Source organism: Shewanella sp. MF05960 (assembly GCF_050849305.1).
Lineage (GTDB): Bacteria > Pseudomonadota > Gammaproteobacteria > Enterobacterales > Shewanellaceae > Shewanella.
On record NZ_JBOZPS010000003.1, the window covers coordinates 230,687 to 288,357 of the forward strand.

At 42.0% G+C, this 57,671-nt stretch carries 48 protein-coding genes and 8 tRNA genes (2 of these 56 running past the window's edge); 25 read left to right on the forward strand and 31 right to left on the reverse strand.

Annotation, left to right across the window (positions count from 1 at the left end):
• From ACROAE_RS04435 to ACROAE_RS04510, 16 genes are all read right to left on the reverse strand, one after another.
• Positions 1-530, reverse strand: the start of a protein-coding gene (locus tag ACROAE_RS04435) for a DcaP family trimeric outer membrane transporter (RefSeq protein WP_432399737.1). 622 nt of this gene lie to the left of the window's left edge; the window shows 530 of its 1,152 coding nt (coding positions 1-530); the start codon lies at positions 528-530; its stop codon lies beyond the left edge, outside the window.
• A gap of 421 nt (positions 531-951) precedes the next feature.
• Positions 952-1,043: transfer RNA gene (locus ACROAE_RS04440), tRNA-Lys, on the reverse strand.
• 277 nt (positions 1,044-1,320) lie between these two features.
• A tRNA-Lys gene (locus ACROAE_RS04445) sits at positions 1,321-1,396 on the reverse strand.
• A 122-nt stretch (positions 1,397-1,518) separates the two neighbouring features.
• Positions 1,519-1,594, reverse strand: a tRNA-Lys gene (locus tag ACROAE_RS04450).
• A 42-nt stretch (positions 1,595-1,636) separates the two neighbouring features.
• Positions 1,637-1,712, reverse strand: a tRNA-Lys gene (locus tag ACROAE_RS04455).
• A gap of 42 nt (positions 1,713-1,754) precedes the next feature.
• A tRNA-Lys gene (locus ACROAE_RS04460) sits at positions 1,755-1,830 on the reverse strand.
• Between the two features lie 42 nt (positions 1,831-1,872).
• Positions 1,873-1,948 (reverse strand) — tRNA-Lys (locus tag ACROAE_RS04465).
• A 123-nt stretch (positions 1,949-2,071) separates the two neighbouring features.
• Positions 2,072-2,147 (reverse strand) — tRNA-Lys (locus ACROAE_RS04470).
• 514 nt (positions 2,148-2,661) lie between these two features.
• Complete coding sequence (gene ybgF, locus ACROAE_RS04475; protein WP_432399739.1) at positions 2,662-3,405, reverse strand: tol-pal system protein YbgF; 744 nt, start codon at positions 3,403-3,405, stop codon at positions 2,662-2,664.
• Positions 3,406-3,461: 56 nt separating this feature from the next.
• A complete protein-coding gene (gene pal, locus ACROAE_RS04480; protein WP_188954953.1) occupies positions 3,462-3,998 on the reverse strand; it encodes a peptidoglycan-associated lipoprotein Pal in 537 nt (178 codons plus the stop codon).
• 23 nt (positions 3,999-4,021) lie between these two features.
• Positions 4,022-5,350, reverse strand: coding sequence for a Tol-Pal system beta propeller repeat protein TolB (gene tolB / locus ACROAE_RS04485; RefSeq protein WP_432399741.1), 1,329 nt, complete (start codon positions 5,348-5,350; stop codon positions 4,022-4,024).
• 41 nt (positions 5,351-5,391) lie between these two features.
• Complete coding sequence (gene tolA, locus ACROAE_RS04490) at positions 5,392-6,375, reverse strand: cell envelope integrity protein TolA (protein ID WP_432399743.1); 984 nt, start codon at positions 6,373-6,375, stop codon at positions 5,392-5,394.
• On the reverse strand, positions 6,376-6,804 hold the full coding sequence (gene tolR / locus ACROAE_RS04495; RefSeq protein ID WP_188954947.1) for a protein TolR: 429 nt from the start codon (positions 6,802-6,804) through the stop codon (positions 6,376-6,378).
• Positions 6,804-7,493, reverse strand: a complete 690-nt coding sequence (gene tolQ / locus ACROAE_RS04500; protein ID WP_432399745.1) for a protein TolQ — start codon at positions 7,491-7,493, stop codon at positions 6,804-6,806. The genes tolR and tolQ overlap by 1 nt, the downstream gene beginning before the upstream one ends.
• Positions 7,483-7,884 carry a tol-pal system-associated acyl-CoA thioesterase gene (gene ybgC, locus ACROAE_RS04505; protein WP_432399842.1) on the reverse strand — a complete coding sequence of 134 codons (402 nt, stop codon included), beginning with the start codon at positions 7,882-7,884 and terminating at the stop codon, positions 7,483-7,485. Before ybgC ends, tolQ begins: the two co-directional genes overlap by 11 nt.
• Before the next feature lie 1,170 nt (positions 7,885-9,054).
• Positions 9,055-9,924 carry a flagellar protein MotY gene (locus ACROAE_RS04510; protein WP_432399747.1) on the reverse strand — a complete coding sequence of 290 codons (870 nt, stop codon included), beginning with the start codon at positions 9,922-9,924 and terminating at the stop codon, positions 9,055-9,057.
• 186 nt (positions 9,925-10,110) lie between these two features.
• On the opposite strand from ACROAE_RS04510, the gene rnt reads away from it, so the two are divergent.
• Complete coding sequence (rnt, locus tag ACROAE_RS04515; protein ID WP_432399749.1) at positions 10,111-10,773, forward strand: ribonuclease T; 663 nt, start codon at positions 10,111-10,113, stop codon at positions 10,771-10,773.
• Positions 10,774-10,927: 154 nt separating this feature from the next.
• Here rnt and ACROAE_RS04520 read toward each other — a convergent pair whose 3' ends face one another.
• Positions 10,928-11,533, reverse strand: a complete 606-nt coding sequence (locus ACROAE_RS04520) for a peroxiredoxin (RefSeq protein ID WP_160056527.1) — start codon at positions 11,531-11,533, stop codon at positions 10,928-10,930.
• A gap of 450 nt (positions 11,534-11,983) precedes the next feature.
• Here ACROAE_RS04520 and ACROAE_RS04525 point away from each other — a divergent pair, with 450 nt between their 5' ends.
• The gene (locus ACROAE_RS04525) at positions 11,984-13,306 is read left to right on the forward strand and encodes a Na+/H+ antiporter family protein (RefSeq protein WP_432399752.1); all 1,323 of its coding nucleotides are present in this window, start codon (positions 11,984-11,986) and stop codon (positions 13,304-13,306) included.
• 100 nt (positions 13,307-13,406) lie between these two features.
• Here ACROAE_RS04525 and upp read toward each other — a convergent pair whose 3' ends face one another.
• Positions 13,407-14,033 (reverse strand): uracil phosphoribosyltransferase, encoded by a 627-nt coding sequence (gene upp / locus ACROAE_RS04530; protein WP_160056523.1) that lies wholly within the window; start codon positions 14,031-14,033, stop codon positions 13,407-13,409.
• A 240-nt stretch (positions 14,034-14,273) separates the two neighbouring features.
• Here upp and purM point away from each other — a divergent pair, with 240 nt between their 5' ends.
• Positions 14,274-15,311: a phosphoribosylformylglycinamidine cyclo-ligase gene (gene purM / locus ACROAE_RS04535; RefSeq protein ID WP_432399754.1), complete on the forward strand. Its 1,038-nt coding sequence runs from the start codon at positions 14,274-14,276 to the stop codon at positions 15,309-15,311.
• The gene (gene purN, locus ACROAE_RS04540) at positions 15,311-15,955 is read left to right on the forward strand and encodes a phosphoribosylglycinamide formyltransferase (RefSeq protein ID WP_432399756.1); all 645 of its coding nucleotides are present in this window, start codon (positions 15,311-15,313) and stop codon (positions 15,953-15,955) included. Before purM ends, purN begins: the two co-directional genes overlap by 1 nt.
• Before the next feature lie 104 nt (positions 15,956-16,059).
• Here the strand turns inward: purN and cysB are convergent, their stop codons facing one another.
• A complete protein-coding gene (gene cysB / locus ACROAE_RS04545) occupies positions 16,060-17,037 on the reverse strand; it encodes an HTH-type transcriptional regulator CysB (protein WP_432399758.1) in 978 nt (325 codons plus the stop codon).
• A gap of 387 nt (positions 17,038-17,424) precedes the next feature.
• On the opposite strand from cysB, the gene ACROAE_RS04550 reads away from it, so the two are divergent.
• From ACROAE_RS04550 to ACROAE_RS04560, 3 genes are all read left to right on the forward strand, one after another.
• Positions 17,425-18,204: a hypothetical protein gene (locus ACROAE_RS04550; RefSeq protein ID WP_432399759.1), complete on the forward strand. Its 780-nt coding sequence runs from the start codon at positions 17,425-17,427 to the stop codon at positions 18,202-18,204.
• A gap of 195 nt (positions 18,205-18,399) precedes the next feature.
• Positions 18,400-18,807, forward strand: coding sequence for a LexA family protein (locus ACROAE_RS04555; RefSeq protein ID WP_432399760.1), 408 nt, complete (start codon positions 18,400-18,402; stop codon positions 18,805-18,807).
• Positions 18,795-20,051, forward strand: a complete 1,257-nt coding sequence (locus tag ACROAE_RS04560; protein WP_432399762.1) for a Y-family DNA polymerase — start codon at positions 18,795-18,797, stop codon at positions 20,049-20,051. The genes ACROAE_RS04555 and ACROAE_RS04560 overlap by 13 nt, the downstream gene beginning before the upstream one ends.
• Positions 20,052-20,234: 183 nt before the next feature.
• Here ACROAE_RS04560 and topA read toward each other — a convergent pair whose 3' ends face one another.
• Complete coding sequence (gene topA, locus ACROAE_RS04565; protein WP_432399764.1) at positions 20,235-22,874, reverse strand: type I DNA topoisomerase; 2,640 nt, start codon at positions 22,872-22,874, stop codon at positions 20,235-20,237.
• A 382-nt stretch (positions 22,875-23,256) separates the two neighbouring features.
• Here topA and astB point away from each other — a divergent pair, with 382 nt between their 5' ends.
• Complete coding sequence (astB, locus tag ACROAE_RS04570; RefSeq protein ID WP_432399766.1) at positions 23,257-24,591, forward strand: N-succinylarginine dihydrolase; 1,335 nt, start codon at positions 23,257-23,259, stop codon at positions 24,589-24,591.
• A 183-nt stretch (positions 24,592-24,774) separates the two neighbouring features.
• Here astB and ACROAE_RS04575 read toward each other — a convergent pair whose 3' ends face one another.
• The gene (locus ACROAE_RS04575) at positions 24,775-27,225 is read right to left on the reverse strand and encodes a hypothetical protein (RefSeq protein ID WP_432399768.1); all 2,451 of its coding nucleotides are present in this window, start codon (positions 27,223-27,225) and stop codon (positions 24,775-24,777) included.
• Between the two features lie 225 nt (positions 27,226-27,450).
• Here ACROAE_RS04575 and ACROAE_RS04580 point away from each other — a divergent pair, with 225 nt between their 5' ends.
• Positions 27,451-28,758 carry a dicarboxylate/amino acid:cation symporter gene (locus ACROAE_RS04580; RefSeq protein WP_432399770.1) on the forward strand — a complete coding sequence of 436 codons (1,308 nt, stop codon included), beginning with the start codon at positions 27,451-27,453 and terminating at the stop codon, positions 28,756-28,758.
• 129 nt (positions 28,759-28,887) lie between these two features.
• Positions 28,888-29,565 (forward strand): LysE family translocator, encoded by a 678-nt coding sequence (locus tag ACROAE_RS04585; RefSeq protein ID WP_432399772.1) that lies wholly within the window; start codon positions 28,888-28,890, stop codon positions 29,563-29,565.
• 13 nt (positions 29,566-29,578) lie between these two features.
• Here the strand turns inward: ACROAE_RS04585 and ACROAE_RS04590 are convergent, their stop codons facing one another.
• The 3 genes from ACROAE_RS04590 to ACROAE_RS04600 are packed head-to-tail and all read right to left on the reverse strand — an operon-like array spanning position 29,579 to position 32,623.
• Entirely contained in the window at positions 29,579-31,096 is a 1,518-nt protein-coding gene (locus tag ACROAE_RS04590; protein WP_432399843.1) for a PhnE/PtxC family ABC transporter permease, read from the reverse strand.
• A 10-nt stretch (positions 31,097-31,106) separates the two neighbouring features.
• The gene (locus tag ACROAE_RS04595; RefSeq protein WP_432399774.1) at positions 31,107-31,784 is read right to left on the reverse strand and encodes an ATP-binding cassette domain-containing protein; all 678 of its coding nucleotides are present in this window, start codon (positions 31,782-31,784) and stop codon (positions 31,107-31,109) included.
• Positions 31,784-32,623 carry a putative selenate ABC transporter substrate-binding protein gene (locus tag ACROAE_RS04600; RefSeq protein ID WP_432399845.1) on the reverse strand — a complete coding sequence of 280 codons (840 nt, stop codon included), beginning with the start codon at positions 32,621-32,623 and terminating at the stop codon, positions 31,784-31,786. Before ACROAE_RS04600 ends, ACROAE_RS04595 begins: the two co-directional genes overlap by 1 nt.
• 192 nt (positions 32,624-32,815) lie before the next feature.
• Here ACROAE_RS04600 and ACROAE_RS04605 point away from each other — a divergent pair, with 192 nt between their 5' ends.
• Together ACROAE_RS04605 and ACROAE_RS04610 are read left to right on the forward strand one after the other, a co-directional pair.
• Positions 32,816-33,490, forward strand: a complete 675-nt coding sequence (locus ACROAE_RS04605; protein ID WP_432399776.1) for a response regulator — start codon at positions 32,816-32,818, stop codon at positions 33,488-33,490.
• Entirely contained in the window at positions 33,481-34,827 is a 1,347-nt protein-coding gene (locus tag ACROAE_RS04610) for an ATP-binding protein (protein WP_432399778.1), read from the forward strand. Before ACROAE_RS04605 ends, ACROAE_RS04610 begins: the two co-directional genes overlap by 10 nt.
• A 53-nt stretch (positions 34,828-34,880) precedes the next feature.
• Here the strand turns inward: ACROAE_RS04610 and ACROAE_RS04615 are convergent, their stop codons facing one another.
• The gene (locus tag ACROAE_RS04615) at positions 34,881-35,576 is read right to left on the reverse strand and encodes a 2OG-Fe(II) oxygenase (protein ID WP_432399779.1); all 696 of its coding nucleotides are present in this window, start codon (positions 35,574-35,576) and stop codon (positions 34,881-34,883) included.
• A 115-nt stretch (positions 35,577-35,691) separates the two neighbouring features.
• On the opposite strand from ACROAE_RS04615, the gene ACROAE_RS04620 reads away from it, so the two are divergent.
• Entirely contained in the window at positions 35,692-36,939 is a 1,248-nt protein-coding gene (locus ACROAE_RS04620) for an HD-GYP domain-containing protein (protein ID WP_432399781.1), read from the forward strand.
• Between the two features lie 148 nt (positions 36,940-37,087).
• Here ACROAE_RS04620 and corA read toward each other — a convergent pair whose 3' ends face one another.
• Together corA and yejK are read right to left on the reverse strand one after the other, a co-directional pair.
• The gene (corA, locus tag ACROAE_RS04625) at positions 37,088-38,035 is read right to left on the reverse strand and encodes a magnesium/cobalt transporter CorA (protein ID WP_432399783.1); all 948 of its coding nucleotides are present in this window, start codon (positions 38,033-38,035) and stop codon (positions 37,088-37,090) included.
• A gap of 212 nt (positions 38,036-38,247) precedes the next feature.
• Complete coding sequence (gene yejK, locus ACROAE_RS04630; protein WP_432399784.1) at positions 38,248-39,276, reverse strand: nucleoid-associated protein YejK; 1,029 nt, start codon at positions 39,274-39,276, stop codon at positions 38,248-38,250.
• Between the two features lie 183 nt (positions 39,277-39,459).
• On the opposite strand from yejK, the gene ACROAE_RS04635 reads away from it, so the two are divergent.
• The 5 genes from ACROAE_RS04635 to ACROAE_RS04655 all read left to right on the forward strand — a co-directional run bounded on the left by ACROAE_RS04635 (position 39,460) and on the right by ACROAE_RS04655 (position 44,087).
• The gene (locus ACROAE_RS04635; RefSeq protein WP_160056483.1) at positions 39,460-39,672 is read left to right on the forward strand and encodes a YejL family protein; all 213 of its coding nucleotides are present in this window, start codon (positions 39,460-39,462) and stop codon (positions 39,670-39,672) included.
• 84 nt (positions 39,673-39,756) lie between these two features.
• Positions 39,757-41,547: a DUF3413 domain-containing protein gene (locus ACROAE_RS04640; protein WP_432399785.1), complete on the forward strand. Its 1,791-nt coding sequence runs from the start codon at positions 39,757-39,759 to the stop codon at positions 41,545-41,547.
• 573 nt (positions 41,548-42,120) lie between these two features.
• Positions 42,121-42,197, forward strand: a tRNA-Pro gene (locus ACROAE_RS04645).
• Between the two features lie 447 nt (positions 42,198-42,644).
• On the forward strand, positions 42,645-43,763 hold the full coding sequence (locus tag ACROAE_RS04650; RefSeq protein ID WP_432399787.1) for a hypothetical protein: 1,119 nt from the start codon (positions 42,645-42,647) through the stop codon (positions 43,761-43,763).
• Between the two features lie 153 nt (positions 43,764-43,916).
• Positions 43,917-44,087: a hypothetical protein gene (locus tag ACROAE_RS04655; protein ID WP_432399788.1), complete on the forward strand. Its 171-nt coding sequence runs from the start codon at positions 43,917-43,919 to the stop codon at positions 44,085-44,087.
• A gap of 245 nt (positions 44,088-44,332) precedes the next feature.
• On the opposite strand, the gene ACROAE_RS04660 is transcribed toward ACROAE_RS04655, so the two are convergent.
• Entirely contained in the window at positions 44,333-46,042 is a 1,710-nt protein-coding gene (locus ACROAE_RS04660; RefSeq protein ID WP_432399790.1) for an AMP-binding protein, read from the reverse strand.
• Between the two features lie 323 nt (positions 46,043-46,365).
• On the opposite strand from ACROAE_RS04660, the gene ACROAE_RS04665 reads away from it, so the two are divergent.
• The 4 genes from ACROAE_RS04665 (at position 46,366) to ACROAE_RS04680 (ending at position 52,435) form a co-directional block, all read left to right on the forward strand.
• The gene (locus ACROAE_RS04665; protein WP_432399792.1) at positions 46,366-49,707 is read left to right on the forward strand and encodes an MHYT domain-containing protein; all 3,342 of its coding nucleotides are present in this window, start codon (positions 46,366-46,368) and stop codon (positions 49,705-49,707) included.
• A gap of 17 nt (positions 49,708-49,724) precedes the next feature.
• A complete protein-coding gene (locus ACROAE_RS04670) occupies positions 49,725-50,720 on the forward strand; it encodes a response regulator (protein WP_432399794.1) in 996 nt (331 codons plus the stop codon).
• 116 nt (positions 50,721-50,836) lie between these two features.
• Positions 50,837-52,042 carry an MFS transporter gene (locus tag ACROAE_RS04675; protein ID WP_432399796.1) on the forward strand — a complete coding sequence of 402 codons (1,206 nt, stop codon included), beginning with the start codon at positions 50,837-50,839 and terminating at the stop codon, positions 52,040-52,042.
• Between the two features lie 216 nt (positions 52,043-52,258).
• The gene (locus ACROAE_RS04680) at positions 52,259-52,435 is read left to right on the forward strand and encodes a DUF6435 family protein (RefSeq protein WP_160053294.1); all 177 of its coding nucleotides are present in this window, start codon (positions 52,259-52,261) and stop codon (positions 52,433-52,435) included.
• 1 nt (position 52,436) lies between these two features.
• On the opposite strand, the gene ACROAE_RS04685 is transcribed toward ACROAE_RS04680, so the two are convergent.
• Positions 52,437-52,976 (reverse strand): helix-turn-helix domain-containing protein, encoded by a 540-nt coding sequence (locus tag ACROAE_RS04685; RefSeq protein WP_432399846.1) that lies wholly within the window; start codon positions 52,974-52,976, stop codon positions 52,437-52,439.
• An 84-nt stretch (positions 52,977-53,060) separates the two neighbouring features.
• Here ACROAE_RS04685 and ACROAE_RS04690 point away from each other — a divergent pair, with 84 nt between their 5' ends.
• Together ACROAE_RS04690 and ACROAE_RS04695 are read left to right on the forward strand one after the other, a co-directional pair.
• On the forward strand, positions 53,061-54,356 hold the full coding sequence (locus ACROAE_RS04690; RefSeq protein ID WP_432399798.1) for a benzoate/H(+) symporter BenE family transporter: 1,296 nt from the start codon (positions 53,061-53,063) through the stop codon (positions 54,354-54,356).
• 136 nt (positions 54,357-54,492) lie between these two features.
• Entirely contained in the window at positions 54,493-54,822 is a 330-nt protein-coding gene (locus ACROAE_RS04695) for a hypothetical protein (RefSeq protein WP_432399800.1), read from the forward strand.
• Between the two features lie 58 nt (positions 54,823-54,880).
• Here ACROAE_RS04695 and msrQ read toward each other — a convergent pair whose 3' ends face one another.
• Positions 54,881-55,486: a protein-methionine-sulfoxide reductase heme-binding subunit MsrQ gene (msrQ, locus tag ACROAE_RS04700; RefSeq protein ID WP_432399802.1), complete on the reverse strand. Its 606-nt coding sequence runs from the start codon at positions 55,484-55,486 to the stop codon at positions 54,881-54,883.
• On the reverse strand, positions 55,486-56,523 hold the full coding sequence (msrP, locus tag ACROAE_RS04705; RefSeq protein WP_432399803.1) for a protein-methionine-sulfoxide reductase catalytic subunit MsrP: 1,038 nt from the start codon (positions 56,521-56,523) through the stop codon (positions 55,486-55,488). Before msrP ends, msrQ begins: the two co-directional genes overlap by 1 nt.
• A 278-nt stretch (positions 56,524-56,801) precedes the next feature.
• Here msrP and rmuC point away from each other — a divergent pair, with 278 nt between their 5' ends.
• On the forward strand, positions 56,802-57,671 hold the 5' portion of the coding sequence (gene rmuC / locus ACROAE_RS04710) for a DNA recombination protein RmuC (protein WP_432399804.1). Its footprint extends 630 nt past the window's final position; 870 of the gene's 1,500 nt are visible here — the first part of the coding sequence; it begins with the start codon at positions 56,802-56,804; its stop codon lies beyond the right edge, outside the window.

The window sequence follows — 57,671 nt, forward strand, 5'->3', positions numbered from 1 at the left end:
GCAAATTGCCAATTACCTGTGCTGTAACGAATTTGCGACTGCCTAACAAAGGGTGTCCCCTCCGGTGCTCCCACAAAATCTAAATTCTCAGGCAATGCCCCCGGATTTTGAAACGTCGTCCACGTTTGGCCGATGGTCCATTCATCATAGCTTACAAACGCATGGCGGATACGAGGTGAATAACTATTAGACACACGCTCATTACCATCGGCATGAGTCATAAAATCCAGCTCAATAAATCCGGTTAATTTATGACCGTCTACATCGGTTACTGTTTTAAAATTAAAACGAGATTCTCGCGCCTGAAAGTCAACGACTTCCTTCCCATTGCCTTCTGTACCGTATATCGTCCCTGGCACATAAAACTGACGAGAAAGTGCGCCAGAATCTGGTGCGCCATTGCCATAATCACTAAACATAACATCGGCTTTAATATACCCACCAAATGTCATATCTGTTGCAGCTTGAGCTCCCCCACTCATCGCCAATATCGCACCTGCAATACATAAACTTAATGTTGCTTGTTTCATTACGTTCTCCCTTTTAGTTTTATTCTAATCCTATGCAATATCGGTCAATTAACATTCAAGTAACATTAGCAATAGGTCTATGAGACAAAAGTAGACAAGCGAAAGCTAATGCTTGGTTTGTACATTGCATTTGAACATTGCAGGTAAGCAGTAATGGATAAACTGAGGTAAGTAATGAGGAATAAATCAAAAAATGGTGGGTCGTGAAGGATTCGAGATTTCGACCAATGGGTTAAAAGCCAACTGCAGTCGTTGATTTAAACCAAAGTGACTGAGCTAACGATCCATCTTGGTTTTGCAGTCATCAATGCAAAGTTGAATCATATACCTGACAAAAATCTAATAGAAGATGAGTAAACTGAATATAGAATTAATTAGTTTGGAACTATCAAGTAGATATTGAAGAGAAGAAATCAAGAAGTGGTGGGTCGTGAAGGATTCGAACCTTCGACCAATGGGTTAAAAGCCAACTGCAGTCGTTGATTTAAACCAAAGTGACTGAGCTAACGACCCATCTTGGTTTTGCAGTCACCAATGCAAAGTTGAATCGTATACCTGACAAAAATCTAATAAAAGATGAGTAAACTGAACATAGAATTAATTAGTTTGGAACTATCAAGTAGATATTGAAGAGGAGAAATCAAGAAGTGGTGGGCCGTAAAGGATTATAAACTTCGACCAATGGGTTAAAAGCCAACTGCAGTCGTTGATTTAAACCAAAGTGACTGAGCTAACGACCCATCTGGTAAATCTTATATACGCTTAAATTCTTTAGCCACGATTTAGAAAGTGGTGGGTCGTGAAGGATTCGAACCTTCGACCAATTGGTTAAAAGCCAACTGCTCTACCGACTGAGCTAACGACCCATCTTGGTTTTATAAGCTTTATCGCTTACTGGAGCAAAAGCCAACTGTCTATGTTTCAAGACCGACTGAGCTAACGACCCATCTAGTATAACGCTTAAATTCTTTAACCACGATTTAGAAAGTGGTGGGTCGTGAAGGATTCGAACCTTCGACCAATTGGTTAAAAGCCAACTGCTCTACCGACTGAGCTAACGACCCATCTAGTATAACGCTTAAATTCTTTAACCACGATTTAGAAAGTGGTGGGTCGTGAAGGATTCGAACCTTCGACCAATTGGTTAAAAGCCAACTGCTCTACCGACTGAGCTAACGACCCATCTGGTATAACGCTTAAATTCTTTAACCACGATTTAGAAAGTGGTGGGTCGTGAAGGATTCGAACCTTCGACCAATTGGTTAAAAGCCAACTGCTCTACCGACTGAGCTAACGACCCATCTGGTATAACGCTTAAATTCTTTAACCACGATTTAGAAAGTGGTGGGTCGTGAAGGATTCGAACCTTCGACCAATTGGTTAAAAGCCAACTGCTCTACCGACTGAGCTAACGACCCATCTTAGTTTTATAAGCTTTATCGCTTACTGGAGCATAAGCCAACTGTCTATGTTTCAAGACCCTCTGACCTAACGACCCATCAGATACAACATTTAAATTCTTTAACCACGATTTAAAAAAGTGGTGGGTCGTGAAGGATTCGAACCTTCGACCAATTGGTTAAAAGCCAACTGCTCTACCGACTGAGCTAACGACCCATCTTGGTTTTATAAGCTTTATCGCTTACTGGAGCAAAAGCCAACTGTCTATGTTTCAAGACCCACTGAGCTAACGACCCATCTTAATTTTATAAGCTTTATCGCTTATTGGAGCAAAAGCCAACTGTCTATGTTTCAAGACCCACTGAGCTAACGACCCATCTTGGTTTTATAAGCTTTATCGCTTACTGGAACAAAAGCCAACTGTCTATGTTTCAAGACCGACTGAACTAACGACCCATCTTGGTTTTATAAGCTTTATCGCTTACTGGAACAAAAGCCAACTGTCTATGTTTCAAGACCGACTGAACTAACGACCCATCTTAGTTTATAAACCTTAATCACTTTATTATGCAGTAACTACATAGGAAGATTAATGCTTTTAAACCCCTCAGAAGGCTATGCCGTTCTGAGGGCGCCTATAATACCTTTTTCAATTTCTCATGCAAGCGCAAATTTATAATTTGTTGTTGTTTGCATGAAAAACAGACTAAGAGGCTGTTTTTTGTCTTAATTAGCCTTTCAATGCTGATAATTGCTGTTGAGCAAGGCGTGCAGATGCACTGTCGGCATATTCTTTAAGGACTTTATTATAAAGCGCACGAGCACCGGCTGAGTCATTCTCTTTTTCAGCGATCATGCCTAGTTTGACTAAACTGTCACCACGCTTATTAGAATCAGAGAATTTACTGACAACTGTACTGAATGCTTGCTTAGCCGCGGTGTAGTCACTTTTATTGTATAACAATTGACCTAACCAATAGTTTGCGTTTGCGGCATAATTCGAGTCGGGATATTGTTTAATAAAATCACGAAACGCAGGAATAGCATCATCATATTTACGATCTTTCAAAACGAGGTTCACAGCAGCTTCATAGCTCGCCGTTTCTCCTAGTGTAGAACTGGCTGCTGCAACCGTTGTTGGGTCTGCTTGAGCTTCAGCAGGCGCCGCTGGGGTTGATGACTTAGCAGTAAGATTAGCAATTTCTTCATACAGCTGACGTTGACGCTGTAGCATTTGATTCATTTGATAATTTTGTTGCTCAGTAATGCCTCGTAAATCCAACACTTCATTTTGTAATGCATCCATACGGCGTTGCATTTCAAACTCGCCCTGTTGCTTGGCTTTCATAATACGTTCTAATTTTGCGATTCGATCATCACTTGAACCACTAGAAGCATCTGAAACAGGTGCAGGGGCAGCAAATGCAGTCGCAGTAGTGAAGAACATTGCCGCAACTAATATGGCTTGTTTCATTTTTTTCACTCCTAAAAAAGGCCAACCGATATCGGTTGGCCTTACATTTTTAACGCTTAGTAAACTAACACACCACGACGGTTTTTACCAAAACCTGTGTCTGTGCGAGTATAATCTAATGGCTTCTCTTCGCCGTAACTTACAATACTCATTTGGTTAGGTTGTACACCCATACCTTGTAAGTATTTGGCAATCGCTTTAGCACGACGTTCGCCTAGTGCGATGTTGTACTCAGGCGTACCACGTTCATCGGCATGACCTTCGATCAATACACGTACACTTGGGTTTTCTACTAAATAGTTACCGTGTGCTTGAAGGATATCAGCGTTTTCGCTTTGAACTTCACTGCGGTCAAAATCAAAGTAAATGATGTTTTGACGACGTAGCTCTTGTTCTTTTAAACGTTGCTGTTCAGCTGGGCTTAATACTGCTCCAGCACCACCAGTTTCAATACCACCAGCACCATATTCACTACCAGTACCACTCATAGAACCGTTAGCGTCAGTTTCAGAGTCTGAAGTTGAGCTACAGGCACCCAGTGCCATAAGCGGAACTGCAACCAACATAGCTTTAAACAACTTATTCAGATCCATTTTAAATCCTTATCAATATCTATTTAGAGAAACGGAGACCATGCTGGTGACTTCACCTCGCCCTGGCCGACAGGCAATCTTGCTTTAAATCTGCCGTCTACAGAGACAGCAGCTAATACTTGTTTACCTTCATGGGTTGTACCATAGATAACCATAGTGCCATTTGGAGCAACACTTGGTGATTCATCAAGTTGAGTTGACGAAAGCACCTGCATAAAGCGTGTTGCTAAATCCATTCTAGCAATGTGGAATTTACCATTAGTACGGTTTACAAAAATCATACTACGACCGTCTGGAGTAATTGAACCGCCAAGGTTCCATTCGCCTTCAAATGTCATACGAGAGACTTTATTTGTATCTAAACTTACACGATATAACTGTGGTCTACCGCCACGCTCAGAGGTAAATAACAATGATTTACCATCTGGGAACCAAGAAGGCTCAGTATCGATCGCATAATGGTCGGTAATGCGCTGTGTAGCTTTAGTCGCAATATCGACAACATAAATTTCCGGTTGACCATCTTTTGATAATGTAATGGCTAACTTTTTACCGTCTGGTGAAAATGACGGAGCCCCATTAATACCATTAAAACTACTCACCATAGTACGCGTTTGGCTGTAGATGTCTTGTACAAAAATTTCTGCTTTTCTGTTTTCAAAACTCACATACGCTAAACGACGACCATCAGGAGACCAGGTTGGTGACATTAATGGTTCTGGCGAACGTAACAACATTTGTTCGTTATAGCCATCATAGTCAGCAATCATCAAATGATAAGGCGCTTTTTGACCTTGTTTAACAACAACATATGCAATACGAGTTAAGAACGCACCACGGATACCAGTCAGTTTTTCATAAACAATGTCACTAATACGGTGGCCATATTGTCTAAACTGGCTAGCACTGATCACTGTCTCACGGCTTTCAAGTAATAATTCACTGTTATTAACAGGGCCTTTACTGATTAAGTTTTGTGCTTTAACTAAGTCAATTAGTTCAAAACTCACAAGGTATTGATCTGCACCATAAGGCTTTACACTACCAACAACAACCGCTTCAGCGTCAACGTTGGTCCAGCTTTGCGCCGCAAACCCGCTAACAGATGACAATGTTGATTGTGGCAATGCACGCACATCTAATGATTTAAAAGCACCACTGCGAGCTAAGTCAGATGTTACTACGTCTGATATTGACGCAGGTGCAGGACCTTGCCCTTGCCAAACAAAAGGCACAACCGCAATCGGTCTTGCCGCATCGACGCCTTCTGTAATTACAATATCTAACGCTGCGCGAGCAGGTGTCGTTAACACAACAAGTGCCAGTGTTAACCATTTAGCAAAATTCTTCATGCGACTCCTTTAATTCAATTCCATCTTAAATACGTTTGATATTAATTAAATTCCGGTGAAACGGTTAAATTAATTTCTTTTAACTGTTGATAAACAGCAGGCTCAGGCGATACAGGTAAACGCCCCGCTTTGTTTATCGAAACTTTTGCTGCGCGGCAAACCACTTGATCGCCTTCAAGCGTTTGTGCTGTTGTCACAAACCCATCAGCGGCTAAGCGAATAAAGACTCGGCAACTTTTACCACGCATTGATTCATCAACCACTAAGTTACGTTGAATGGTGGCAATGATCATCGCTTTGTATTTATCAACTTCTGACAACACTTGCTTATTACGTGTTTTCGACAACGAGTCTTGTTCAGCAGCCATTGCTTCAGCCATTTCACGCTCTTGACGTGCTTTAGCGTCGGCATCAGCTTTACGCTTACGTTCAGCATCTTCACGTTGTTTACGTTCGGCTTCTTCTTTGCGCTTACGTTCATCTTCTGCACGTTGGCGCTCTTCTTGCGCTTTCTTGGCAGTCGCTTCTTCTTGCTTACGCTTTTCAGCAGCTTGCTTAGCGGCTTCTTCAGATACCTTTTGTTCTTTTTCTTTCTGCTTTCTGATCTCTTCCGCTTTTAAGGCGCGCTCTTTCTCTTGTTGCTGCTTAACCTGAGCGGCTTTAGCGGCATCATTTGCTTTTTGCGTTTCAGCCTCTTTCAACTTACGTTGGATCTCTAACGTTTTAATCTTTTCTTGTTCGCTTTCACGCTCACGCCTTGCTTCCTGCGCTTTACGTTCTAACTCTGCTTGACGCGCTTTCTCTTGCTGCAACGCATCTTGCTTTTGTTTCTTTAATTGCTCAACTCTGTCAGTAACTTTTTGCTGATCAATCACAACTGCTTGAACTGCAGGAGCACTGGCTGCTGTTTGCATCGGCTTAGGTTTGTCATCAAAACTAATGCCTAAGGCAAGAATGACAATCGCCCCAATATGGATACCAGCCGAAATAGAAACGGGTACGGTTAAATCTGAGTTTCCAGCCACCTATTTCTCCTTCGGCGAATCGGTCATAAGTCCTACAGCAGGCACTCCCGCACCTTGAAGACTTATCATGAGTTGGATAACGCTTTCATACGGAATTGAGCGGTCAGCTTTTACAACCACGGGTCTTAATGGCTCAAGTTGAATTAATGCCCCAACTTCAGTAGACACCTGCTCTAAATCCATAGCCACAGAATTTGAACTACTGCCCACATTTAAAAAGTATTCACCTGCAGCGTCAATTGACGCTACTATCGGTGGTTTACTGTCTGGTGGCAGAGATTCTGCATTACCTTGCGGCAATTCAACTTTAACACCTTGCGATACAATTGGCGCTGTCACCATAAAAATGATTAACAACACCAACATAACGTCGATATAAGGCACCACGTTGATTTCTGCAACCGGACGACGACGCTTACGCTGATACATTAAACAGCTTCCTTCTCGCTATATGCTTGACGTTGCAATATGTTTGAGAATTCTTCCATAAAGTTAGCATACGAGTTTTCTAGCTTTTCTACTTGAGTTGAAAATCTGTTGTAACCAATGACCGCTGGAATAGCTGCAAAAAGACCCATTGCAGTTGCAATCAATGCCTCAGCAATACCTGGTGCTACCATTGCTAACGTTGCGTTTTCAACCGCGCCGAGTGCGATAAATGAGTTCATGATCCCCCACACAGTACCAAACAGACCAATATATGGACTCGTTGAACCAATGGTGGCTAATAAGGGTAAATGATTTTCAAGTTTTTCCATCTCACGCGACAAGCTAACACGCATCGCACGTGACGTTCCGTCCATCACCGCTTCTGGAGATTTACTGTTCACTTTGCTTAGACGAGTATATTCTTTAAAACCGGCTACAAACATCGATTCTAAACCAGAAATCGCACTTCCACGTGCAATAAGCTCTTTGTAAAGACGGTTTAAATCAACACCCGACCAAAACGTGTCTTCAAAGCGTAGCGCTTTTACTCTTGCTGAGCTTAATAATTTGTTGCGTTGAATGATCACGGCCCAAGAGGCAATCGATAATGCCAACAAGGTCAACATGACCAATTTTACCAACACACTGGCTTCTAAAAACAAGCCAATAAATGAAATTTCAGCGTGCACAGTCGAACTCCTGAACAATATTTAGGGGAATAGCGCGGGGACGCATTCGTGATAAAGATATACACGCGACAACCACTGTCGCTTCACAATAGCAATCACCTTGATGATCTACTAAGCGCTGGTGAAACACCAATGACGCTTTCTTTAATTCTTCGACCTTGGACTCAACCAATAAGTCTTGCTCAAATTTTGCAGCTTTACGAAAATCTATTTCTGCATGTTTTACGACAAAAGCGATATCTTCCGCCAGCAATTCAGCTTGGCGAACACCCATCGATTTTAACCATTGTGTTCGTGCCCGTTCAAAAAAATTCAAATAGTTTGAATGATACACAACACCACCGGCATCAGTATCTTCATAGTAAATTGATATGGGCCAAACAAACATAATCAGAGCATCAATTCTTAGGAGGCAAAAGTTGGCCTACTATACCGAGTAGCAACACGCTTGTGAATAATGTCTGAGGCTAAAAACAGACTTTATTTTGCTCAAAATGCGCTAAAACACCCGAATTACCTCAGGAACTGTAATAGATGAAGCTTTATTAATGTTTTTACCCAAAACATTAACAATTTTTCAAACAAAAAAGAGTAATTAAACCGCGAGTTATACGACACTAAATTAGTCGTGATTTGAGAGTAAATTGGCGGTAAAAGGATAATCAATAACACACATTAATTATCCGTTCGCTATTCGGTTTACCTTAAGCAACACAAGAGACTTATCGGCCAAGACGCCTTAATAAAGCAAAGTCCGAATACTAAAGTTAAATGCTAAACATAATGCAATTATACTAGGCTGCAAAACAAAGCTTACAAAGGCTTAATTTAACCTTAAAATTACAGACTAATAACCTTGCACGAATTCATTAATGGGTTGTGCAAGTCATGAGAACACAGCAAACATGATCAAGACTGTGTTAAGTGGTATCAACGCTGATACTACACCCCTTTATCACTAAGACATGTCGCCAAAAAATCATCACTGTCTTCATTTGTTAAATATTATCGTTTAGTTTAATTTGCTAATCCGACTAGTTATGCAGCTAAAATGGATAATAACTTAATAAACCGCTATTACTGGATATAAAGCCTACTTTCACTACCAACAACCTCATTAAATCATTAGTTTTAATAATGCGAAACCGTAATTTTTCTTGTTTGTCGAATTAGAATATTCATTCTATTATAGCCTTGTTTTCAGGACACATCCGATTCAGATGCTGAAAACCAAGAACTCCAAACTGGTGTAACCCAATACCTCAGTTTACCCTAGTTCTTATGCTTGACTTCCTTCCTTAAATTTGTTGATTGCAAATTATTTAGCCCACTTGGATTAAGTGGGTTTTTTTTGCCTTTTTTTCAACAAAACCTACAAACAATCAATATTGATTAAGATTAGGGCATCTTATTAATATTGATTGGTATTACAGCCTTTATTAAATACATCTTGCAAAGCAAGGTTATCGGCATAATGTCCATAAATAACGCACAAAATTAAGCCCAAGCAGTTATCCACTTGGGCTGACATATATTTATAAACGACATGCTATATAGAAGTTTAAATCTCTTTGGTGATTTTAATCACCACGCGACGGTTGATTTGGCGCTCTTGTGCAAGATCGTTAGCCGCAACATGACGCTTTTCTCCGTGCCCTTGGGTATGAATACGGTCTTGTGGGATACCACTGGCAACCAAAATATCTTTTACTGAGTCAGCTCGTTTATCGGACACTTTTTGATTTATTGAGCGACCACCATAGCTGTCTGTGTAAGCATCAATAAGCACAAGTTCTACTTCAGGGTCAAAAGACAAATAGCGTTGTACTTTTTGTAACTGCATTTTCGAGAAGCGCGTTAACTCCACACCCCCCTCTTGATAATTTAATACTGTAAAAGCAATATCATCAAAACTGTAAGGCAGTAAATTGGCTAAACAAGAGCGAAACTCACGGTATTTGCCACCAAAGTTAGCAGACGATAATCCTACCGCTATTTTGGAACTTTGGTTGTACCAATCGGCATAATAGAACGTCGGTTCCATACCCTGGCTTAATTCAGTCAACATCGACCATGCGGCTTTTTTAGGGACCTCGCCATTAAACTGTTTTTGATAAGATAATTGGGTAATTTCTTTAGAGTTATGTCCAGGACGCCAACTCGGTGCACGGCTAATTAACGTGGCATTGGTTACAGAATCAGGCTTTAACCACATGTCTAATGTGAAGTGTAGATTTAACTCTTTGCCGGCATGGCTAGTAAAAATGGCCCGACCATAATCTGGAATGTCGTGTTCGAGTCGACATTCAATTGGATTATTTTCACCCACTCGCCATGCTGAGTTTTCTAAAGACGCAACATAATGTCTCAAATCGGCATGAGCCGTTGAGCAAAGACACAAACTTGTGAGTACCATCAGTTTTCGCCACATAAAAAACACTCTTTAAATAGGTTACATTCTAGTTATCGGCCTTATATAGGGTTTCTTTAGCAAACAATCATGTTTAATCGCTGATAAAAACCACAATCAAACATGACACTGCGCGTGAGTTTGCGCATAATACTCGGCTTATGTCATTTGCTCTGAAAATGATATCAATTGAGGATGAAGACTGTAATGACTGATATTTGCGACGCTAACAAGTTTAAACACCGCTTCCGTGGTTATTTCCCTGTGGTGATTGACGTTGAAACGGCAGGCTTTAATGCCAAAACAGATGCGTTGCTTGAGATTGCTGTCAGCATGTTAAAAATGAACAGTGATGGTGTCATTGAACTCGATAAAACCTTACATTTTCATATTGAGCCATTTGAAGGTGCCAATTTAGAACCCGAAGCATTAGCATTTAACGGCATCGATCCCACTAATCCGCTTCGTGGTGCTGTAGATGAAAAAGTCGCATTTTTAGAAATTTTTAAAGAAGTTAAAAAAGCCCAAAAAGCGGCTAACTGCCATCGCTGCATTATTGTCGCCCACAATGCAGCATTTGATTTAGGCTTTGTTAATCAGGCAATCGAACGCAATAGTTTAAAACGTTCACCGTTTCATCCGTTTGCAAGCTTTGATACTGCTACACTCGCAGGCTTAGCCATTGGACATACCGTACTCGCTAAAGCGTGTAAGATGGCTGGGATTGATTTTGACAACAAAGAGGCACACTCAGCGCTTTACGACACAGAACGTACAGCGGAATTGTTTTGCCATATCGTTAATCGTTGGAAAGCTCTCGGTGGTTGGCCACTTGTCAGTGCAGACGCTGATGATACTGAAGCAGAATAAATAACCTGAGAAAATAAGTAACATCAACCTACTCTTTAACCTCGGCCGGTATGATATCAGCCGATATGAGAATGGATTGAGTGTCACTCTACATAATTTATTGCAACAAAAAAGCTGCCGAGGCAGCTTTTTTTATTGGCTCAAACTCGCAGCATTACAGCTTTGAAGAGTTATCTTTTAAGTATGCAGCTACACCTTCAGTGCTAGCAGTCATACCTTTTTCGCCTTTTGACCAACCTGCTGGACAAACTTCACCGTGCTCTTCATGGAACTGAAGTGCGTCGATCATACGGATCATTTCATCAACGTTACGGCCTAATGGTAAATCGTTAACCACTTGGTGACGTACTTGGCCTTCTTTATCGACTAAGAAAGAACCACGGAAAGCAACACCCGCTTCTGGATGCTCAACATCGTATGCTTTACAGATTTCGTGCTTAACGTCAGCAACTAGAGTGTATTTAACTTGGCCAATACCACCCTTGTCTACTGGAGTGTTACGCCATGCGTTATGAGTAAACTGTGAATCAATAGAAACACCAATCACTTCAACGCCACGCTTAGTGAACTCTTCCATGCGGTGATCAAAAGCAATAAGCTCTGATGGGCATACAAAAGTAAAATCAAGTGGGTAGAAGAAAATAACCGCTGGCTTACCTTTAATCGCGGTAGCGAGGTTAAATGTGTCAACAATTTCACCAGAACCAAGAACGGCTGCGGCTGTAAAATCTGGGGCTGGACGGCCTACTAATACGCTCATTATCTATCTCCATTTAATGGCTTTTTACATGCTACAAGGGCACAAATATTCTTTCGTGGTTATCCACTACTTAAACATTGTTACCATTGCGACTTATTCAGTCATATACCATACAGTTAATTTAGCCGACTTATAAGTTATTTCAGTTGAAAAAAGTTTACCTGCTGAAAAATAAAACATGCAGACTCACTAATGTAATACTGCCGTGTGACAAAAATACGACAAAGCCTAATAGCCTCACTTCTTTGATCCATAAACTCAGCCATACTAACCGTCATATATGGCACCACTTTGTAATAGAGAACAATTAATACACAGGTTGATTTGTATTAAATCTGCCCAATCATTGATGTAAACCTTGCATCATCACCTAAAATTTTCATCTACGCTGGACAAACACTACTGCGCAGTCAAAAATAGCCGTCTCACTTACTTTAAAGAATTACGATTATGAATGCGGTTGTTATCGCTGTCTGTTTAATGCTGTTTTTAAGCTTTATTCGAATTAACGTTGTGGTTGCATTAACCATTAGTGCTGTTGTTGCGGGTTTAGTCGGTGGATTAGATATCCATCAAACCATAGCTGCCTTTAATGATGGTTTAGGGGGCGGAGCCCAAATAGCCTTGAGTTACGCATTACTGGGTGCATTTGCTGCAGCGTTGTCTCACTCAGGCTTAACGACATTAATTTCTCATGCCATTATTAACAAATTAGGCAAAGAACCGAATAGCAGTAACACTCAACTGGTACGTTGGTTATTGTTAGTCACCATTCTTGCTATGGCGGTTTCGTCGCAGAACATTTTACCGATCCATATCGCCTTTATCCCCATTCTTATTCCGCCGCTATTGCACGTTATTTCTAAGCTCAATATCGACCGTCGCCTTATTGCGTGTATTTTGACGTTTGGTTTAGTCACCACTTATATGATTTTACCGATCGGTTTTGGTGGGATTTTCTTAAACGATATCTTATTGGCTAATTTAAACACCAATGGCTTAAATGCCGTCACAGCCCAAATACCACAAGCAATGTTACTACCCGCCCTGGGCATGGTGTGTGGTTTACTCACCGCAGTATTCATTAGTTACCGCAAACCGAGACAATATATGATTGAGCAACCCGTTATTAGCGACACAATAACGCCGGTTATTAGCCGTAAAAGCATTATTATTTCGCTATCGGCCATTGTCGTTACACTCATTGTTCAACTGCAAACTGACTCGATGATTTTTGGCGCGTTAAGTGGTTTTATCATTTTTCGTTTTTCAGGGATCATTAAACAAGACATCAGCAAAGACTTGTTTAATCAAGGCGTGCATATGATGGCTAACATCGGCTTTATTATGATTGCAGCCGCAGGTTTTGCTGCTGTCGTAAAATCAACCGGTGAAGTCGGCACGTTGGTAACATCACTTGGTGATATTATTGGCGACAATAAAGCGCTCGCGGCACTATTAATGTTGATTGTGGGTTTGCTTATTACCATGGGCATTGGGTCATCGTTTTCAACGATTCCCATTATCGCCACTATTTATGTACCATTAGCGCTCAGCTTTGGTTTTTCTGTTGCGGCAACGATTGCGTTAGTCGGTACTGCTGCGGCACTAGGCGATGCAGGTTCACCAGCATCAGACTCGACCTTAGGCCCTACAGCGGGGCTTAATGCCGATGGCCAACACGATCATATTCGTGACAGTGTGATCCCAACATTTGTCCATTACAACATTCCATTGTTAGTCTTTGGCTGGATAGCAGCCATGGTGTTGTAAAACACCATAGTCTTGTCAATTAACGTAAAATACACATAAAAAATGGGAGCCTATTTGGCTCCCATTTTATTAACGATTTTTTTAACAGCTTAATAATCGGTTATTTAGTCCCGAAAATCTTATCACCCGCATCACCTAAACCAGGTAAAATATACCCTTGCTCGTTTAAGCAGTCATCAATGGCGGCTGTGTATAGTTCAATATCTGGATGCGCTTGCTCTAACGCTTTGATGCCTTCTGGCGCGGCAACAAGCACTAATGCTTTAATCGAGGTACAACCGCGTTTTTTCAACAAATCGATAGTTGCAATCATTGATCCGCCCGTCGCGAGCATTGGGTCGACCACTAACGCGATACGCTCTTCAACATTGCTGACGATTTTTTCAAAGTAAGGGACAGGCTGTAGCGTTTCTTCGTCACGATAAATACCCACAACAGAGATACGTGCACTTGGAAGATGCTCAAGCACGCCGTCCATCATACCTAAACCCGCACGTAAAATAGGCACAACCGTGACTTTTTTACCTTTAAGTTGCTCAATACTGACAGGACCATTCCAACCATCAATGGTGACGGTTTCAGTTTCAAAATCAGCTGTTGCTTCATAGGTTAATAAACTGCCAACTTCAGTGGCCAGTTCACGAAATCGTTTGGTACTGATATCCGCTTCACGCATCAAACCGACTTTATGACGAACCAGTGGATGCTTAACTTCAACGACTTTCATTTCTTTCTCCTAGATTTTTCGACTTTCAGGCAAATTTGACAAATGTTAGTCCATTTATCCCTTCTATAAAACATAAAGTTTCAAAAATGCAGTAAATCGTGAGCTAAACCAATAAAAAATAGGCAATTCATCGTTTTCTTTACAGGATAAAGTAAAAACATGGCTTTCGACTAATGAGACAAACTGGTAGAATACTGCCGCATAAAATTCCATAAAACGATGTACCCTAGAGGATCCTCCGTGAGCACTCCTACCCCCCTAAGTTACAAAGACGCCGGCGTTGATATCGATGCAGGTAATGCGTTAGTTAGCAACATTAAATCAGCGGTAAAACGCACTCGCCGTCCAGAAGTTATGGGCAATTTAGGTGGTTTTGGCGCACTATGCGAATTACCGACTAAATACAAACACCCTGTACTGGTTTCGGGCACTGATGGTGTTGGTACCAAATTACGCTTAGCCATTGATTACAAAAAGCACGACACTGTTGGTGTTGATTTAGTTGCGATGTGTGTTAATGACTTAATTGTATCTGGTGCTGAGCCACTTTTTTTCCTCGACTATTACGCTACCGGTAAATTGGACGTTGAAACGGCGACCTCTGTAGTGAATGGTATTGCAGAAGGCTGTTTCCAGTCTGGTTGCGCTTTAATTGGTGGTGAAACCGCTGAAATGCCAGGCATGTACGAAGGCGAAGATTACGATCTTGCTGGCTTCTGTGTTGGCGTCGTTGAAAAAGCTGACATCATTGATGGCACAAAAGTCAAAGCTGGCGATGCGCTGATTGCTTTAGGGTCTAGTGGTCCTCACTCGAACGGTTACTCGTTAATTCGTAAAGTATTAGAAGTTAGCCAGGCCGATACCCAGCAAGATCTTGCTGGCAAGCCGCTAATAGAACACTTACTTGAGCCGACTAGAATTTATGTTAAGCCACTATTGAAACTGATTGAACAATCAGACATTCATGCAATGGCGCACATCACTGGCGGTGGATTCTGGGAAAACATCCCACGAGTCCTTCCTGAAGATTGCAAAGCCGTTGTAAAAGGTGATTCTTGGCAGTGGCCAGTGGTATTTGACTGGTTAATGCAAAACGGTAACATCGCTCAACACGAAATGTACCTCACATTTAACTGTGGTGTAGGCATGATTATCGCCCTACCAGCAGACAAAGTAGACGCAGCATTAACACTGCTTAAAGCTGAAGGTGAAAACGCTTGGTTAATTGGTGAAATTGCCACTCGTCAAGGTGACGAAGAGCAAGTGGAGATCATCTAATGAGCCAAAGCTGTCGTGTTGTGGTGCTGATCTCTGGCAGTGGTAGTAATCTTCAAGCCATTATTGATGGTTGTGACGATAACTTAAATGCAAATGTGGTGGGAGTCATTAGCAACAAACCGGATGCTTATGGATTAATCCGCGCTCACCATAGCGAAATTGATACCAGTTGCGTGATTGCTTATAAAAATGAAACGCGTAGCGAATACGATGCGCGTTTGTTAGCTGCCGTTGAAAAATATCAGCCTGATTTAATTGTACTGGCTGGTTTTATGCGCATTTTAACCGATGACTTTGTTAGCCGTTTCCTGGGGAAAATGATCAATATACATCCGTCATTATTACCTAAGTACACCGGTTTACATACTCATCAACGTGCCATTGAAGCCGGTGATGACGAACACGGTGCTAGCGTACATTTTGTTATTCCAGAACTAGACTCGGGCCCGGTAATATTACAAGCTAAAGTGCCTGTATACACTGGCGAAGATGCCACTGTATTAGCAGAGCGAGTACACGAGCAAGAGCATGCTATATACCCATTAGTGGTAAAATGGTTCAGCTTAGGCCGATTAACAATGACAGACGGTAAAGCGTATTTAGATGGCGAATTAATTGGTCCATCTGGCTACGCGCCAGACTAATTAGCTTAGCTTACACATCAGTGCTAACCACTGATCTGATCTGTACAGACAAAAAACCTCGCTTGTTAGCGAGGTTTTTTATTGTTTGTTTGACACTCTTTGCACTACTTAACTGGCAGTGAAATATCGGCAAACATTTCATCAATCAATTGTTGATCACGTAAAGCAACCGCTTTTTCAACAACGTCACGGGTTAAATGCGGTGCAAAATGACGCATAAAATCATACATGTAACTGCGTAAAAAGCTTCCACGCCTAAAGCCTATTTTAGTTGTGCTATGGGCAAATAAATGACTCGCATCAATCGCGACTAAATCGTTATCGACGGCAGGATCGATTGCCATAGAAGCAATCACACCCACTCCTAACCCCAAACGTACATAGGTTTTTAATACGTCGGCACTGGTTGCGCTGAACACCACCCGAGGATCTAAATCTGCACGTTTAAATGACTTCTCAATTTCAGAAGCTTTATCAAAACCAAATACATAAGTCACTAATGGGTGCTGGGCTAAATCTTCGATACTGATCTTGCCCGATTGAGTTGCCAAAGGATGATCGCGGGTCACCACAATAGAGCGATTCCAGTGATAACAAGGCAACATAATCAAATCGGTATATAAATGCATGGCTTCTGTGGCGATAGCAAAGTCGGCATCGCCTCTTGCTGCTTGCTCGCTGATTTGCGAAGGCGTGCCTTGATGCATATGCAAGTTAACTTTTGGATAACGCTTAATAAACTCACGAATAATTTGTGGCAGCGCATAACGTGCTTGAGTATCCGTAGTGGCAATATTTAACTCACCTTGATTAGGTTTGGTGTACTCTTCAGATACTTTTTTAATGCTGTCGACTTTGCTTAATATATCATTAGCAATATCAATAACTTGCTGACCTGCTGGCGTAACATGAGTTAAATGCTTACCACTGCGACCAAATATTTGAATCCCCAGCTCATCTTCAAGCATGCGCACCTGCTTACTGATACCAGGTTGTGAGGTATAGAGGTTTTCTGCTGTCGATGACACATTAAGATTGTGTTTAACGACTTCTGCAATATATCTGAGTTGCTGCAGTTTCATGGTGTGATCCTTGATTTAACCGTCACCTATCCACACATGACGCGAATAAGAATAAAGTCTATTTTGTTTTTTGCATAATTAGAACCATCGTTCAACTATGACAAAACGTTATACTAAATGTGAAATGTAATATATATAGTAATAACGAGCAAGAAAAAAAACCGATAATGCGCTCTTATGTACAGTCTGTTAATGATTTGTTTGCTTAGTTTATTAATTTCTCCACAAAACGACTTATTATTCAACGACAGCCGTAATGACATACGCTAAGATATAAGCTACTTTTGATGAAATTTTTTGATTAATTTATCTGTTCGTCAAAATCACTTTTTAGCCATTATTATTGGCTTTGTCACCATGTGATATGAAAGATAAAATGGAACCTTTATGTCCTTAATTTTGGTATTAATTCTTATCGGCGCACTGCTATTACTGATTATCGGTTTTAGTATCGTCCAACAACAAAAAGAGCGCGCAGAAGCTGAACGCCGTATTGAAGTATCGCGTCAACGCGCCATTATTGACGAAACCGATGCGGTATTATCTAACACGGGTATGGCTCCTTGCTCTAGCCACATCATGCTCGTGTTATACCGCCGTATTCAAGATGCATTAGAGCAATCAGTACCTCATTCTTCTGGTCAATTAAAATCGGACTATGAACGTCGCCTTGGCGATATTAAAGCGCAAATAACCACAGTATCAAACTCTCCTAGCCAAGTGCCAGCTATTGAAAACTTTCGCTTACCAGACAATGACAGACAGGTCTTAGAGTTGGTTAAAACCCTTAAAAAACTCAAAGCCATTTTGCGAGCTGAGCATAACAAAGGCAAAGTTGACCCCACTGTATTTGCTGAAGAAGAAATGCGTATTGATAATTTACAGCTACGCATCAATGTTGAATCAATGATTAGCCGTGCCCGTGCGGCCTGCTTTATGAAACAATATGGCTCAAGCAAACAAATGGTGACAAAAGCATTAAATACGTTGCACACGATTAAAGCCCAAACGCCAAATGATCCATTTATTGCGCGCAAGGTCGATGAAGCCAAACTATTGCTCGATGAAATCATGGGGGCACAACGCAGCAGCGAACCGAGTACACCTAAGCCGAAAAAAGAAGGTGATGATATCGATATGCTGTTTCAACCTAAAAAGAAATGGTAGTACTGCTCATTTCCATCTGTTGATCATCTCATTAGCCTCGTAAAGAGGCTTTTTTGTATCCCATCTTTAACGCTCATTAGCCAACTCAAGCATCGCGCGCCGCAATCTTTCATAATGAATATTTGATCATTTCTGTTTCGCTGCTATTATACTGTTTATTTATACAGTGTTACTGCGAGTTGACTTGGTACTGATATGAAAGTGATCCCAATCTACATAGCTGGCGGCATTAGCGGCTTTGAGTCGCCTGCAGCGGAATACAAACAGCGGCCATTAAGCTTAGATGAACTACTCATTACTCATCCAAGTGCCACGTTTATCGGTAAAGTTCAGGGAGACTCAATGACCGGTATTGGTATTTTTGATGGTGACTTAGTCATTGTCGATCGCAGTTGTACGGTCAAGAATGGCCAAGTGATTGTCGCTAACTTTAATGGTGAGTTCGTGTGCAAAATGATCGACCTCAAACGAAGATTACTACTGTCTTCCAACGATGCTTATGCCGATGTGGTGATTAATCAATATGATGACTTTAGCATTGAAGGTACGGTGATCTATTCAATACGGTGCCATGATGAGGCAATCAATTTATGTTCGCGTTAGTTGATGCCACTTCATATTACTGCAGTGCAGAACAAGTCTTTAGACCTGAATGGCGTCATCGACCGGTCATTGTATTGTCTAACAACGATGGTTGCGTGGTAGCTGCAAATCGCCTCGCAATTGAGTTAGGTATTCCCAAGTTTCAGCCTTATTTTAAAATCGCCAATCTTTGTCGCCAACATCAAGTGGTGGTGCTATCCAGCAACTATGAATTATATGCAGACTTGTCGGCAAAAATGATGCAAGTGATTGGCCGATTCGCCCCTGAGCAGCATATTTACTCGATTGATGAATCCTTTCTTTCTTTTAAACATTGCCAACAAGCCATTCCGTGCTTAGCCACTCACGCAAGACGAATTCGACAAACGGTTTGGCAATATACGCGGTTACCTGTTTGTGTGGGTATCGGCTCAACACTGACACTTGCAAAAGTCGCCAATAAAGCTGCTAAATTAACGCCTGCATCTAAAGGGGTGTGCGTGATAGATAACGAGGCAATTCGCCAAGCAACATTGGCCTCATTGTCAGTTAGCGATGTGTGGGGGATTGGCCGTAAAACTGCAGCCAAGTTAACGGTAATGAATATTCATACAGCCTGGGAACTGGCTAACACGTCGCCCACCATGATGCGCAAGCAATTTAGCATTGAAATAGAGCGCACTATTCGTGAACTCAATGGTGTTGCGTGTAAGCAATGGGATGAAGCAAGGGCCGATAAACAACAAATATTCTCAACCCGCAGCGTCGGCAAACGGATTACCGATATTGACAGCTTGCACCAGGCGTTATGCATGCATATCGCTATTGCGGCCGCTAAAGCCAGAAAGCAGCAATCATTGTGTAAGGTGATGATGCTGTTTGCCCATAACTCACCTCACGATAGTTACCCGCAAAGCTTTAAAGTCAATGTTAACTTTACCTGTGCTACTCATTGCAGCGCCGAAATGACTCATGCCGCATCCTCGGTAATACATCGGCTTTACCGCCCTGGTGTGCATTATTATAAAGTCGGCGTAGGACTACTCGACTTGGTGAATAGTCAACACCAGCAACTCGACCTATTTAATGCCAGCAAAGCCAAACCACAATTAATGCAGGTACTGGATAATATTAATCACCGCTATGGAAGCGATACCCTATTTTTAGGTGCACAAGGAGCACAACAGAAATGGGCGATGCACAGAGAATTTTTAACACCGCAGTACACAACAGATTGGCGCCACATTCCAATTATTCATTGTTAATTATGCTCATTGTTATCGAATCGACCTCTATTTAGACGCTCTAACGATGCCAAATACCATTCCAATAAATAATAACGGTAACCGTTGTCATCAAGCGCATATAAAACCGTCATGGTGATACATTAAATAACGCCCATAAAAAAGCGCTACCCGAGGGTAACGCTTTTATCGTTGAAGTACAGATTACTTCTTAGCTTTTTTCTTCGCCGATTCGCTAACCCACTTACCGTTAACAAATTTCGCAGACCAACCTGTCGCTTTACCGTCTACTTCCGTGGCAACGTATTGCTCTTTGGTTTTGCGGCTAAATTTAACAGCGGCTTTGTTGCCGTCGTCATCTTCAACAGGTGCATCGGCAAGGTAGGCGTACTTAGGCCATAATAACTCACGATAAGTAACCAGTTCTTCCACTAAAGGCGCTCGAGTTTCGCGAGATTTAGGGAAAGTACTCGCCGCTAAAAATATACCTGCTGCACCATCTCGTAATACAAAATGGGCATCTGACTTAGTACATTTTAATTCTGGTAAGAAAATAGGATCTTCTTTTGGTGGCGCAGCTTCACCGCTACGTAACAACTTACGCGTGTTTTTACACTCACTGTTGGTACAACCAAAATATTTACCAAAACGGCCGTTTTTAAGTTCCATGTCATTGCCGCAACGATCGCATTCAATCAATGGGCCTTCATAGCCTTTAATTTTAAACTGGCCCGCTTCAACTTCGTAACCGTCACATGATGGATTATTACCACAGACATGTAACTTACGAGATTCATCAATGAGGTAACTATCCATTGCTGTGCCACACTTGCCACAACGATGTTTAGCGCGTAATGCTTCTGTTTCACCATCTTCATTATCGCTAACCGCTTCTTCACCAGGAGTTAAGTTAAGCGTAGTTTTACAACGCTCTTTTGGTGGTAGCGCATAACCTGAACAACCTAAGAATACCCCAGTTGAACCGGTACGGATCCCCATTGGACGGCCACAGGTAGGACATTTAATGTCTTCTGTTAGTACCATCTCATTTGGGCGCATACCGCCTTCATCAGGATCTAACTCGGCCAACAATAATTGCTTGGTAAAGTCGCCATAAAAACCGTCTAATACTTTTTTCCAATCCAGCTTGCCTTGAGCGACATCATCTAATGTTTGCTCCATGCTGGCAGTAAAATCGTAACTCATTAAGTCTTTAAAGCTATCAACCAAACGTTCGCTGACAATCTCGCCCATTTTTTCAGCAAAGAAACGACGGTTATCCACTCTCACATAACCACGATCCTGAATGGTTGAAATAATCGTCGCATACGTTGAAGGACGACCAATACCGCGTTTCTCAAGCTCTTTAACCAAAGACGCTTCGCTGTAACGCGGTGCAGGCTTGGTAAAGTGTTGTTTTGGCAACAACGTTTCAAGAGTTAATTTGTCACCTTTTGCAACGACTGGTAGAGTCTTATCTTCTTCGTTTTTCTTACTCACTTGTGGCTGAACACGAGTCCAACCATCAAAACGTAAGGTACGGCCACTGGCTTTTAATTCGTAATCGCCCGCAGTAACCGTTAACCGTGTTGCATCATATTGAGCCGGTGTCATTTGGCAAGATACAAATTGACGCCAAATGAGCTCATACAAGCGCTGAGCATCACGTTCCATATCGGTTAACGAAGCGGACTGTACCGTCACGTTTGACGGTCTAATCGCTTCGTGAGCCTCTTGTGCACCCTCTTTGCTGCCATAACGAATAGGATCGGCAGGCAAATACTTAGCGCCAAACTCAGAACCAATCATTTCACGGACGTTTTCAACCGCTTCTTGGCTTAAGTTTGTTGAGTCGGTACGCATATAAGTAATATGACCGGCCTCATACAAACGTTGTGCCATCATCATGGTTTTCTTAACACCAAAACTGAGACGAGTACTCGCCGCTTGTTGCAGTGTAGAGGTAATAAATGGTGCAGAAGGTTTGCTTGACGTTGCTTTGTCTTCACGAGCTGAAACGACAAACGTTTCATTACGTAATGCATCGACTGCAACTTGAGCTTGTGCTTCATTAATCGGTTCAAATGCTGCAGATTGATATTTCATCACCTGCATTTTTAAACTTTGCGCTTTAGTGGTGTTTAAATCGGCATGAATATCCCAAAATTCTTCAGGAACAAACGCCTTAATTTCACTTTCACGCTCAACCACTAACCGCACCGCTACCGACTGAACACGGCCAGCAGATAATCCACGGGCAACCTTTTTCCATAATAAAGGTGACACCATAAAACCAACAACGCGATCTAAAAAGCGGCGCGCTTGTTGAGCGTTAACCATATTGGTATCAAGTACCGATGGTTTGCTAAAAGCATCTTGAATAGCGGTTTTGGTAATTTCGTTAAATACCACTCGTTGATACCGCGAAGCGTCGCCACCAATAATTTCCTGCAAATGCCAGGCAATGGCTTCCCCTTCACGGTCCAAATCCGTTGCGAGATAGATGTGGTCAGCATTTTCAGCTAACGCTTTCAATTCTTTAACGACTTTTTCTTTGCCAGGTAAAATTTGATACTTGGCTGCCCAGTCTTTATCTGGATTGACGCCCATACGCGCCACAAGTGCTTGTTTATCCCTGATTAGCTTGTATTTAGCTTTTTCATCAGGCAACATTTTTCTGACTTCAGCTGCGGTTTTAGTTGCAGTTGTACCGTCAGAAGTAGACGAAGTCGGTAAGTCACGGATATGACCCACACTCGACTTCACGATGAAATCTTTACCAAGATATTTATTAATTGTCTTGGCTTTGGCCGGCGATTCGACAATAACTAGCGATTTACCCATAGTTTTATTTGCGCCAAAAAGTCTCAAAATATAGAAAATTGATTCCATATATAGAGGGTTGAGACAATAGTTTCAAGTTAATCCCTCTTTTATATAGGTTATTAAGTCATTTTTTAAACAATAATAAAAAATAGAAAAAATAATATGCGTTTTTTAAACGTAATTGTTCACTTAATGATACTTGCGAGCATCTTCAGTGCATTTTTAGTCATTTATGCGTGTTTGTGCAAAATTAACACGCCTTGTTAAGCCTTATAGCTTCAGTATACTGACGTTAATTTAGCGTTAACTGACATGAGCAATCACGTTTCCTTTTTTATAAGTAACACAAAAAAGTGTAACTACAATAATAATTATTCACAAAAATTTTCAAGGATCACGAATGAAGCATTTTGAAGCAAACTTTGATGGCTTGGTTGGACCAACCCATAACTATGCTGGATTATCGTTTGGTAATGTCGCCTCATTAAGTAATGCGGCACTCACTTCAAACCCAAAGGCAGCAGCCAAACAAGGTTTGCAAAAAGCCAAAGCATTAGCCGATTTAGGTATGGTACAAGGCGTATTAGCCCCACAGGAGCGCCCAGATCTATACACACTACGTCGAATTGGTTTTTCTGGGTCTGATGCTGAAGTTTTACAAAAAGCCGCTCAACAGGCTCCTGCATTGCTTAATGCTTGTTGCAGTGCGTCGAGTATGTGGACAGCTAACGCCGCAACGGTTTCACCCAGTGCCGACACCCGTGACGGAAAAGTGCATTTCACTCCGGCCAATTTAGTCGATAAATTACACCGCAGTATCGAGCCCATTACCACAGGCAAGATTTTGCAAGCCACCTTTAATAACGATCGCCACTTTAAACATCATCAACATCTCCCAGAGCACACAAGCTTTGGTGATGAAGGCGCAGCAAATCATACGCGTTTATGTAGCGAATATGGACACGCTGGGGTTGAATTATTTGTTTATGGTCAAGAGGCCACTAATCCAAGTGCTGTAAAACCGACAAAATACCCAGCACGCCAAACATTAGAAGCATCACAAGCGGTTGCGCGTTTGCATCAGCTTGAAGATGAAAGTTGTGTATTTATGCAGCAAAACCCTGATGTTATCGACCAAGGTGTATTCCACAATGACGTGATTTCTGTCGGTAACCAAAACGTGTTGTTTTATCATGAGCAAGCGTTTTTAAATACCGACGCTAAATTTGATGAAATTCGTCGTAAAATGAACGCTGACATGCATTTTGTTAAAGTGGCAACCAGTCAGGTATCAATCGATGATGCGGTTCGTAGCTATTTGTTTAATACACAAATTATTACTTTACCCTCTGGCGAAATGGCGATTATTGCGCCCACAAATTGTCAAGAAAACCCTGCGGTATTTGCTTACTTAAATGAACTTGTCACGCTAGGCACACCCATTAAACAAGTGCGCTATTACGATGTAAAACAAAGTATGCAAAACGGTGGTGGCCCAGCTTGTTTACGTTTACGCGTGGCAATGAACGAACAAGAAGTTGCCGCGGTAAACCAAAACACCATAATGAATGACACCTTGTTTACTCGCTTAAATACCTGGGTAGATAAACACTACCGCGACCAGCTTACCGTAAGCGATCTAGCCGATCCGCAATTGATTATTGAGTCACGCACCGCATTAGATGAGTTAACCCAAATCTTAAAGCTTGGCAGCGTATATCAGTTCCAACGATAACGTTTTCTGCAAAACGACATTATCAAAACATTAAAAAGCCAGTCACTTTAGTCACTGGCTTTTTTATTGCCCAACGGTTTAAGAAAGAGATCGACTAAGCCAGGACATCTTTATACTGATTGGTAATCAACAAAAAGGGCGCTCAATGCGCCCTTCTAAAAAACAACAAACATTGGTTAACAATTAAAGAATCGTAACCCCAATCGATACTACCGGTGTGACTAAGCCATTAGGTGATTCGACTTCCACAAGGAATACCCCCGAGTTAGGTTCATCTTCACCTTTAATCGTCGCCGTAAATTGACGGCCACCATTGTAACTAGAACTAGGCCATGTGTATTCACTTGAACTCACGACAGAACCTGCAGATGTTGTAAATCGTACAATAGAACCTGCTGGCATTTGCTGATTATGTAAATCAGAAATAGTGAACGTTGCCGTTGCAGAGCCTTTGCCCACAATCGTCATGCTGCTTTCACCAGAGTGAGTACCCGTGCTGTCGACAACAACGATACTGCTCGGCGCTGTTGCAAATGCAGTACTGCCTGACATCACTAAGGTTAAGCTACGACGGACAAACAACGACTTAGAATCAGTTACGCCATCAGCACAAGCACTGTGCACAGGATCTGAACAAAGCACCCCATTGTACTTACTGTCTTTAGCATCAAAGACACCGTTAGCATTAAAATCAATTAACTCTTCTAAAGTGCCACCAGCTTGACCACCTGCTTGCTGCGGATTAAAAAAGCCATCTTCGTTGTAGTCATTATATGCATCATTTAAATCAAATGACTGCCCCGTTACATCTTTACCAGTAAGAAACTCTGATGCTTCTGATGCATCAAATCGGCCATTACCATTTAGATCTGGGAAAGATTCTTCACCAATGGCCGTCGCGGTAATCGTTGCTCGGCCGCCATACTTTTGACCATAAATATTGCCATAAAGATCTAATGTGGCGTCATACGCTAGAGTTGCATTAGGGTTACGAACCATTTGACCAGCACCATTGAGAAGCGTTTCACCTTCAGGTCTTGGCAGTTGGCTAGTCCACAACACAGAACAAGCACCATCTAGGGTTTGACAAGCATCTTGAATAGAACCACCTTCAGTGGTAAATGAGACTGTCGTTCCGTCTGGTACTGGGTTATTAAAGGCATCAGCCATACGCGCAGTAATCGTCACGGTAGTGCCATCAACATCCCAACCTTCAGCGTTTAACAACGTCGCAGCTAAAGAGAAACTGTCTTGATCTGGAATACCCGTAGATACAATTAATTGGCTTGATTGACTAGAAATAACAGGAGTAGCACCATTATCAACCGTTGCCGTCACGCGTAAAGACGTGGCGACAGTACCCGTGGTAACCACTGTTTGCACAATACCATCATTGTCAGTCGTTGCTTGTAATGGGTCAATTTTCACACCACCAGCACTGGTGTTGAGTGAAAATTTCACATTTTGATTAGCCACAACATTACTGTTTTTGTCTAATACTTTGAACTTAACGATTGAAGACTCTGTACCGCCAGTGCCTAAAATACTAATATTTTCAGGGACAGCAGAAACGAACACGATACTACCAACATCAGCCTGAAGTACATTAATAGTACCAACAGCAGATAAACTTATTCCACCAGCGTTAGCCGTTACGTTAATTTGGTCTTCACCAACACAACCTTCAGCACGATAAGTTGACGTTGCAACACCGTTACTTGAAGACACCGGCGAACTGATCACAGCTTGAGCAGGGCTTTTAGTCGCGCAAGTAGATGAGAAATTAACATCAACAGGTTGAGTAAAAGGATTGCCTAAATCATCTTGAATAGACACGCTAACAGTTGCCGTGCCACCCGCAGATAAATCAGTAGTGCTAATAGAAGCAACACCTTCAACGAATGGAGTACCACTGCCCATCACTACGTTTGTTGCACCAACAACCACGATGGTAGAACCGCTTTCGTTAGTCGACAATGTTGCGGTCGCTTCACCAGCACCTAAAGAGCTACCAGCATAAATATCTACCGTCGCTTTACCTTGGGCATTTGTTACCGCAGTCTTAACCGGTAAATCACCAATTGGGCTATCAAAAGTCACAATAGAAGATTTGGTAATCCCCGTAACCGTCGCGGTTAATTTGCCTGGCGATAATGTACTAATAGACTGAATAGTATTACCCGCAGCATCAGTTAACACCAAAGAGACTTGCGCGCCACCACCGGCTGCACCACCATCGCCTGTCATAGTGACAAACAATGAAGCACTTTCACCAGATGTGGTCGTTGCGGTAACCGTTGCACCTGTATTGATTTCTGCTGTATTAAGCTGAATTGTCGCCACACCACTAGAGTTAGTCACTACTTCGCCAGTACTTGGCGCAAAAGAGCCATAAGTCTCGTTATTAAGCGTAAAAGTAACCAGAGTGCTTACCGCTTTACCCGCTGAGTCTTTTACCGTTGCGGTAATGGTTGCGGGCTCTGCAACTGAAATTTGAGAATTATCGATAGCTAAGGTTATTGTTGTATCTGTACTATCTCCTGTCCCATCATCTGTAATACTTCCTCCACCGCCACAAGCGAAGAGAAAAAATGAACATAAAAGTGCAAAACCTACTTTATATGCTGACCTCATTGTCAGGCTCCCTGTTACATTAAGATTAAACTAAATAATTATTATAGTTACTTATAGATTAACAATACGCAAATATCTTGTAACTTTACCATAACTCTATTGTTTTCTGTGTCATTTATCCGTTAAAACTTTCACTTTTTGGCCATTTCCTAAAAGGGCGATTCCTGCTAGTCTTTAGCCCATTCAATACAGATCTAAAAATATTATAATGAAAAGGAATACTCTGTGAGTAAACAACGCAAGCTCGGACTCACGAGCAAAATTTTAATCGGCATGGGAATGGGCATTTTATTTGGCCTCGCATTAAGAAACTTCTTCCCTGGTAGTGCGTTTATTCAAGAATACATCACCGATGGATTCTTACATGTTATTGGCACTATCTTTATTTCCAGCTTAAAAATGCTCGTCGTACCGCTAGTATTTATTTCACTTGTTTGTGGTACTTGTTCCCTAAGCGACCCATCTAAACTGGGGCGTCTAGGTGGTAAAACCATTTCATTCTATTTATTCACGACTGCTATTGCGCTCACCATTGCCATTTTAGCCGCGGTGATTATCCATCCAGGTAATGCCAGCCTTGCAGGTAACGCATTAGAATACACAGCAAAAGATGCACCGAGTCTGTCTGAAGTCCTTATTAATATCGTACCCACCAACCCTATGCAAGCCATGAGTGAAGGCAATATGCTGCAGATCATTCTATTTGCAGTTATTTTTGGTTTTGCTATCTCACACATAGGTGAACGTGGTGCTCGTGTCGCGTCATTCTTTAATGACCTTAATGAAGTCATCATGCGTGTAGTCACGCTGATTATGCAGTTAGCGCCTTATGGTGTTTTTGCCTTAATGGCAACGCTGAGCTTAACGCTAGGCCTAGAGACCTTTGGCAGTGTGGTTAAATACTTCTTCTTAGTCGTCGCGGTATTATTTATCCAAGGCTTAGTGGTTTACCCTACATTATTAAAGCTGTTTTCAGGCTTAAGCCCACTGATGTTTTTACGTAAAATCCGTGACGTACAATTATTTGCATTTAGTACGGCCAGCTCAAACGCGACATTGCCTGTCACGATTGAAACCGCTGAACACAGAATGGGTGTAGACAATAAAATCGCCTCATTTACCCTACCATTAGGTGCCACACTTAACATGGATGGCACGGCCATTATGCAGGGTGTTGCGACGGTATTTATTGCGCAAGTATTTGGCATTGAATTAAGCATTATGGATTATGCAACGGTTGTTGTTACCGCAACGTTGGCATCTATCGGTACAGCGGGTGTGCCTGGCGTGGGCTTAATTATGCTTGCCATGGTGCTTAACCAAGTCGGTTTACCGGTTGAAGGTATTGCATTGATTATTGGTGTCGACAGAATGCTAGACATGATCCGCACAGCGGTTAACGTAACCGGTGATGCTGTCGCAACAGTGATTATTGCTAAATCTGAAGGTGAGTTTAACGAAGAAATCTTTAATAATTCACAAGCGGGTAAAGCAGCAAAAAGCTTTGAAGAGCAAGTGCTAAACAGTAAATAACTGGCTTAGTCAGCTCGAATATAAAAAAGCGCTAATATAGCGCTTTTTTTGTTATCTATTATTTATATAACTGTGTCATTATCATTGGTTTACCCCATAAAATATAATCAATATCAGAGCACAATGAATATGGACATCACTTTATTAGCCAGTTTAGCGGTTATTCATTTAGTCGCATTAATGAGCCCAGGACCAGACTTTGCCATAGTCGTTAAAATGGCCACGCAACAAACACGCTTAACCGCCGTTTATTGCGCCTTAGGGATCGCCGCCGCTATTTTGGTTCACACGTTATTGTCACTCTTGGGGATCAGCGTGATGATCCAACAATCACCTGTGGCTTATATTGTGGTTCAACTTATTGGGAGTGGTTATTTGGCTTGGATGGGATTGGGCGCGCTAACATCAGCTTTAAAAGCACTTAAATTAAAACGTCAACCCGCTACTGTAGTGACTTCACCGATTAACAATGTGGTACAAATGTCGTCATTTAAGGGGTTTAAAATTGGCTTGTATACCAACCTGCTCAATCCCAAAGCATTAATCTTTTTTATTACGCTGTTTACGGTACTCATAACCCCGCAAGTGAGTTTTGCCACTAAAACCGCCGCGGCAATATTATTATTTAGCCTGTCTTTTATTTGGTTTGGCTTATTAGCATTAGTGTTATCTAAACCGCGAATTCAACAAAAACTACTCGCGGCCAATACCATTATTGATTTATTAGTGGGGATCATTTTTATTGCAGTCGCTGTCACTATAGCGAGTAATATTGCCAGCAATATAATGAGTCAGTGGCTAGCTTGATAATCGCCATGGGTTAACACGCTTGTAATTTGTCCCGCGGCGCTTGAAGTAGCCTGCGGGCAATATAATCAACCAGCACATTTAATCCTGCTGTGAACATCAGTAACAATAACGCACCACTAAAACGAATTTCAGCAAAGTTACTGTCCACATAAAACCCTAATGTCATTACGCCTAACATGCCTAAAATAGCGGTTTCGCGAATAATGACCTCAAAGCGATAAAACAATAACCCCATAAAGTGCGGATAAATTGCAGGTAACACCACATAGCTATAGTGATCTAATCGTGGGCGATAAGTTAACGGCACAATAATATCATCCGACTGCCGAGCCATTAAAAAGACCATTAAGCCGCTATTGTGCAATGCTAGCGCAATGATTGCCGGTAGCATTGATGGGCCAAGTAACAACATAAACACAAACGCTAATAAGTATTCGGGCAATGAACGCAATATTAAATTCACCCCACGCATTAGCATGATGACCCATTTGGGCATCATCAATGTCGTATTAAGCGGTAACATTATTAAGGTTAAGACATGGGTTAAACCCAACGCGCAGCAAGCTAAAACTAACGTAGCGATAATCCCCGGCCACACTTGGTCGCGCACTAACTCATAAGCCCATTCACAGACAGCAACAAGCGTGTCTGCAGCAAACCAGGTTGTAAGCGTTTGCCCTTGGAGCATCGGCGGTAAAATATCTATCGAGATAAAGCGCCAAATCAATTGCGGTTGAAGCACGGGTAATTCAGGTAAAAAATACACTGCTAAAGGTAAGTAAACCCATAACATCGCAGGCTTCGCCCAAAAACGAATAGTCCCTATCAAGGCGATAAACAAGATTAACAGCGCCCCGCCCTGCTGGTAATGGCCTTGACGAAACGCAGACTCTAAATAAAACCCTAGCGTCGGCATACCAATAAACCCTAATACCGCACTGCTTCGAAGCGCACACTCAAAACGATAACGAATATATGCCACAATTTGCGGGTACATGTGCATCCAGCGGCCATAAATCAATGCAGATAGTCTGTCTGTACCTTTAGGCAGAGCAAACACTGTTTGCGGGGGTGCTTGCTGTAAAATATCAGCAAATACGCGAGCAAACGTGGCGGCATATGGCAGACCAATGGCAAAAATGCCGGTAAGCGGTGATAAACCAAAAACTTGTAAAAAAATCAGCGCCCAAAAAATTTCATGAATAGCCCGAATAAAGGCGCACATGGCCGCTATCAAAGGGTGTTGATAAGCGAGTGCTAATGGAAATCCAAGCAATAGCCCCAGGCAAATTCCTAATAACGCAAAGCTGATGGTTTGCCACACGGCCTCTAATAAATATTCGGTTGCGCCAAAATCAGGTGTGATAAACCCCGTAAACATCCGCCCAAGTTCAGCCCAAGGCTCTAATGCAATCACTTCTGTGTCGGCAAAAAACCAACACACAAGCACCAGTAAAAATAACCCTAAGGTGATTTTTTGCCAGTGGCCAATAAAAGGAAAAAAACGTGTCGAAGCGGTATTTACCATCTTGTTAGGGTTAATCTGCACGATGAGGCGATTCATCGGCAACAACATAATGCTGAGACAAATGGGCCAGAGTGAGTTGCTTAGCGTTAGCATCTAACGCCACTTTTCCTGCACTAATCACAATAATGCGATCAAAATGTGCTAATGCCAGCTCAGCATCGTGCAAAACACAAATAACACTTTGATGTGAATGTTTCACTAAATTGAGCAACCTAACACCCATAAGCGGATCTAACGCCGAAAAAGGCTCGTCACCCATAAATACTGGTTGTTGCTGAAACAACGCACGAGCAAGCGCGACACGTTGGCGTTGACCGCCAGAGAGCTCGCTGACTTTTTTTTGCAGTGGCATATTCAATTCAAGCTGTTGGCAAATAGCGCTAATGTGTTGCTGTGGTTGTGTAAACGGTAGCAACAAATTAACCATATTATACCAACGAGAATGACGTGCTAATCCGCCGATAAACACATTATGAAAAATAGACAGATTGTCGACTAAACCTTGTGCCTGTGAACACAAACACGTTTGCTCAGCCAGTTGTTGATACAGATGATGTAACAAGGTCGTTTTACCGACACCCGACGGCCCCAAAATCGCAACATGCTCATTGGCATTGAGTGCCAAGCTGATGTTGGGCAAAATAATTTTTTGCCCATAGCCTAAATCAGTATCAACAACGGTCAGCATTAATCTAACATTCCAATCGCTTTCGCCACACGTTCAATAGGCTCGTAATCACTGTTACTCGCTGGTACAAACGATTCGCGTGGAAAACTGTCTAATAAATCTTTATCTTTCATGCCGATTAAGGTTTTGGTTAGCTTGTCTTTAAAACCTGCACCATAAACAGTGTCTACACCAGAATGCACTGTCCATTGGTAATCAGGATAAGTAGGACTTTGCCAAATCACGCTGACTTTTGACGTGTCAACTTCACCTTTTTCAACAGCGGTGTCCCACACTTTGTAATTTACCGCGCCCACTTGGTATACGCCGGCTTCAACCTGGCTAATAGTACGGCTATGGTCGCCCGAAAAACCAATGCGCTTAAAGATTTTATCGACAGATTGACCCACATTACTTTCAATAAAATACTGCGGCATTAAACGCCCAGATGTTGAGTCTTTTGAACCGAACGTAAAGGTATAATCATTTAATACCGGAAAACTATCGGTTGCAGCTAACTTCGTAGAATGATGCGCAATAATATAGCTTTTGAAAAATTGGTCTTCAAAACCTTGAGCAATGGCCTCTGAACCCGGCACTAAACGGCGGGCTTGTACACCAGATAAGCCACCAAACCAGGCTAACTGAACTTGATTATTGCGAAAGGCCGTAACCGCTGCAGAGTACGATTTTACTGGCACATATTTTACTTCAACGCCTAATTGCTCAGACAAATACACAGCGACTTTATCAAAGCGAGTGCGTAACTGGCTTTCATCTTCATCTGGAATAGCAGTAAAAGTAAATGTTTCACTCACCGCAACGGTTGAAAACAAGCTTAAAACGCCTGCCAATATCATTCCTGTAAATTTCATCTTAATCCTTTGACTATCCATTAATGGCATCATTCTAACGTCCCTGGACAACTTAACCTAGGGCCACAAGCATAATAGTGCAGGATATTTATTACGGTTAATATTCAACCAAACAAATAGATAAGGTACTATCGATGAAATATAATTCTGTTCATATCACCTTCGTTAAGGATAAAAATGCGTATATTGGTCATAGAAGACGATCCCATTTTATCGCATCACTTAACGGTGCAACTGAGCGATGCGGGTAATCAGGTACAAGTGGCCTTAACCGCCAAAGAAGGCTTTTATCAAGCAACGAATTACCCTATTGATGTGGCCATTATTGACCTAGGCCTGCCAGACCAAGACGGTATCAGCTTAATAAAATCACTGCGATCGGCCGATGTAAAAGCACCCATCATCATTTTAACAGCACGCTTAACCTGGCAAGATAAAGTTGAAGGACTCAACGCTGGCGCTGACGATTACCTAGTCAAACCCTTCCAAAAAGAAGAGCTTATCGCCAGGCTAGATGCCATCGTACGTCGAAGTGGCGGTTTTGTTCGCTCCGTCATTACCAGTGGTCCATTACAATTAGATTTAGCCGCCAAACAAGTCAGCCTGCAACAAACACCACTAGACATCACCGCATTTGAATACCAACTACTGGAATATTTAATGCGCCATTGCCATGAGGTAGTGGCCAAACAACGTTTACTTGATGTGATTTATGCCGATAAAGAAGGCGATCCAAATACTATCGAAGTGATGATAAGCCGATTGCGGAAAAAGCTCAGTCAAGGTGGGATAATCGACCCAATTATGACCATTCGCGGCCAAGGATATAAATTTAACCACCCATGCAACTAACTCTGCAGCCCAAAAAGCGTTTACTCACAAGGATGTTTGTCACCTCCTTGTGCATCATTGCCCTCGTCGGGTTTGGCTTAGCCTGGTTAATTAATTTACTCCACGCCCAAAATCGATATAACCAAACCACCAGCGAACTTATTGCTAAATTGCCCATTATTGCCGCAGAATTTCGCGAAAATAATCTAGTGCCGATAACCCAGGCCCGCGAAGGTGACGACATTGATATTCAATACATTATGGCAACCTGTAATGCGCTTTATGACACGTTATGGCGTTCAGAATACGCCACTGACTTACACCTAAGCCAAATATGTGAACAATACCTCACCATTAAAGACGATTTGCCGCCGTTTTATCTTAACTTTAACCAAAATCAAAGCTACTTTGCTTACCTGCTGAGCATTGATGTCGACGCGCAAATGTATCATTTATTGATATTACAAGATGCCAGTGAGCTTAAAGCCGAACTGAGTCAGTTTAATCGACTCACCTATTTTAGGCTCGCGATAGTGTTACTTGTTGCGTTGTTATTACTGATCAGCGCAGCCTATTGGAGCATGCGCCCCTTAGCGCAATTAAAACTCGAGTTGCTCCAGCTTCAACGTGGGCGCAAACAGCAGTTATCTCACGATTATCCAGAGGAGTTGCAAGGGATCACTACCGCGCTCAATCAATTAATCACTCAAGCAGATGATCGCCAAACGCGTTATCAAAATGCGATGAATGACCTTGCTCACAGCCTTAAAACGCGTTTAGCCGCAAGCATCGCTATTATTGACGACAGCAGCTTAGAGAGACAGCAACAAAACCAACAAATTCTTGAACAAATTAATGACATGGACCACCTTGTTCAATACCAGCTCAAGCGCGCTATGCTGGGTCAACAAGGGCTGCACTTTCAACACACCGAGCTGCTGCCCATTGTTGAATCGCTCGCACAAATGCTCGCTAAACTGTACCAACAAAAACACATTTCATTGAGCCACAATATCAGTGACCATCTTGCGCTGCCGTTAAGCAAAGGCGATGTAATGGAGCTACTAGGTAATTTAATGGAAAACGCGTATAGACTGTGCATCAGCCAAGTCAGCGTGAATGCTCACATAAAAAATAGCAACACTGTATGCCTAAGCGTAGAAGATGACGGTCCCGGAGTGGATGAAGCCATAAAACAAAAAATTATACAACGAGGTATACGCGCCGACACGCAATCACCCGGCCAGGGCATTGGGCTAGCCGTTTGCCATGAGTTGGTCAATAGCTATGGCGGCACGCTCACCATTAACACCAGCTCGTTGGGCGGCGCGGCATTTATTATTGAGCTTCCGATCTAGTTGACACGATCTAGACAACACGCCGGAAGCGCTAGCACTGCTGAGTAAAAGCGTTAGCTCAATGGTGCGTATAATTGCTCTGCACGATTAAACATAGCCCAAGACGTTGCAATATATTTATCGTTGCTAATGGGCACATTACCACGATGGCTGTGAGTAAAACCGGCAGGCGCTATCACCATGGTGCCTTTTTTAGGGCTGATTTTACGCTGCTGGTAATAAAATTCTGTCTCTCCGCCCTCTTCAACATCGTTTAAATAAAACATGTATAACACCACACGGTGCAAGGCTTCATTATGGCCATTTTGCGGAAATTGCTCAGAATGCCAATGCGGATAACCCCCAACGCCTTTTTGATAATGTTGAATATTGATAGTTCCACTTCGATACAAATACTTTGTTAAGGTGCTTGCTCTGGGCTTGCCTAAAGTATCAAAATTGTTAGGCGTTAATGTCTGAGCTTGACCTTGATCGTCGGTCACTTGCACCGATACCGCGCCCATCAATGCTAATGAATATTGGGTAAAATAATCCGTCATCTGCGAAAACGTCACAGCCAACAGCTCATTTTTTAAATCAGCTAAATCGGTAAAAGCATCTAACATCAAATCACGGCTACGCTTTTTTTCGTTATCCACACCAAAACCAGTTTGACCAGGGCCAACATTGGGGTGCGCATTAAAAGCAGCAATTAAGCGGTCACACAAGTTATCGGTAATCGCATTGGGATATACTTCAATAAAATCCATAGAGGGTAACTATTATTTGTCCATTTATAGTATTATGCTGCCACGCCAACAAAGGCCCTGTAAAGCATAAAGGCAAACATAGCGTGTTGTTCTATCACGTCACCATGACTACATTATGAAAAAAAATCAAAAAGTCGCTGTAGAACAACTTGAAGTGGGCACGTTTATTCGTCTGCCTATTTCCTGGAAAGACCACCCATTCTTGTTTAGCAGTTTCAAAATCAAAAATAGCGCCCAAATTGAGCTAATCAAAGGATTAGGACTTAAGGATGTGTTTTTCGACCCTGAAAAAAGTGACATTGAACCCGTTACCTCCACTGACGCTCTACAACCGCCGACAGAAGAAGAACTTGCTACGCTAAAAGAGCAAATGCTTAGCGACAAAACGGCCAAAATAGATGAACAGAAAAAGCTCAAACGTGATCTGAAGAAAACCGAACAACAGTTTGAACGATCCGTCGCCATGATGCGCTCGATGGTGTCAAAAGTGAGCAGTCGCCCACTCAATGCCGTTGGCGAAGCCAAAGATTTAATTAGTAACATGACCAATATGTTGCTCAACTCAGACAATCTTGCGTTGCATTTAATGGGCGATGCCAAAAATGATGAGCATATTTACCACCACTCACTCAACGTTGCCATGCTATGCATGTTAATGGCTAAAGAACTTGGCTGGAGCCGAGAAGAAGTTGAAACCATTGGCCTTGGTGCGTTATTTCACGACATTGGTAAACTCAAAGTACCCAGTACGATTCTCAATAAACGCGTCCCACTGTCTGCGCCAGAAGAAAACTTTATCAAACAACACCCGTTAATGAGTATCAACTTTTTAAAGTTAGCCGACAGCTTCCCAGAAGAAGCTAAACCGTTAATCGCAAATCATCACGAATTTTTAGACGGTAGCGGTTTCCCACAAGGACTTAAAGCAGATAAGCTTGATAAGCTGTCGCAGCTGATTGCAGTGGTAAATGAGTACGACAACTTGTGTAATGGCACTAGTCAGGTTAAGGGTAAACCGCCCAGTGTGGCACTGGGAATGTTGTACAAAAACTATAAGGAAAAGCTCAACACTGAATACGTGAGTAAACTCATTAAAATGCTGGGTATTTATCCACCAGGCAGCATTGTTGAGTTATCGAGTGGCCAGTTTGCCATGGTGATGTCGGTTAACTTACAGCAGTTATTATTTCCCAACATCGTGGTGTATGACCAACTGGTGCCCAAAGACCAGGCGCCAATCATTAGTTTACAAAATCACAATATCTCTATAGTGCGCAGCTTACCGGCAGCGGGACTGCCTAAAATAATTCACGCTTATCTTAACCCAAGAGATAAAATCAGTTTTGGTATCGGCACAAATTAAACTCGCCTCAATAAGCTTTATTAATCAAAAAGCCACTTGTTTTAGCAAGTGGCTTTTTGTTGCACGCGATTTACGGATATAAAATGATGAAGGTTAAGTCTGTAATGACCCTCTACCTCGATAAAAATAAATATCTCACAAGGTTAAATTACAACCAGCCTTTGCGTTTAAAGAAAAAGTAAGTCCCAGCAGCACTGGCTAGCATTAATGCGACTGCCATTGGGTAACCAAAGCGCCAATCAAGTTCTGGCATAATATGAAAGTTCATTCCATAGCTGCTCGCAATCAAGGTTGGCGGTAAAAATACCACTGCCGATACCGAAAATATCTTAATAATCTTGTTTTGTTGTAAACCACTAAAGCCCATTGCCGCGTCGAGTAAAAACTGTAACTTATCGAAAATAAACTGACTGTGAGGCATTAATGATTCAATGTCAGACAACATTTCACGAATAGACTTTAGGTTCTCATCAGACAAACTGTCACGGTAATAACGTTGCATATACCGTAATGAGCGCTGGGTATCGAGCAAACTTAAGCGGATTTTACCGTTAGAGTCTTCTTGTAAGGTAATGAGTTTAAATACATCATCAAGCTCGTCGTCGTTAAACACTTGCTCGCCGACATTTTCTAATACGCTATATACGTCTTCGATTAAGTCAGATAAGTAATCCACTTTTAAATTAAATAACTCTAATAACAAGCCTTGTGGAGTAGTGATATCTAAACGGCCTAAACGCAAATAGTTACGCAATAAACGGATTAAACCAACATCTTCTTCACGAATGGTCAGAAGAAAATCTTTACGTAAGTTAAACGATACGTTTACTGCTCGTACATCTGAACTCACGCGTTGTGGAAATAACGAGTTAATGTGTAGACCGTCTTGGTTTTGGTAAAACCGTGCCGAGGCCTCAATTTCTTTAATATCTTCTTCGTCGGGCACTTCTTCAGCAGAAAACAACCTCAACCATTGACGTTCGGCATCATCGGGCTTTAATAAATCTAACCACAATGTCGACTCAGGTACCTTGTCACCCACGTTTAATTCTGTGGTAACCAGTTGTCTATTTTGATAGGCGTATGCAGTGATCATCGCTCCCCCAAAGTTGGTTAAACCATTAAAGGTATAACAAACAAAAATGCTCAAAAATTGGCGCTAGTTTACTCAACTAAAGCGTAATGAAAAGCAAAAAACTGATCCGCGATAAATAATCGTACCAGTTGATACTAAAAAATGAAGATTCAATATAAAAAAGCGCCCTTATTGGACGCTAACATGACGATATAAATAACCTTAATTGATGTTTATTCGCCTTTTAAACGTCGGTCTAACTGATCTTTTAAGTTAGCGGGTACACCTTTAATTAAAATGGTGTCAGACACGGGGTCGTAAATCACACGCTCACCTAAATGTCCGCCGTCAAAACTTAACGTTACGCCGCCGCCAGTGCCCGAAAACTTTTTCAAGCTGCGTAAACTGGCTTTATCAGCCGGAAACTCTTCATCGAGCTCATAACTGCCGCCACAAGCAAAATCATAAAATGAATCCATACCAGAGTCGGCTAATTCGTCGGCCAAGTCTTTTACTTCAATCACTTCACCCGCATCTGCACGCTCTGAGCAATACTCAAACACTTTATTACGACATTGCTGGCGTTCATCTTTAGTCAGCTCGCTGCCCGCTACAAAATCTTCAACCGCATGAATTAACGTTTTGTTTTGCGCTTTGGTGTTTACCCCTTCAACGCAGCCCATAAAGTCTAAAAAGAAGTCGGCCACTTTACGACCGGCACGGCCACGAATAAACGAAATATACTTACGTGAACTTTTATCTGCTTGCCACTCAGTTAAATCAATGCGCGCCGCTAACTGAATATTGCTTAAATCTAAATGATTGTTTTGCGACAATTCCATGTCATCTAATACTGTCATCGACGATTTCGCACTCAATAACGCCACAAACAAATAGTCGCTCGTCATGCTGGTGTAGCAAGACATCAACAAAAATCCGCCCTGGCTAAAATCGTACTTGGCTAACTCTTGTTGCAATAACTGGCTTGCTTGACCACTAAACTCAACAAAGCCTAAGTCGCCGTTGCGGTAACCGGTTAACGCATTCGCAAATTCATCGTTGGCTTCGCCATCATCTCCGTGAGTGCCAAAAAAACCAAAGCCCTTACCCGCTTTACCTGAGTAAGTCTGGTGTAATTCTTCTAACATGGTTTCAACAGCGTTGGTATTCAACAACGGTTGCGGACGTAAACGACAGCGCATTTGTCCCTGACCGTCTTGAGAAATTTCGTGAATAATTGCTTGCTCAATACTAATAGCCATAAGCCTTGTTAACCCTAGTCTGTCGCAGATGATAATTTAAAAAAGAATGATATCAGACCCACCGTATAAATCGAACAAGGGTTTGCGATATTCCTTAACCAGGTCGAATAAAACTTGAGGCGATTAACGACTAAATCCGTTATTATATGCAGCTAATTCATTCTTTATCGAAGTTTTCTGACTATGGCAATTCAATCTAAATACACCAACACTCAAGTTGAAGCACTTATCAGCGAGCTGCTTGCTACCCTGGCTAAGCACCAAGCACCTACCGATTTAAGCCTAATGGTATTAGGTAACTGTGTAACCCATTTACTTGACAAAAAAGTGCCAAATGAGTCACGTCAAAAAGTGGCAGAGCAATTTGCAAAAGCGTTAACACAGTCGGTTAAGTAATCGACAAAATAAAATTTATCACTAAGGCTAACAATCAGTTACACTGAATTAGTCTGTGATGATAACGTAGGAATACGAGTTAAGATGATCGAGCGCAAAAAGCAGCAAATGACGCGTGACAAAGTATCGCGTTTAGTTAATTGGGGTCACTGGTTTGCCTTCTTTAATGGCATATTGGCGATGTTAATTGGCGCTCGATATATTGGCAGCGTGGGCTACCCAGAAACCTTTATCGGTTGGGCCTATTTGACCATCAGCACCATTGGCCATTTTACCTTTTTAGCCTTCATCGGCTACCTATTATTTATTTTCCCAATTACCTTACTGCTACCTTATTCTAAAATCTTACGTGGTTTTGCCGCGTTTATTGCGTCACTCGGGCTCTACGCCTTACTGTATGACACCGTCATTTATGATGACTACGGTATTCATTTAAGTCCATTTGCATTCGACTTAGCCTGGCAAGACCTCAATGCATTACTCCACAGTACCTCTTACATTATTACGCCCATCGTCATTGTGTTAATTGAGTTAACAGCAGCAAATTTTTTGTGGAAGCGCATCGATAAAATACAGAAAAAACAGTGGGGCAACCGCGTTGTGCTGTTTGTCGGTGCGTGTTTTGTCAGCAGCCACTTGTTCCACATATGGGCTGATGCCACCAGCATGACAGAAGTGACCCGCTTCGACGACGCCTATCCTGTTTCATACCCAGCGACTGCACGCTCGTTTATGGAAAGCCACGGTATTGACAGCAGCATGCAAACACCCCAATCACGCAGTGAAAAATCGCGTAAACTCAGCTACCCAATAAACCCAATGCAGTGCAATGCCGACACTCAACAAAACGTGTTATTGATTAGTATCGACAGTCTGCGTGCTGATATGGTCGATAACGACACCATGCCATTTTTAAGCCAGTACCGTAATAAAAATCAACGATTTACAAAGCATTTCAGTGGTGGAACAGATTTCGACACCAGCATGTTTACGTTAATGTACGGCTTACAGGGTAATTACAGCGATCGCAAAGAGTTTGCCGTGACTAGCCCAATACTGACCAATATCTTAACTGAACAAGGCTATCAGCAAGCGTTTTTTGCGCCAACGGTGAGTAATGACATCACCAATAGCGCCATGTTTAAAGGCATGCAAATACATACCAGCGAAGGCGCTAACGGCAGTGCTGATGCAGACATTAATACCATCAATGCTGTCAACGCGTGGCAAGCAAGCCAAAAGCAACCCTGGTTTGCCTTAGTTAACCTCACAGCGCCAAAAGACTACGACACGCCTATCGGTTTTTTAGGGGTACAAACCATTAAACCGAAAATGGAGTTAAAACCAGCGCAAAAGGTGTTATTTAATCAATACCGTCAATCGCTTAACTTTATAGACCAGCAACTGTCTAACTTACTGAATAATGTTAGCGACGATACTGTTGTGATCATTACTGGTACTTATGGCCAAGTGTTTACCAGTAACAGCAGCGACGCCCGCAACGACTTATCGCCTGGGAATGTCAATGTGCCATTAATTATTCATTGGCCAGACACCTATGGCAATAAAGTGAATTACCGCACCAGCCACTACGGTATTGCTCCAACCATACTCAGCCATGTTTTAGGTTGTACCAACCCTAGCACCGACTTTAGTGCGGGTCGCAGCCTATTAGAGCCTAACAGTGAGACCTGGGTGTACATCGGCGACAGCCGCCGCTTTGCGATTTATCAAAAATCTGAAATCACTGTCCTTGACCGCTTCGGTAAATACCGTATTTATGATGTTAACTACGATAAGCGCCTAGATAAAAAAATGAGTGCACCAGAGTTAATTCAAGTCATGAGAGAAGGCCGTAGACTCTATAATCAATAATACTGTTGCGGCTAATTGTGTTTGATTAGCCGCACTGTTACCTGTTGATTCATTGAGCTGCCAAGTTACGATAAAACCATTTTTCAAACATAGTCATGACCCATTCCTCGCACGACATCACTTTTGTAACAGCTCTCTCGAAATATACTGCCGCAGCAGCCGAATCGTTGGCAATGGATCAATAGTCTGAGCGTTGGTAGTTGAAAGTGAGAAGTTGGAAGTTGAATAGCCGGATAGTTGGAAGTTGAATAGCCGGATAGTTGGAAGTTGAATAGCCGGATAGTTGGAAGTTGAATAAGCGGATAGTTGAAAGTTGAATAAACGGATAGTTGAAAGTTGGATAGCCGGATAGTTGGAAGTTGAATAAGCGGATAGTTAGATAGTTGGTAGTTGGTAGTTGGAAGTTGGAAGTTGGAAGTTGGATAGTTGGAAGTTGGATAGTTTATAGCCAATCGGCAATTAGCATATAACTAACTGCTTGCGCTCATTAATTACTGTTGATAAAGTGCATAACCACTTAGTTACCCCAGTTGTTAACACTCACTAAGTGCTGATGTATACATCAAAAAAATTCGGTATGTAGCGCAGCCCGGTAGCGCACTGTCATGGGGTGTCAGGGGTCGGAGGTTCGAATCCTCTCATACCGACCAAATTAACATGAAAAAGCCAGATACCTCAATAGTATACTGGCTTTTTTGTACGTCAAAAAAAGCCAGTAAAAATTACAGACAAATTCACTGCTGAAACAGCGTCACAATGTCATCATATTCTTGGTTCTTTTTAAGTGACGTCAGACAAGAATATCGCCATCCCACCACCGACATTTAGCCACCTTTGACTTGGTCAATAAATGTAGCCGATGAATACTCTATTAAAAAATAATGAAGATTTATTGGCTTTCGAATTTACTCGATTTTAGGACTTTCAAAACCTGTGATACATGAACTGACTTACAATAAGGTTGTTTTAATATACTGTTTTTAGGCTAAATACCCATAAATGCAAACGGTAAATTCGCTTATTATCTAGACTGATTTTAGGTTTTAAGAATAGAATGGGAGGTGCTGAGGTAGCCTATTGATGAATAAGGAGGTTTGATGGAAGATAGCAAAATTATGATAAAAAAAGAAAAAGATCAAATGCAAAGTTGGCTTACCATTTTAAGCTGGCTTGCAATTGCAGGGCTAACTTTCTTCGTTGTCATTATTATTATGTACTATAAATATTCTGGCGAGATAACTTCGTCACGTGACGATTGGGCTACATTTGGCAGCGTTCTTGCTGGAGCATCTTCACTCTTGGCAGCTATTGGAACAGTCGGCGTAATGCTTATGGGTATCCAACAATTTAAGGTGCAACAAGAACAAATTGTTGAACAAAATAAGCGACAAATTGCTTTCGAACGAAAACAACAAAAAAAGTGGGACAATGAAAATGAGATGCTTAATTTTCAAAAATATTTAAGCCATGTAAAACTCTTTGAAGATACACTCGAAGCAATTGAAGCAAGATTTGAGATTCAATTTTTAGACAAAAATTATCTATATCGAAATAATTTTGAAAAAAACAGTATAAATAATACAACCCTATCTTTTAACGAAGGAAATGATACAGCTAATTCTCTCTCGTGGATGATTACATTAGATCGTACATTAAGCACTTTATACCAGAATTCTGAAATTTATAACAAAGAGCCTACAGCACAAACATTTAGTTTTATTGTTAACCAGATAGATGAACTTCGTGCACACTTAAATTTTAAATTTGTCAAACAGAGTGAACATCTGATTAAATTAAAAGATGTACATCATATTAGTAACCTTGCAACAGATACCTTACTAAAACTTGCTAGTTTTTCAGACTATAAAACAATAGTCAGGCTCAAAGAAAGTGCAACGTTACAAGTACTGCAGTCAGATATCACAGAAGTTTTCGGTTACACTAATTCGGATAATTTCATCAATCATCAATCTTTTTTGAATTGTTTGGTTCATATTTCAGCAGCAATAAAAAATAACCCTACTAACTACCCAGAGCTAATAAAAATTATACAAAAGAAATACTCTGTTGTTTATTTGAAAGCATTCGGCACAAGTGAGTCTTTATCATTGGATTACATCAGAAAAAAAATTCATGAAGCAGGTCTTAATTTGAATGAGTTCACTATTCTCATTCAAATAGTCAACGATATTAACTCTACTAATTTAAAACTTTAAACCTCTATCTCTACAAAATGGCAGTTCTAGTGCTGCACAAGGGCGAGATAACGAATAGTTTATAAACAAATTGAGTGTTTTTATCAAACTACATTTGTTCGGAGTGTTTCACTTCATGAATGATTGGAAGCGATGATATTGAAATTTTTCATTATGATGAAAGAAACGCACACTCATGAGGTGCCCTGGATGTTGTTCCTAGGAGGGCCAGTAGCCTTAGACGTAGATGTGATAGCCGACACTGCCGCTGCCGATAACTCGTTAGACATGGTTGCTAACTGTGATGACAGTGTTGATGGTCATATTCAACCTTGGTTTATCTAATAATGGTTGTAATATTAAGCACTGACTTTCAAGGATTTCCTTAAACCTTTAATAACGTATAACAGCATAGTTTTATTTGATTAAATATAAAATAAAACAGCTTTATTACGACAGTATGACAAATAATCTATACAACACGAAAAACAAGCCCACCGCATGAGAGCTTATTTTGAACGCTATAAATGTACCGAACTAAGGTAGCGAGTTTAACGAGCTACCCTAGTTCAAAAATCAAACATAAATGATCAATTAATTGCTTCGTGTAACTCTTGATACATCAACTCGCGCATTTTAAATTTTTGAATTTTCCCGGTTACTGTCATTGGGTATTGATCGACAAATTTGATGTAGCGCGGCACTTTAAAATAAGCGAATTTTTCGGTTAAAAAGTGGCGAATATCGTCTTCGGTAATCGCGGCATTGGCGCGAACTTTAATCCAGGCACAGACTTCCTCACCATATTTGTCACTTTGCACGCCAAATACTGCGGCATCTTGTACATCTTTGTGAGTGTAAAGTTTTTCTTCAATCTCCCTTGGGTAAATATTTTCACCGCCGCGAATGATCATGTCTTTAATACGACCCACAATTTGCACATAACCCAACTCATCCATTTGGCCAATATCGCCAGAATGTAACCAACCGGCACTGTCAATTGTGGCCGCCGTTTTCACCGGGTCATTCCAGTATCCTTGCATAACACAGTAACCGCGACTGCAAACCTCGCCGGGTTGGCCAATCGGCAATACCTCACCAAACTCATTAATAATTTTAACCTCGGTGTGCGGCAATGCACGGCCAACGGTAAGCACCTGTTTTTCTATGGGTGAGTCAATTTCGGTAATGTGATTCAGTGGGCTGCATTCAGTTTGGCCATAACCAATTAACACTTCCTTCATGTACATCAAATCTTGTACGCGGCGCATCACTTCTTCAGGACACGTCGCCCCTGCCATAATGCCAGTGCGCAATGAACTGAGATCAAATGAACTAAATTGCGGATGCTCTAACAAGGCAATAAACATGGTTGGTACGCCATGTAATGCGGTGCAGCGCTCTTTGGCAACCACTTGCAACGTTGTTATTGGGTCAAATGATTCACCGGGATATATCGCTGCCGAGGCATGAATCACACTCGCTAAACTACCTAGCACCATGCCAAAGCAATGATACAAAGGCACTGGAATGCATAATTTATCTGTTTGGCTCAACCCCATCGCATCAGCAACTAAATAAGCATTATTTAGGATATTATGATGCGATAGTGTCGCACCTTTAGGGCTGCCCGTGGTACCCGAAGTAAATTGAATATTAATTGCATCATTGGGTGTTAACGACTCTGCGATGCATGCCAATGTGTGCTTATCTTCTGCGCTAACACTTTGCAATAAATCATTAAAATTAAGCATGCCCGGCGACGTTTCGCTGCCCATTCGAATAACATAATCGAGTTCAGGTAACGCTGTAGACTGGAGTTCACCTATCTTACTACCGGCGAGTTCAGGTAGGAGTTCATTTAACATCTGTAGGTAATCACTTGACTTAAACTTGTCGGCACAGATCACCGCACGACAACCTACATTACCTAATGCATATGCTAACTCTTCGGGTCGATAAGCAGGGTTAATACACACCATAATCGCGCCAATTTTTGCTGTGGCAAACTGCGTTAAACACCATTCAATATTATTAGGCGACCAGATCCCAACTCTATCTCCGGGTTGAATGCCCAACTTAATCAATCCCGTCGCTAACGCATCAATTTGTTCACAATATTGGCGATAGGTCCAACGGATGTTTTGATGGTGTACTACTACCGCTAAATTTTCAGGATACTCGCTCGCAATATCAGTTAAATACTGCCCAATGGTTTTAGAGATAAGCGGCGTGGAATGATTACCATGATATTCACTTGAATTGAGCGGGAATTGTGTTTGATGATGTTTGATGGTCATTTAAGCCTCCTTGCGTGCCATTGTTTAGGACAAACTACCTAAAGAACGACATCAGTCACAAGCAAAATAACCCTTCATTAGACTAAAGATGCATGGGGAATAATCTTTACAGACACGTTAACAATGTCAATACAAACGCAGCAAGGCTGCCACAACGTAAAGAGAAATAAGGCATAACCGGTAAGTATAATACCTATGATTCACATAAATATTGATTTGACGCATATTTTAATTAAAAATCGACCAAATGACTGGTGTTTTTACTTTTGGCGCCGATACACAGTTTATCAATCACTTTAATAGCGGCTCTCATCAACAACATTATGCCTGACACTTTATCGACATTATTTTCTGTTACTGATGAAAGCCTACTCATTATTGGTAATTTCCAACCTCTTGTTGTATTCATCTCAATAGCTATTGCGGTTTTTGCCTCTTACATGGCTATGCAAGTCGCATCGCAAGCGACCGTCACGCTTAACGTATTCAAACGGCACTTACTTATCTTTTGCGGCAGTATCGCCTTAGGAGGCGGAGTGTGGTCGATGCACTTTATCGGTATGTTGGCATTTAGCTTGTGTACGCCGGTGAGTTACAACGTCGGGATAACCGCTTTATCATTTTTGCCGAGCATTGCTGCATCGTGGGTGGCGCTCAATGTAATTTCTATTGAAAAACCCCAATTAAGCCATTTTGTAGTGGGCGGAATTTTAGTCGGCGCAGGCATTGGCACCATGCATTATGTTGGCATGGCAGCCATGGAAATGGCGCCACTATTGCGTTATGACATGTTTTATTTTGGCTTATCCATTGTGGTTGCTGTGGCATTAGCCATTTTGTCTTTGTGGATCCGCTTTAGCTTAAATCACTTAGGCCGCTTAACACTCACTGACTTACATAAGAATATGATTGCAGCGGTCGTGATGGGCTTTGCGATTTCAGCGATGCATTATACCGGCATGGCAGCGGCACGTTTTGTTAGGCCTGCTGGATTTGAGTTTTCAGATCAAACCAAAATGGTATCGCTTTACCTTGGCATTGCGGTTGCCACAATGACCGTAGTGATTATTCTTTTTGTATTAACCGTCAACATGCTGATCAAATATCAAGCATCATTACATCAAACTAAACTCAGTGAAGCACGATATCGCGCCACCATATCAACTGCGGTTGACGGTATCATTACCTTTAACGATAAAGGCATGATTGAAAGCGGCAATAAGTCGGTTGAAACCTTACTCGGCTGGCGACTAGAAGATGTTTGTCATCAAAATATCCGCAGTTTTATTCCAGCCACTTTTATCGATGACTTTAATATCTACCTGCGCAGTTATTCCGATGACACATTAAGTAATCAAATAAGTGATGGCCGCGATGTCGAAGCCATGCACGTTAACGGGCATACCATTCCTGTTAGAGTGTCTATTGGCCATGCCTGCATTGAAGGCAAAAGTCTGTTTGTAATGTACATCAGCGATTTGCGTCATCGTATTGAAATGCAGCGCGCCTTGATAAAAAGCGAAGCACAATTTCGTTCTCTCATTACCAATATTCCCGGTATTGCGTACCGCTGCTTAAATATTCAAGACTGGCCAATGGTGTTTATCAGTGATGCGGTCGAAAGCATTACCGGCTACCCCGCAAGCGACTACCTCGGCGCTCAGCCCAAACGTCATTTTTATGAACATGTGCATCCCGATGATCTTGATTTAATAGCGAGCCAAGTGACTGCGGACAAGGTATTCACACTCGAGTATCGCATTATCAATGCCGATGGCGATACCCGCTGGCTGCTAGGTTACGGCACTCATGTTGATGGCTTAGACATTAATGATAAGTGGCTCGACGGTTTTATTATGGATATTACTGAGCGCAAAGCAATGGAGCAATCATTGATGATTGCCAAAGATAAGGCAGAACAAGCCGCATCTGCACGCGCCGCTTTTTTAGCCAACATGAGCCATGAGATCCGCACGCCAATGAACGCCATTATTGGCTTTAGTGACATTTTACTCGACGATAAACTCCCAACAGAGCAACATAAACACCTAAAAACCATTAACCAGTCGGCCAAGTCATTGCTCCACCTACTTAACGACGTACTCGACAGCGCCAAACTCGACAAAGGCAAGTTTGAGTTAGAAATGCGGGATTTCTCGGTTATTGAAGAAGTCGATTCAGTCGTGTCTACTTTATGGTTGCAAGCCAATGCTAAAGGGTTGCATTTAAATGTTAACGTGGCCTCAGAAGTTGCACAGTCTTATCATGGGGCGCCAGATAGGATCCGCCAGGTACTCACCAACTTAATGGGTAATGCAATCAAATTTACCGCTGAAGGTGGCGTAAATATCGATGTCAGAGTTAAGCCCAGTGGTTGTATTGAATTTGCCATTGAAGACACCGGCATCGGCATGACACAAGCCCAACTCGCGTTGGTGTTTGATGCATTTGCCCAGGCCGATGCCAGTATGAATCGCCGCTTTGGTGGCACAGGGTTAGGCACGACCATCAGTAAACAATTGGTCGAATTAATGGGCGGTAAAATTACCGCAAAAAGCACCTATGGCAAAGGCAGCTGTTTTACCTTTTCACTGCCGTTAACCGCGCCAAAGCAAAGCCGGCGCGAAGCAGTCCCATTACTCACCCACAGCCTTAAACCATTGGCGATATTAGTTGTTGATGATATTCAGCAAAATATTGATTTATTGACCATAGTCATGAAACGCCAAGGCCATACCGTGATTATTGCACGCGATGGTAAGCAAGCCTTACTGCGGATGCAAAGTGATAATATTGATATCGTATTGATGGATGTGCAAATGCCTATCATGGATGGATTAACCGCATCACGACAGCGCCGTGAGCAAGAGCGTGAGCAACAATTACCACATATGCCCATAATTGCGTTAACAGCCAGCGTGCTGCCAGAAGATAAGCTTGCAGCACTTGAGGCAGGCATGGACGGATTTGCCAATAAACCCATTGATATTGCACTGCTAAATCATGAGATTGCCCAAGTCTTGAATCTTGAAAGTCATCATGAAACCCCAGACATGCAACACACTATCATCGATAGTAAACACGCAGTAAACGACAAAAAAGGCATTGCATTGTGGGGTGATAAAGCCACTCTGATAAAAGAAATCAATGGCTTTATGATTAAACAACAAGATTGTATTAGTCAGTTACAGAACTTAATTAGCGCAGATGACTGGCCAGCTGTGCATGCTCAATTACATGGTTTAAAAGGCTTAGCGGGTAATTTGTCATTGACGCAATTAACCCGATTACTCATCGATGCTGAGCGACTGGCACTCATATCGTCTGCAACGGAGTTAGTCGCGTTGTTGCCATCACTTGAGCAAGCATTTGCTCAGATAGCACAATACCTTGAGGCAGAACAAACTGATGAACGAGCCGAAGCTGAAGCCGCAGTGACAACGACTCAAACAATGGATGCTGCGCAACTTAAACAGCTTATTAATCGTATTCGCCTTGCAGCTAAAGAAAACGAGTACAATGATGTTGATGTTGACCTATTGATTGCTTCAACACCTAAATTGTATCGACCGCATTGTACTTCAATACAGCATGCATTAGACGACTTTGAATTTGAACAAGCATTAACAGAACTCGACAGCCTTGAGTCACTGATTAATGCATAGGTAACAGAACCCATCAGATGATATTTAACCGACAAGACAGTAAACAAACCATCCTGATTGTGGATGATGAACCAGCAAACCTTAGAGTATTGAAAAAAATACTTGAGGACCAATATCGGCTGATTTTTGCCAAAAGTGGTGAAGAAGCCCTACGATTAGTGCAACGAGAGCTGCCAAACTTGATTTTGCTCGATGTCATGATGCCTGGGATGACCGGATTTGAAGTGTGTGAGCAACTTAAAGCTGATCCACTGAGCAAAGCCGTGCCAGTTATATTTGTCACCGCATTGAATGATGAAGTTGATGAAGCCAAAGGATTTGACGTAGGTGCGGTTGATTACATTACTAAACCTATCTCCACGGCCGTCGTTAAAGCTCGTGTAAAAACACATTTATCATTAGTGCAAGCTGATGATTTGCGCCGTACCCGTTTACAAGTCATTCAACGTCTAGGCCGCGCATCAGAATATAAAGACAATGAAACCGGCATGCACATTATGCGCATGAGCCATTTCTCTAAAATCATTGCCTTAGCCTACGGTTTTTCAGAGTTTGCTGCAGACAATTTACTCCACGCAGCGCCTATGCACGACATTGGTAAAATCGGTATTCCCGACAGCATTATGCTCAAGCCCGGAAAACTTACTGACGAAGAATTTACCATCATGAAGACTCACCCAGAAATTGGTGCAGAAATTCTCGGTGATTCCGATTCAGACTTAATCGCATTGGCTAAAGTGGTATCACTGACCCATCACGAAAAGTTTGACGGCAGCGGTTACCCTAATGGCTTAAAAGGCGATGAAATTCCGATTGAAGGGAGCATTGTTGCTATTGCAGACGTATTTGATGCACTTACCAGCAAGCGTCCTTACAAAGAAGCTTGGACAGTAGAACAAGCGATGGATTTTATTGAAAGCCAAAGCGGAATTCATTTCGACCCAGATTTAGTGGTGTTATTTCAACAATGTTTACCCAGTATTTTGTACATTAAACAGCGCTGGCAAGATTAATCTTCAGCATGTAAATGGGTTTACATCACCTGTAATTATACTCTTTTAATATCATCGCTAAATCGATAACTGAGCCAGCTCTGCTGGCCTTTTTGTTTTTCATTTATAGGATTTTTATGACATCGGCAAACAACACCGCATTGGAACTCAATCGTAGTGGAATATTAATCGTACTTGCTCTGGGAACCTTTATTTTAGGGTTATCTGAGTTCTCAATGATGCCCATGCTGCCGCTCATTAGCGAAACCTTTGCCTCTACGCCATCACAAAGTGGCTATGCGATTAGTGCTTATGCCATCGGTGTGGTGGTTGGTGCGCCCATTTTAATGCTGACCACCGCCAATATGAAAAAACGCCACGCATTAATGATTTTTTTAAGCTTAATGTTTGTTGCCAATGGCTTAAGTGCTATGGCAACGTCACTTGAACAACTCATCGCATTTCGATTTTTAAGCGGCCTGCCCCACGGCGCTTATTTTGGTGCCGCTATTTTATTGGCCGCAGATATCGCGCCCCAAAATAAACGTGCCAGCTATATGTCAAAAGTGTTTATGGGCTTAACGATTGCCACTATTGTTGGTGTGCCGATTGTGACATTAGTGGGCCAAAACCTCAGCTGGCGCTACTGTCTTGCGGGTGCTTCTGCACTGGCATTGGTTGCTTTTATCTGTGTGTATGTTGTGGTGCCTAGCATTGCTAATAACCAACCCTCAAACTTACTCAATGAATTTAGCGTATTAAAAAATAAGTTAGTGTGGTCAATTCTCGGTATCGTGATCATTGGCTTTGGCGGAGTATTTTGTTTATACACGTATATTGCAGACACTATTTTAGTGGTCACTAAAACCCCTGCTTACACCATTTCAATCGCCATGGTGATGTTTGGTATTGGCTGTACTTTAGGCAATTATGTGCTGGGTAAAGCGGCTGATCGTTCGGCATTAAAAACCACCGGACTCGCGTTAATATGCAGCATCGTATTTGCCTTTGCTTATGTGAATGCCAGCTACAATATTAACCTATTGTATGTGGTGATATTCTTTATCGGTTGTAGTGTAGGGTTAGCCACGCTCATTCAAAGTTTATTAATGGATGTGTCACCTAATGGCCACGCTATGATTGGTGCGTTAGTGCAATGCGCATTCAATACCGCCAATGCTATCGGCCCTTGGCTTGGGGGCATAGCCATTGCCAATGGCGCAATGCCAAACGAAACGGGCTATGTCGCCGCGGCACTGTTTATGGGTGGATTTATGATGTGGGTGGTTAGTTATCTGCAAATGAACAACAAACAGACTCCGCTCGAGCCCTGCAATGCCTAAACATTAACGACCAATCATGCCATCTTATTGATGGTGTGATTGGCTATACTGCCAACAAAATACCACTCATTGGGTTATCGGCATATACTCTGGGTTTTCACCATTAGGTTTAATCGGTTACGTCAAATGTGGAGATATTATTCATCCACACTAGACCAAATCCTAGCTTGACTCGTATTGAACGTTATCAGCCACATAACTAGATTGAGACAGACGATGTTTTCATTTTTAAAATCAGATCCAACTAAAAAACTGCGTAAAACCTACGACCAAAAACTCGAGCAAGCCATGCAAGCACAGCGTAAAGGCGACATTAAAACTTACTCGTTATTAACCGCTGAGTCGGAAAGTATTTGGCAAGAGATTGAAGCATTAGAAAAATCGAAAAAATAACTTAACGATTGAGTGGATAACTGACAATATTTTGAAATACCACTGTCTCACTCAAGGCATGATATCCGTGAGGCTGGTCTGCAAAAAAACGGCTACTTTGGCCAACAGTCAAGGTTTGCCACTCGCCACCACTCAATAGAGATAGCTCCCCTGTTAGCACAATCACATGCTCAATCACCCCGACACTGTGGGGTGCTGACATTTGCTGGTGATATCCGTTTAGGGTGATTTCAAACATCTCAAAATGCGTATCAGGATTAAACGTAAATACGCTTTTTATGAGCATGTTAGGATCATCTGGGAAGGTTTGCTCTTTGGTTATCTCACCATGCGGAGATGTCATAAAGGCAGAAAAAGACGTATTTAAGCCGCTAGCTATTTTCCATAATGTTGCAATGGTTGGGCTCGATTCTTGACGCTCAATTTGGCCTAACATTGCTTTTGATACACCCGTTAATTTTGCAGTTGCATCTAAACTTAACGCCCTCGCTGTACGCAATGCTTTTAAATTTTCTGCCATGTGGTTTTTTATATTCATAATGTGCTAACGCTATTTGAATCAAATTAACGACAATTATACGTCATTTTAATGCCTACCCTAACATCTTGTGCGTTATAGCATCCGATGATATATTCCACCTTCATTAATGTGCGCTTTAACGCACAAAAAGACAGACATCCTTCTTTTAGACTCGTGCAATGCAACAAAATGGACTTTATTATGAGTAAACAAGGCATTGCAACTAGCCATATCTCAGCTGGATTTACGGCGGTACTGGTCGGTTATACCAGCTCAGTCATGATTGTTATTCAGGCGGCGACACAGGCTGGCGCTAATGCTGCACAAGTCAGTAGCAGTTTATTGGCGTTGGGATTAGCGATGGGAGTCACATCCATTGGTTTTTCCTGGTATTACAAAACACCAATCCTGACTGCATGGTCGACGCCCGGAGCGGCAATGTTAATTGGCGTAGTCGGTGAGTTCAGTTTAAACCAGGTTATTGGAGCGTATATTATTTCAGCGGGGTTAATCACCTTAAGCGGGTTCATTAAACCGTTAACGCGTTTGTTATCTTCTATTCCACCAGCACTGGCTGCTGCCATGTTAGCGGCAATTTTACTGCCCTTTTGTGTTAAAGCCTTTATACCATTATCCGATGAGCCCATGTTGTTTTGCTTGTTGTTCATCAGCTTTATGCTGGCCAAACAATGGTTGCCCCGATACGCCATGGCCATCTTATTAATCGTTGCTATAGGGTATGCCATTCAGGCTGATGTATTTAACAGCGCCATACGCCAGCAATTCAACTTATCCATCGCCTCTCCCATTTGGATAACACCCGAATTCACCCTATTGCCAATCCTCAATATCAGTATTCCGCTATACATTATTACCATGTTGTCGCAAAACTTACCGGGACTCTCCATGCTAAAAAGCTATGGTTATTTAAATAAAGATGATACTGAGAAAGGCTATCACGCTCATGGCTCGCCGTTACTGATTGGCAGCGGATTATCAACTATGTTATTGGCACCGTTTGGTGTGTTTAGCATTAATTTGGCGGCAATATCGGCAGCCATTTGTATGGATAGCAGTGTTGATGATGATCCCCAGCAGCGATATCGATCCACATTATGGGCCGGTGGCTTTTATATTATTGCGGGATTGTGGGCCGGCGCGGTTGTGACATTATTTATGGCATTGCCAACAACTATTGGCGATATGCTTGCAGGGTTGGCGCTAATGGGAACCTTATTGTTGTGCCTGCATAGTGCTTTTGATGCGGTTAAATACCGAGAATCGGCATTATTAACCTTTGTTTGCACCTTGTCAGGGATCACTTTTTTAGGCATTGGAGCGGCGGTTTGGGGTTTATTACTGGGATTAGCTCACCTTGTCGTCAGCCAAAGACAAAAGTGACAAGCAGAGATAACGTGCCTTAGTAGCAATTAAACATGACTAATATGTGAGCAAACATCAGGAATGTATTTACAATACCGCCTATGCTAGTGACTCAAATTCATTGTGATTTTGACGTATCATTGGAGGCAACATTATGTGGTGGAGAGTAATCATCATTACGTTAGCTTTTCTATTGTTAGGCGCACACTTTCTACGTTTTAGCCAAACCGAATGGGCTATCATCGCTGCTATCATGCCGTTGTTAATGTTTATTCGCCACAATGTCATTAGCCAACTACTTAAGTTCGCCTTAGTGCTGAGCGTGATTTTTGTTTGGGCTGTGACCACATTTAACTTTATTGATATGCGCATTACCTTGTCAGAACCCTGGCTCAGACTGGCAATAATCATGGCTGGCGTGATGTTATTTACCTTATTTGCCGCTTTTTGCACTAACGGCCTAAACCATAGATTACGTCACTAATCCAATAAGTTAACTAGTCCGAGACACTCACTAATCCAAAGCATTAAAAACAAGTTCATTAACGCTTTGGCATAAGCCATTTTTTAATATTGGCTCTGCGGTAAAACAATAACGCGGCGAATACTGCAATATAAATACTCGGCTCAATAATCTCCGACTTTACCGACCAGTAAAAATGGATCGGCGCCAACAGCGCAACCACATAAATCCAATTATGTAATGACTGCCATTGCTTGCCCATTTTGCGTTTGATTTTAAGTGGTGATGTTAACGTCAATAAAGTCACAATAATCAACGCGGCTGCACCGACTAAAATGTACGGCCGTTTAATCACTTCCTCAAATAATAATCCCCAAGCAAACAGTAAGTCTAAACTGACAAAAGCACTAATATGCAACAGTGCATATGCAAATACATACAAGCCGACTAAACGGCGAGTTTGCATCAATGCAGCCATTTTAAACCGTTTGGCAATAGGTGAAATAAGCAAGGTCGCCAGTAAACTGTTTAGTGCCCCCATTCCGGTGTAATGGATAATATATTGCACCGGATCGCCACCGGCATTATCTGTTAGCACTAACGCTACAAGATACAATGCAGGCAATAAAAATACGATGTGCAACATCACCTTAAGCCAAAACACACCACGGGGGCTTAAACGCATTAGTAAAACTTCCTTAAATCCATGTTTTTATATAAGTCGGCAACAAAATCACCATAGCCATTGAACATTTGTGTAGGAATACGCTTAGCCGAAAAGAGTCCGCCCTCACCAATGCTTCGCTCACTTGCTTGCGACCAGCGCGGATGATCCACTTCAGGGTTTACGTTGGCATAAAAGCCATATTCGTTTGACGCCAGTTGATTCCAACTGGTGGGAGGTTGTTTGTCCATGACTCGAATACGCACAACAGATTTAATGCTCTTAAAGCCATATTTCCACGGCACGACTAAGCGAATGGGTGCGCCATTTTGTGGCGGTAAGGTTTTACCGTAAAGGCCAACCGCTAAAAACGGCAGTTCGTTCATAGCCTCAGCAATGGTTAAGCCCTCAACATAAGGGTAATGAATACCGCCGCCCATTAGACGACTTTTTTGCCCTGGCATTTGCTCTGGATCAAATAAGGTTTCAAACGCCACATGAGTGGCATTGGATTTAACCCCTGCTTCTTTCAATAGTGTTGCCAGTGAAAATCCAACCCACGGAACCACCATCGACCAGGCTTCAACACAACGTAAACGGTAAGTTCGCTCTTCAAGGGCGAAACGCTTGGTTAACGCTTGTAAATCTAACGTAATCGGCTTATCGACAAGACCATCAATCACCAATGTCCATGGGTCGACGTTAAAACCTTGTGCATTATCATATGGGTCAGACTTACCAGTACCAAATTCATAAAAATTATTATGACGGGTAACTTTATCTTCTGGCGTTTTCACATCTGGCAGAACAAATTGACGCGGCGTTGAATAATTTAAGCTTTGGGTGGTAAAAGGGTTCTTCGCTTTTTGCTCGCCAAACAAATCAAATATGCCCGCTTGCACCTGCCCAGGTAAACTGGCACCTAATGCCCCTAAACCTAAGGCTTTTATAATATTGCGGCGGTCATTAAACACCGACTCTGGTGTGACTTGATTATCAGCTACATGCCATGGAGCTCGTTGTAATATGCCTGGAGTAAATCGGTTTTTACGCGCCATGGATCACCTCTTAAAATGCCGTCATTGGATTAATATTATAAATTTTTGCCTTATGTCACTATTAGACAGGTAAGCTTAAGTATTTATTTCAATTTAACTCAAAATAACCTTAATTCGTATTTATAAACAACTTGGTATCAATGACTATACGGCTTGAGCGTTGGATTAGATTTAAATTTAATCATTAACAATAAAAAATCATCAAATCCTGATTTTGCCTCTTGCAGGCAGTTATTAGCCGTGCGACCCTTAGCCATTATTTTCTATCGGTTTTTGTTATGCCTTTTGCTGTGTCGTTAACTCCTCCTCAAATTGCAGCGCTGATTGCGGTCGCGTTTCTTGCCTTTTTAATTGGTGCACTCATCAACCAACGGTTAACTCGTCAGCGTTGGGAGCAGCTCAAGCTTCAACATGAACAAGAAAACCTCACGGCAGTGAACGAAGCCCACGCTGAATTGGCCAGATTACAAGACACGCTCGATGACAAAATCGATCACAGTAATCACCTGCAAACTAAAATTGAGAGTTTGATTTCGCAACTCTCAACGGCCGAAGCCAAAGCGGATCGCGTCTACACAGTAGAACAGCAATTAACAGACACTCAGCACCGCCTGATGGAATCTCAACTTAACCTTGCTAAGTCAAATGCTGTCCAGCAAACCATATTGGTTAAAGCTGAAGCCGAGCAAAAATCATTAGAAGACAAAATCGCCTTACTTGAGTCAGCCGAAGAGCGCCTTAAACTGCAATTTGAAAACTTGGCTAACCGCATTTTTGATGAGCGAAGCGAAAACTTTAAACAACAAAATGTCTCGCAAATGGACGGCGTGCTTGGGCCGTTAAAGCAACAGCTTGAAGGCTTTAGGCAACAAATCCAAGAGTCTTACACTCATGAGCAATCTGAACGCAGTGCGTTAAAACACCAGTTAGACCACCTGCGCGAGCTCAATATGAAAATGAGCCAGGATGCCATTAATCTCACAAAAGCTTTAAAGGGTGATAATAAGCAGCAAGGCAATTGGGGCGAAGTCATTTTAGAGCGTGTACTACAAGAAAGCGGCCTGCGTGAAAGTCACGAATACCATATTCAACAAGATTTAAAAGACGATAACGGCAAACGATTTAAACCCGATGTTATCGTCCACCTG

What these genes read in the sequence shown, in the direction of transcription:
- tolB (WP_432399741.1), bottom strand. Translation starts at nt 5,350, where the DNA reads ATGAAGAATTTTGCTAAATGGTTAACACTGGCACTTGTTGTGTTAACG.
- astB (WP_432399766.1), top strand. Translation starts at nt 23,257, where the DNA reads ATGAAGCATTTTGAAGCAAACTTTGATGGCTTGGTTGGACCAACCCAT.
- ACROAE_RS04605 (WP_432399776.1), top strand. Translation starts at nt 32,816, where the DNA reads ATGCGTATATTGGTCATAGAAGACGATCCCATTTTATCGCATCACTTA.
- corA (WP_432399783.1), bottom strand. Translation starts at nt 38,035, where the DNA reads ATGATCACTGCATACGCCTATCAAAATAGACAACTGGTTACCACAGAA.
- ACROAE_RS04510 (WP_432399747.1), bottom strand. Translation starts at nt 9,924, where the DNA reads ATGTGGCGAAAACTGATGGTACTCACAAGTTTGTGTCTTTGCTCAACG.
- ACROAE_RS04655 (WP_432399788.1), top strand. Translation starts at nt 43,917, where the DNA reads ATGATGAAAGAAACGCACACTCATGAGGTGCCCTGGATGTTGTTCCTA.
- ACROAE_RS04550 (WP_432399759.1), top strand. Translation starts at nt 17,425, where the DNA reads ATGTCCTTAATTTTGGTATTAATTCTTATCGGCGCACTGCTATTACTG.
- ACROAE_RS04560 (WP_432399762.1), top strand. Translation starts at nt 18,795, where the DNA reads ATGTTCGCGTTAGTTGATGCCACTTCATATTACTGCAGTGCAGAACAA.
- ACROAE_RS04575 (WP_432399768.1), bottom strand. Translation starts at nt 27,225, where the DNA reads ATGAGGTCAGCATATAAAGTAGGTTTTGCACTTTTATGTTCATTTTTT.
- ACROAE_RS04670 (WP_432399794.1), top strand. Translation starts at nt 49,725, where the DNA reads ATGATATTTAACCGACAAGACAGTAAACAAACCATCCTGATTGTGGAT.
- ACROAE_RS04635 (WP_160056483.1), top strand. Translation starts at nt 39,460, where the DNA reads ATGGCAATTCAATCTAAATACACCAACACTCAAGTTGAAGCACTTATC.
- ACROAE_RS04620 (WP_432399781.1), top strand. Translation starts at nt 35,692, where the DNA reads ATGAAAAAAAATCAAAAAGTCGCTGTAGAACAACTTGAAGTGGGCACG.
- cysB (WP_432399758.1), bottom strand. Translation starts at nt 17,037, where the DNA reads ATGAAACTGCAGCAACTCAGATATATTGCAGAAGTCGTTAAACACAAT.
- ACROAE_RS04585 (WP_432399772.1), top strand. Translation starts at nt 28,888, where the DNA reads ATGGACATCACTTTATTAGCCAGTTTAGCGGTTATTCATTTAGTCGCA.
- ACROAE_RS04640 (WP_432399785.1), top strand. Translation starts at nt 39,757, where the DNA reads ATGATCGAGCGCAAAAAGCAGCAAATGACGCGTGACAAAGTATCGCGT.
- ACROAE_RS04595 (WP_432399774.1), bottom strand. Translation starts at nt 31,784, where the DNA reads ATGCTGACCGTTGTTGATACTGATTTAGGCTATGGGCAAAAAATTATT.
- yejK (WP_432399784.1), bottom strand. Translation starts at nt 39,276, where the DNA reads ATGGCTATTAGTATTGAGCAAGCAATTATTCACGAAATTTCTCAAGAC.
- ACROAE_RS04660 (WP_432399790.1), bottom strand. Translation starts at nt 46,042, where the DNA reads ATGACCATCAAACATCATCAAACACAATTCCCGCTCAATTCAAGTGAA.
- topA (WP_432399764.1), bottom strand. Translation starts at nt 22,874, where the DNA reads ATGGGTAAATCGCTAGTTATTGTCGAATCGCCGGCCAAAGCCAAGACA.
- ACROAE_RS04650 (WP_432399787.1), top strand. Translation starts at nt 42,645, where the DNA reads ATGGAAGATAGCAAAATTATGATAAAAAAAGAAAAAGATCAAATGCAA.
- ACROAE_RS04600 (WP_432399845.1), bottom strand. Translation starts at nt 32,623, where the DNA reads ATGATATTGGCAGGCGTTTTAAGCTTGTTTTCAACCGTTGCGGTGAGT.
- ACROAE_RS04680 (WP_160053294.1), top strand. Translation starts at nt 52,259, where the DNA reads ATGTTTTCATTTTTAAAATCAGATCCAACTAAAAAACTGCGTAAAACC.
- ACROAE_RS04525 (WP_432399752.1), top strand. Translation starts at nt 11,984, where the DNA reads ATGAATGCGGTTGTTATCGCTGTCTGTTTAATGCTGTTTTTAAGCTTT.
- ACROAE_RS04615 (WP_432399779.1), bottom strand. Translation starts at nt 35,576, where the DNA reads ATGGATTTTATTGAAGTATATCCCAATGCGATTACCGATAACTTGTGT.
- pal (WP_188954953.1), bottom strand. Translation starts at nt 3,998, where the DNA reads ATGGATCTGAATAAGTTGTTTAAAGCTATGTTGGTTGCAGTTCCGCTT.
- tolR (WP_188954947.1), bottom strand. Translation starts at nt 6,804, where the DNA reads ATGTATCAGCGTAAGCGTCGTCGTCCGGTTGCAGAAATCAACGTGGTG.
- ACROAE_RS04520 (WP_160056527.1), bottom strand. Translation starts at nt 11,533, where the DNA reads ATGAGCGTATTAGTAGGCCGTCCAGCCCCAGATTTTACAGCCGCAGCC.
- ACROAE_RS04690 (WP_432399798.1), top strand. Translation starts at nt 53,061, where the DNA reads ATGATATATTCCACCTTCATTAATGTGCGCTTTAACGCACAAAAAGAC.
- upp (WP_160056523.1), bottom strand. Translation starts at nt 14,033, where the DNA reads ATGAAAGTCGTTGAAGTTAAGCATCCACTGGTTCGTCATAAAGTCGGT.
- ACROAE_RS04610 (WP_432399778.1), top strand. Translation starts at nt 33,481, where the DNA reads ATGCAACTAACTCTGCAGCCCAAAAAGCGTTTACTCACAAGGATGTTT.
- purN (WP_432399756.1), top strand. Translation starts at nt 15,311, where the DNA reads ATGAGCCAAAGCTGTCGTGTTGTGGTGCTGATCTCTGGCAGTGGTAGT.
- ybgF (WP_432399739.1), bottom strand. Translation starts at nt 3,405, where the DNA reads ATGAAACAAGCCATATTAGTTGCGGCAATGTTCTTCACTACTGCGACT.
- ACROAE_RS04555 (WP_432399760.1), top strand. Translation starts at nt 18,400, where the DNA reads ATGAAAGTGATCCCAATCTACATAGCTGGCGGCATTAGCGGCTTTGAG.
- rnt (WP_432399749.1), top strand. Translation starts at nt 10,111, where the DNA reads ATGACTGATATTTGCGACGCTAACAAGTTTAAACACCGCTTCCGTGGT.
- ACROAE_RS04695 (WP_432399800.1), top strand. Translation starts at nt 54,493, where the DNA reads ATGTGGTGGAGAGTAATCATCATTACGTTAGCTTTTCTATTGTTAGGC.
- ACROAE_RS04590 (WP_432399843.1), bottom strand. Translation starts at nt 31,096, where the DNA reads ATGGTAAATACCGCTTCGACACGTTTTTTTCCTTTTATTGGCCACTGG.
- ACROAE_RS04665 (WP_432399792.1), top strand. Translation starts at nt 46,366, where the DNA reads ATGCCTGACACTTTATCGACATTATTTTCTGTTACTGATGAAAGCCTA.
- ACROAE_RS04675 (WP_432399796.1), top strand. Translation starts at nt 50,837, where the DNA reads ATGACATCGGCAAACAACACCGCATTGGAACTCAATCGTAGTGGAATA.
- msrP (WP_432399803.1), bottom strand. Translation starts at nt 56,523, where the DNA reads ATGGCGCGTAAAAACCGATTTACTCCAGGCATATTACAACGAGCTCCA.
- msrQ (WP_432399802.1), bottom strand. Translation starts at nt 55,486, where the DNA reads ATGCGTTTAAGCCCCCGTGGTGTGTTTTGGCTTAAGGTGATGTTGCAC.